This is a genomic window from Longimicrobium sp. (assembly GCF_036399255.1).
In the GTDB taxonomy this organism is placed as follows: domain Bacteria; phylum Gemmatimonadota; class Gemmatimonadetes; order Longimicrobiales; family Longimicrobiaceae; genus Longimicrobium.
Map to the genome: position 1 here is coordinate 1 of NZ_DASWNM010000049.1, position 57,228 is coordinate 57,228.

Here is a 57,228-nt window from a genome sequence, read left to right on the forward strand (position 1 = left end):
CAGCAGAACGACGGGGCTGGTCCCGTGCCCTGATCTGGCCCCTGCGCCACCGAAACGAGGTCCTTCGGTCGCGCGCAATCCGTAGTGTGGCTTCTGGTTGGACGTGGTGCGCTCCCTCAGGAAGTCACCGCTTCGTTATGGGTTTGAGGTTTAGCAACACCCTCTCAGGAAGTCATCGCTTCTTTGTAAGGTTAGGGGTTTAGCAACACCCTCAGGCCATCCTGGGCGAGCACCCCGATGCCCCGCTGCCCTGCGCATGTCGGTGGAAGCCGACATCGCGCCCGAGCGCGTGATCGACATCGACGGCGTGCTGGGGGAGCTGTCGATGTTCCACGAGACGCACGACTTCTACGTCCACGGCGTACCCATCGAAAGCGCCACCCTGCCGCACCGGTGGGAGGACCGGACCTACAAGCTGCAGAACGCCAACACGCTCCGCTTCATCGGGTGGTGCGTGGAAGGGCACGACCTTGCCGCCAGCAAGCTGGCCGCGTTCCGGGACAAGGACCGCGACTTCGTGCGGGTGCTGCTGGTGGAGGGGCTGATCGACGCGGACGTGCTGCTGGAGCGCATCGAGACGATGGAGCTGGAGCCCGAGCTGCGCGACCGCATGGTCCGCTGGACGGGCGCCATCGCGGCGGAGCTGGACTGAGCCGGATCGCTCGAAGCGGGTGCCGGTGCCCGGATTCCGGACACGCCGTCGAATCACTGATCCTACCGGGGTTTATCGCGCCGGACCGCTCTGGCTGTACGAAAAGTACGCAGGGTGCCGGCGCGTCTCGCATTCCCAGTCTTCCCCCTGCGATCCCGGTGTGGACAGGGATCGAGCCCCGTCGCGGGCCGGGGAACGGGGTTCGCCATCGCGCGTGGGTTCCGGCCGCCCGGCGAACCTCTTCCCGCGGCGGCGTTCGACCCCCTGCATCGAGGCGTACGTGACCACCACCCTGCAGCCGCGCATTCTGGCGGCCGACGACGACGCGTCCGCCCTGAAGGTGCTGGAGAAGATCCTGTCGCGCGCCGGGTTCGGCGACATCCGCACCACGACGAACGGACACGAGGTGCCGGCGCTGTTCCAGGAGCACGCGCCGGACCTGGTGCTGCTGGACCTGCACCTGGGCTGCCTGGAGGCGCCCGACATCATGCGGTGGCTGCACCCCCTGATCCCGGCGGGCGCGTACCTGCCCATCCTGGTGGTGAGCGGCGACCTGACGGAGGAGGCGCGCGTGGGCGCCCTGGCGGCGGGCGCGGCCGACTTCATCCGCAAGCCCTACGGCCCGGCAGAGGCGGTGCTGCGCGTAAAGAACCACCTGCACACGCGCAGCCTGCACCTGGCCGTCGCGCGGCAGAACGAGGAGCTGGAGCAGAAGGTCCAGGCGCGCACGCGCGAGCTGGAGGAAACCGCCTGGGAGGTGCTGGAGCGGCTGGCCCGCGCCGCCGAGCTGCGCGACGACGACACGGGGATGCACACCCGCCGCGTGGGCGAGCTTTCGGCCCGCATCGCCGCGGCCATGGGGATGGAAGCGGACGAGGTGGAGATGATTCGCCGCACGGCGCCGCTGCACGACCTGGGCAAGGTGGGCATTCCCGACGGCGTGCTGCTGAAGGCGGGGCGGCTGACGGACGCCGAGCGGGAGCTGATGCAGCGCCACACGGAGATCGGCGCGCAGATCCTGGCCGCCGGCCGCTCGCGGATGGTGCGGATGGCCGAGGAGATCGCCCGCGCCCACCACGAGCGCTGGGACGGGACGGGCTATCCGCGGCGGACGGCGGGCGAGGACATTCCCCTGGCGGCGCGCATCGTGGCGCTGGCCGACTTCTACGACGCGCTCTCCAGCGACCGGCCGTACCGCGCCGCCTGGCCCCGCGAACGGGTGGTAGAGGAGATCCTGGACGGGCGGGGAACCCACTTCGACCCCTGCGTGGTGGACGCATTCGTGCGCAGAGTGCTCCCCGCGATGGGGTGAGAGGCACCGACCGCTGGCATCAACGGCACCGGGGCGCAATCTTACTGGCGCACTTCGTCCGCCAATCCATAAAATAGCCGATGCCGCGATCCATCCTGATCATCGACGACGATCCCGGAGTCCTGGGCGTCCTGAGCAAGTACTTCCAGCGCAAGGGCTGGGAGGTGTCTTCGGCCGCCAGCGGCGAGGACGGCGTGCGCGTGTACGAGGCGCAGCGGCCGGACGTGTGCGTGCTGGACCTGGACCTGCCGGGGCTTTCGGGGCGCGACATCCTGGACATCCTGGTGGCGCGCGGCGCCGCGGTGGTCATGCTGACGGGCCACGCCGAGGTGGAGGTGGCGGTGGACGCCATGCAGTCCGGCGCGGAGACCTTTCTTACCAAGCCCGTCAACTTTGCCCACCTTGAGGCGGCGGTGGAGCGCGCCGCCGAAAAGGTGGAGCTTCGCCGCACCAACGAGCTGCTGGCGCGCTCCATGGCCGAGCGCACGGAGGCCGGCGGGCTGGGCGCCTCGCCCATGATGCGCGATCTGGCCCGGCAGGTGGACCTGCTGTCCGGCTCGGGCGAGACCACGGCGCTGCTGCTGGGCGAAAGCGGCACGGGCAAGAGCTTCATCGCGCAGATGATCCACGCCCGCAGCCCCCGGGCGCGCGGCCCGTTCGTGGAGATCAACTGCGCGGGGCTGCAGGCCACCTTTCTTGACTCGGAGCTCTTTGGCCACGAGCGCGGCGCCTTTACCGACGCCAAGGAGATGAAGCGGGGCCTGTTCGAGGTGGCGGACCGGGGGACGCTGTTCCTGGACGAGATCGGCGACCTGGCGCCGGAGCTGCAGCCCAAGCTGTTGAAGGTGCTGGAGACGCGCAGCTTTCGCCGGCTGGGCGGCACCCGCGAGCTGCAGGTGGACGTGCGGCTGGTGGCGGCCACCAACCGCGACCTGGAGGCGGAGGTGCGCGCCGGCCGCTTTCGCGAAGACCTGTTCTACCGCCTGGCGGTGTTTCCGCTGACGGTGCCGCCGCTGCGCGAGCGCTCGCGCGAGGACGTGCTGGAGCTGGCGCACCGCTTTCTGCGCGAGATCGGGCAGCGGCACCGCAACTCGCCCACGGATCTTTCGCCCAAGGCGCTGGAGGTGCTGGCGGGGTACGCGTGGCCGGGCAACGTGCGCGAGCTCAAGAACGTGCTGGAGCGGGCGCTGGTGCTGGCGACGGGGGCGGAGCGCATCGAGCCGGAGCACCTGCCGCCGGGGCTCAAGGCCTCCGGCGCCCCCCGTGCCTCGCGCGACGAGCCTTCCATCGTGACGCTGGAGGAGGTGGAGCGGCGGCACATCGAGCGCACGCTGTTCCTGCTGGGCGGCAACCGCACCGCCGCCGCGGACAAGCTGGGGATCTCGCGCAGCACGCTGCACACGAAGATCCAGCAGTACGGGCTGGAGGCGGTGGGGCGGGGGTGAAGGGGTGGCGGGGTGGCGGGGTGGCGGGGTGGCGGGGTGAAGGGGTGAAGGGGTGAAGGGGTGAAGGGGTGAAGGGGTGAAGGGGTGAAGGGGTGAAGGGGTGAAGGGGTGAAGGGGCCTCCGCTCGGTAGATTGCAAAAACCTCGGACTCAGCGGAGTCCGAGGCCTTTTGCTATTCCACAGCCTGCAAGGGCGAATGAATTCGCTGCAACGACCACACGAAGCCCGCCTTCGCGGACTGGCGGGCTCCTGGAAACGGAGGGTGCGGTGCGCGCCTGGACCTCTTGGCGGGTCGGCCGCTCCGATCGCGAGCAGGCGAAGCCCCGTTCGGCAAGCGTAGCGAGCCGAGACGGGGCTTATGGCCTTTCTAGCCGCGGGCTTTAGCCCGTGGCGGGCGGCGGGCCACGGAACCTGGCGCGTCGCACCCGCCCACCCGCCCACCCGTTCACCCCTTCACCCGCTCACCTCGGCAGTACGCGCATCAGCGTGGACACGGCCTGCGGATGGAACCGCGTGCCGGCGCCGGCGCGCAGGAAGGGCTCCCAGTAGTTGCGGGGCAGCGCCTGGCGGTACGAGCGCTCCGACGTCATGGCATCCCACGCGTCCACCACGCGCAGCACGCCGATCAGCAGGAACTCGGGGGCCACGGGCGACACCTCGCCGGCCAGGTCGCAGTGGTCCGTCATCTGGTGCTCGATCAGCGGCGCCAGGGCACGAAGCGTGGGGACTCCGCGCACGATTCCCGCGCCCACCTTCGTGTGCGAGCGGATGCGCTCCAGCTCTTCGGCGGTCAGCGGCGTGGTCTTCTGCAGCAGCTCCAGCGGCACCGACATCTTGCCGATCTCGTGCAGGATGGCGGCCTGCGCCAGCATCTCGGTCTGCTCGTCGGGCAGGTGCAGCGCCACGGCCACCTTGCGGCACGTCTCCGACACCCGCTCGCAGTGCCCGTGCATGAAGTGGTCGCGCGCGGCGATGGTCAGCGCCAGCGCCTGCACCATCTCGGCACGCGCATCCACCACCTCGCGCTTCAGCCGGTCCATCGACCGCCACACCTCGGCGCGCAGGGTGCGGAACTCGGCCTCCATGCGGGTGAGCGCCTCGTCCACGGTGCGGCGCACGGCGTCGGGCGCAAAGGGGCGGGGGAGCACGGCAAAGCGCTCCTGGGCGGCCGCGGGACGGGCGCGGGGGTCCACCGGCGCGCCCGGCTCGGTCACCACCACGTGCGCGCCGGCGCGGTTCAGCTCGCGAAAGCGGCGAACGTAGCCAATCCCCTCCAGCGACCGCTCGCTTCCCATGTCGCTGATCACCACGTCGGGCACCATTCCGTCCGCCAGCACCTTCATGGCCTCTCGTCCGTCCGGGACCACGCTCGACAGGTGGCGGCCGGCCCGGATGACGGGCTCGAGCTCGGCGACGACTTCGGCCCGGTCGCTCACGATGAGGATGCGTCCACTCAGCAGCATGATTTTGTCTTCGGGTTGATTGAATGAGGGATTGTGACTGCGGATCTTCAGACCAGCGAGCCGGCGAACGCGGCCGCCGCGAAGGTCGCCACGGTGGCGAACGCCTGGAGCACGGGGCGCACACGTGCGGCGAGGGTCTGGGTCTTTGCGTAGCTGCGGCGGCTCATCGTTCTGTCTCCTGTCGCTCGTTGAATCGGTAGATCTGCTTCGGTTGATCGACTTCGATGGATCTGCTTCGGTGGATCGGCTTCGTTGGATCGGTCGGTTCAATGGACCCGGATCGGTCGATTCCGATCGATCCGGTTCGCTCTGGTCACCCCTTCACCCCTTCACCCCTTCACCCGCTCACCGCACCCGGGCGATCATCCAGCGCGCATCCGGGGTGCTGCTGACGGCGCTGAGCGTGCTCTCGGCGCGGGCGCCGCGGACGCGGACGTAGAAGCTGCCGCCGGCCACCTGCGTCACCGCCGCGCGCTCGCCGGCCCCGGCGCGCACCTCGGCGGCGGGCTTCCAGCCGTAGCGGGCGTCGTCGCTGCCCACGCCGTAGTAGTTGGGGTTGGCCAGCACCGTGTTGGGCGTGCGGTCGTCCGCGGCCTGCGAGGCGGTCCACAGGAGCACGGCCGAGGCGGCGTCCCACGTGGCGCCGAGCCGGGCGCGCATCCGCTCCACCAGCCCGGCCTGCGCGCCGCCGTCGCCGTCCGCGCCGTACCACCCCGCCACGGCGCCGCGCGACACCTCGGCCATCGCCGCCTCGGGCGACATCCCCGCGCCGATCAGGCGGCCCTGCAGGTCGCGCAGCAGGCTGCTGGCGTCGTAGTAGCCCCAGCTCAGCCGCCCCTTGGCGTCCGCCGGCTCCAGGGCAAAGATGACGCTGGCGTGCGACGGCTGCAGGTGCTCGGTCCACTTCCAGTTGCTGCCGAAGCCCACGTTCAGAAAGCGGCGCACCAGGTCCATGGCCACGAAGTCGGCCCCGCCCTCCACGCTCCACCCCGGGGCGGCGGCGATGGATCCGGCGTTCGCCTCGTGCATCCAGGCCGCCTGCCAGGCGTGCGTCAGCTCGTGGCCCAGCACCTTCACGCGGAAGCTGGCGTGGTCGTACATCTCGTAGCCCTCGCCCTTGCCGGGGCGCAGGTTCAGGTTCAGCCACACGAAGCTCGAGACGCCCGACGCGTCCTGGCGGTGCCACGTGGCGCCGGCGCCGCGCGCCGGGTCCCACGCGGTCGCCAGCACCAGCAGCTGGCCGGAGCCCGCGGTGGTGGGGACGGTGCCCGAGAAGGTGGACTGCAGAAGCGGAACGCCGCGCTGCGCCAGGAACTGCAGCGCCTCTTCGGCCTGGTCCAGCACCTTGCCGGCGCCGGCCTCGTCGCTCTCCACCACCGCCAGGGCGAACTTGCCGCCCACGATGCGGACCACGCGCGCCTGCACCGGGGCGCTTCCCTCCAGCGGCTTCACCATGAAGCGCTCGCCCTCGCGCCACGCCGTCTGCCGCGAGTGCGGGTCCGCCGGGTCCACCGCCGCCGCCTGGCTGAAGACGACGTCCGCCGCCCGCGCGCTTCCCGCCGGCGCCGCCGGGCGGGCGGAGACGCTCTGCGAGCCGCCGCGCGTGGCGTCGGCCACCGTGTACTGCGGATCGGCCAGCGCCGAGGCCGCCTGCCCGGCCCGCGAAGCTTCCAGCGCCCGTGCGTCGTAGCCGGCCAGCGCGTACTCGGCCCCGTCGCCGGCCGACAGGCGGAAGCAGGCGGCCTCGGCGGCCGTCAGCGCCCGCGTCTCGCCCGGGGCCAGCGACACCGTGGCGGCGGCCGTGCACGCCGGCCGCGCGGTGTCGTCCACGGCGGTCGGCGGCGTGGAGCCGGACCCGCCGCCGCTGCAGGCAGCAAGGCTGGCGGCGGTCGAGAGCATCAGGGCGAAGGGGCGCATGGAAGGCATTGCGGGGGCTCCGGTCGGGCGGGTTCGTCATCATCTGCCCGCGAGCCTCACTCGTCGCGGGACGGCCTGCCCATAGGCGAGCATCGTTCCGGCCTCGAGCGCCACATCCAAGTGCTTGCTGGTCAATGAGTTGTGCGTGATTCGGGTGCCCGCGGAGGAGGCGGAAACGTGTTCGGATTCCGAACAGCGGCAGATGCATGCCGCGCATCGGCATGCGCAGATCAGCAGGTAGTTGCTGGGGTTTTCCGGCGCGGTGTTCGGAATCCGAACAGATCAGGAGGCGGATCTTACGCGCGAGCGAAATCCGGTCGGTTCGACTCCCGGGCACTCCAAAAGAATGATCTCACACGGAGGACGCAGAGAAACAACTCCGCGTCCTCTGCGTCTTCCATGTGAGACCGTTCTTTTTCGTTTACCGGGGATGGAGACGTGCCGTAAAAGGAGCGGGCTCCTGCGCCAGACGGCGAGGAGCCCGAGATCCCGATCCGAACCATCCACGTCTTTTCATCTCACGCACTCTCGTGCTCCGGCACCGCGCGCAGCAGCGCGTCGACAGCCTGGGGGTGAAAGCGCGTGCCGGCGCCGGCGCGCAGGAACTGCTCCCAGTACGCGCGCGGCATGGCGGGGCGGTAGGAGCGGGCGCTGTTCATGGCGTCCCACACGTCGACCACGCGCAGGATGCCGATGAGCAGGAACTCCGGGGACGCCGGCGAGAGGTGGTTCGACAGCTCGGCGTAGTCCGTCATGTGGCGCTCGATGAGCGGCGCCAGGCGGCGCAGGCTGCTGACGCCGCGGACGATGTCGGCGCCCACGCGCGGGTGGCTGCGGATGCGCTCCAACTCGTCGGCCGTGAGCGGCTCCGTCTTCTGCAGCAGCTCCACCGGCACCGAGATCTTGCCGATCTCGTGCAGCCGCGCCGCCTGCATCAGCAGCCGCGTGTCGTCGTCGCTGATGTGCAGCGCCAGGGCGACGGTGCGGCATCCCTCCGCCACGCGGTCGCAGTGCCCCTGCATGTAGCGGTCGCGCGCGGCGATGGTCATCGCCAGCGCCTGCACCATCTCGCCCCGGGCGTCGGCCACTTCGCGCCGCAGCCGGTCCATCGACCGCCACACCTCGGACCGCAGCGCGCGAAAGTCCTCCTCCACGCGGCTGATGGCGCCTTCCAGCGTGGCGCGTACGTCGTCCGGGCGAAAGGGGCGGGGGAGCACGGCGAAGCGGTCGGGCTGCGCGGATCCGCTCGCGCCGGTGAACGGCGCCCCGGGCTCGGTGACCACCAGGTGCGCGCCCGTGCGGTTGAGCTGGCGAAAGCGCTGCACGTAGCTGATGCCGTTGAACGACCGCTCGCATCCCAGGTCGCTGATCACCACGTCGGGCACCATGCCGTCGTCCAGCATCAGCATGGCCTCCTCGCCGTCGGGCACCACGCTGGGCAGGTGGTCGCCGGCCCTGATGATGGGCTCCAGCTCCGCCACCACCTCCCGGCGGTTACTGACGATGAGGACGCGCCCGCTGATCATTGGCTCGGCTTTCGTGGTTCGCGAGTCGGGAGGGCGAGACGATCAGACCAGGGCGCCGGCCCAGGCGGCCGCGGCGCAGGTGGCCACGACGGCGATGGCGTTCAGCACGGGGCGGATGCGGGCGGTCAGGGACTGGGTGCGGGCGTAGTCGCGACGGCTCATGGCTGGATCTCCTTGTGTCGGGGAAACCGGTTTCTTCTTCGTCTTCCGCGGACGCGGCGTCCGGGCTGTTCCTGGCGCGGTGGAAGGCGAAGACCGTTCCCGTTCAGAGGAGCGCACGTAATCGGTTGATGGATATGGACCTATGCTGATTTTTGCCTTTGTCCCGGCGGGCTGGAAAGTGTTTGGATTTCGGACGCTTGCATGCCGCGTGATCGCCGATGTCACCGCATCCTCATCGTAGACAAGGAGATAGGAAGAGGTGTTCGAGAATCGTACGAATTTGACCGCGCCTGGAGGGGTGACGAAAAAGGCCCGGCGTGCGGCCGGGCCTTCTCTCAACAGCGGATCATCTACTTCGCACGCGTCTACAGTTCGTGGCCCGTGCGGTCGGCGGCGGCCTGTCTGGCGATGCGGGAGACGTTCTGGGCCTGGCGCTTGACGGCGTAGCGGGCCATGGCCTCGATGATGGTGGTGCGGGCGCTCTTCTCGTCCTCCCAGCCCATGGGCTGCACGCGGACGTGCTCCAGGTCCTTGTAGATGCTGAAGAAGTGCTCCACCTCGCGCAGGTAGTGCGGCGCCACGTCGTCAAGGCCGCGGTACTCATCGTACAGCGGATCGCGGGCGGGGACGCAGAGCACCTTTTCGTCCATCTCGTCGCGGTCCGTCATGCGAAAGATGCCGATGGGGCGCACCTCGATGACGCACCCGGGAAAGGTGGGCACCGTGGTCATCACCAGCGCGTCCAGCGGGTCGTCGTCCTGGGCGTAGGTCTGGGGGAAGAAGCCGTAGTCGCCGGGATAGTGCACCGAGCTGTAGAGCAGCCGGTCCAGCTTGAACATGCCGGTCTGCTTGTCGAGCTCGTACTTGTTGCGGCTGCCGCGGGGGATCTCCACCACCACGTTCATCCGCGCGGGGGCGTCGGGACCGGCTTCCAGCTCGTGCCAGGGATGGAACATCAGAACTCCGTCACGGGTCGCGAAATCGTCGATAGTCGGATTGGTTGCGGCGGCGCGTACGCCGTCGCGTGCGGGAAGAATCTACCACCGCAATTCCCCCGCTGACACCCCCGAGAGGCGCCCGCCGACTCGCTCGAACGTCCGTTCTGGAAAGGGGTTAGGCCCCGCCGGGTCCGCAGTGATGAGCGGGTAAACCCGCCGCTGGGAAAGCGAGAAGCCCCGTCCCGGCTCGCCAAGGCTCGCCAGACGAGGCTTCAACCGCAAACGGTTCGACTTGTGTCTGCCTACCAGGAAGCTTTCCGCGAATGGAGAGGCCTGCCCACGCGAGAAGGCGAAGCCCCGTTCGGCGACGCGTGAGCGGCGCCGAGACGGGGCTTGTCGCAGTTCCAGCAGCGGGTTCACCCGCTCATCTTGCGGGGCTCTCCGTTCTGGGCTCGTATTCCACTCCCGCACTCCCGCACTCCCGCACTCCCGCACTTTCGCACTTGGCCCCGGTCGTCTACCTTGGGCGCTTCCGCATCCAAACGCCCGCTCCGGAAGGAAGACCGCAGTGCTGCTGGGAGCCCACGTCTCCACCGCCGGGGGGTGCCGCAACGCCCCCGCGCGCGCCGCCGACATCGGCGCCGTCGCCATCCAGGTGTTCACCAAGCAGCCCAACCGCTGGGCCGAGGTGCAGCTGTCCACCGACGAGTGCCTGGCCTTTCGGCTGGGGCTGGCGGAGCACGGCGTGGCGTACGCCAACGCGCACGACAGCTACCTCATCAACCTGGCCACGCCCGACCCGCTGCTGCTGGACCGCTCGTACGCCGCCTTTGCCGCGGAGCTGCGGCGGGCGAACGAGCTGGGGCTGGACGCGCTGGTCACGCACCCCGGCAACGCCACCGACGGCGACGTCCCCCGCGGGCTCGCGCAGAACGCCGACATGATCGGCCGGGCGCTGGAGGAAGTGGGCGGAGCGGCGATGGTGCTGCTGGAGACGACCGCGGGCGCCGGAAAGGTGCTGGGCTCGCGCTTCGAGGAGCTGGCGGAGATGATCGAACGCATCCCCCCGCACGTGCGGGAGCGCGTGGGCGTGTGCGTGGACACCTGCCACGTGTACGCCGCCGGCTACGACCTGCGGGAGGATTACGACGGGGTCATCAACCAGCTGGCGGACGTCATCGGCCTGCACCGCGTGCGCCTGTTCCACCTGAACGATTCGGCGACCGCGTTCGCCAGCCGTCGCGACCGCCACGCCGCCATCGGCGAAGGCTCGCTGGGTGACGAGCCGTTCCGCCGGCTGATGAACGACCCGCGCTTTACCGCCGTCCCCATGGTGCTCGAGACGCCCAAGGAGCATCCCGACAACGTCAAGGACCTTGTGACGCTCGATCGGCAGAACCTGGCGCGGCTGCGGGGATACGTGGGGGTGACGGGGTGAACGGGTGAACGGGTGAACGGGTGAACGGGGGGGGCACGCGGGGATCCGTGCCGCGCGGTCGCCATGGGCTAAAGCCCGCGGCTGGAAAGGCCATAAGCCCCGTCTCGGCTCGCTAGCGCTCGCCGAACGGGGCTTCACCTGCTCGCGTCCGGAGCGCCGGCCCGCCAGGAAGGCCCGGGGCGCGCACCGCACCCTCCGTTTCTCCGGAGCCGCCAGCCCGCGAAGGCGGGCTTCGTGTGGTTGTTGCAGCGAATTCATTCGCCATTACGCAGACTGCAGGGATAACAAAGGCCTCGGACTCTCATGAGCCCGAGGCCTTTTGCATCCACCCTGCGGCGGCCTCTTCACCCCATCACCCCATCACCCCATCACCAACGGCATCGTCACCGCCGCCTCCAGCCCGCCGCCCTCCACCGGATTCAGCTCCAGCGCGCCCGCGTCTCCGTAGAGATGCCCCAGGCGGCTGCGGATGTTGCGCAGGCCCACGCCGGTCCTGGCCAGCAGTAGCAGCACCCGGCCCGCCGTTGCCGCCTGTCCCCTATTCCCTATTCCCTATTCCCTATTCCCTATTCCCTATTCCCTATTCCCTATTCCCTATTCCCTTCCGGAACCCGCCCCCACGGCACGGTGTAAGCCGCCCCACATGAACGGCATCCACCGACCCTCGCGTGCGCGGCGCTTTACGCTGCTGTTCGGGATGCTGCTGCACCTGCTGGGTGCGGTGGCCATCCCGTTCCACGCGTGGTCGCCGGTGGACGGGGGCGGCGACGTCGCCTTCGTCGCGGAGCGGCACGATGAAGGATCGTCGCTGCCGCCGCACGACGAGCTGCACTGCGTGCTGTGCCATGCGGCCGGCTCGCTGGCGCTTCCCGCCGCCGGCGCCGAGCTGCCGCTGGCGCAGGCCGAAGCCCGGGCGGAAACGCCCGCGGCCTCGCACGCGCTCCCCTTCCGCCCGTCCTCCCCCGCGCGGGCCCGCGCACCGCCACACGCCTGAATCCGCCGCGTCCGCGGCAAACCAAACGTACATCGCATCCGGCGGGTCCGCGTCATCTGGCGTCGTGCTTCGCCGTACGTTCCGGATTCAGGAGATCTCCATGTTCCGTACGCTCACGCGGCGCGCCCTGGTGGCGCTGGCCGCCGTCGTCTCTGCCGCCGGTGCCGCCCACGCCGCCCCCGCGTCCGATTCCGTCGAGTTCGCGCCGCCGATCGTGGGCGTGGTGCGCGACGCCGCCGGCAACCCGCTCCCCAACGCCCGCATCGTCATCAACGAGCTCAACCGCTCCATCCTCTCGGGTGGGGACGGCGGCTTCGTCATCCGCGCCATCCGGCCGGGCACCTATCACCTGGACGTGACGCTGCTGGGCTACGCGCCTTCGCACGCGGTAGTCACCGTGCCGGTGGAGGGGCCCGACGTGCGGGTGGAGATCACCATGCGCCCCACGGTGCTTTCGCTGGAGGGGATCAACGTCACCGCCAGCCCGCGCAGCGCCGACCCGCTCAACATCACCCAGAGCACCGTGGAGCTTTCGGGCAAGGCGCTGGAGCGCAACATGGGGACGAGCGTGGCGCAGACGCTGGCGTCGCAGCCCGGGCTGTCCACGCGCTACGGCGGCCCGGCGGCCTCCACCCCCGTCATCCGCGGGCTGTCGGGCGAGCGGGTGCTGGTGGTGCAGAACGGCCAGCGCACGGGCGACCTGTCGTCCACCAGCGCCGACCACGCGCTCTCGGTGGACCCGCTGGCGGCCAGCCGCATCGAGGTGGTGCGCGGGCCGGCCAGCCTGCTGTACGGCAACAACGCGCTGGGCGGCGTGGTGAACGTCATCTCCACCGACATCCCCACCACCATTCCTGGCGAGGCCTCGGGCTTCGTGGCCGCGCAGGGCGAGTCGGTGAACCCCGGCGGCGCACTGACCGGCGAGATCACCCTGCCGCTGGGGCAGACGCTCGCCGTCTCGGCCCGCGCCGGCGGGCGGCGCGTGGACGACGTGCACACGGGCGGCGGCGGACGGCTGGACAACACCTTCTACAACAACCTGTACGGCACGGCGGGCGTGGGATACGTGACCGAGCAGGTGCAGGGCGGCGTGTCGGTGGGCGGCTACACCTTCGACTACGGCCTTCCCGCGGCTCCGGGGGCGGAGGAGGCGGGCGTCAGCATCGAGGGCGACCGCGTGGACGCCAACGGCCGGGTGACGGTGACGCTGGGCGACCGCGGATTCACCACGCTGCGGCTGGACGCCAACGCGCAGCGCTACCGCCACGACGAGATCGAGTCCAGCGGCGAGGTGGGGACGCGCTTTCTGCTGGACACGCAGACGGGAAGCCTGAACGCCAAGACCCGCTTCGGCCGCCTGGACGGCGCGGTCGGGATCTCCGGGCTGCGCAAGGACTACTCGCCGGAGGGCGAGGAGGCGCTCACGCCCGGCGCCGAGAGCCGCACCGCGGGCGTGTTCGTGTACCAGGAGCTGCCGCTGGGGGCGGATGACGACGGTGCGTCGCTGCAGGCCGGCGCGCGCTACGACGTGTACCAGGTGCGCCCCGAGGCGAGCTCCGATCCCCGCTTTGCCGGGGTGCGCGAGCGCGAGTTCAGCAACGTCAGCGGCTCGCTGGGGCTCAACGTGCCGGTGACGGACCAGCTTTCGGCCAGCGTGAGCGTGGCGCAGTCGTTCCGTGCGCCGACGGTGGAGGAGCTGTTCTCCAACGCGTTCCATCACGCCGCCGGCACGTACGACATCGGCGACCCGGACCTGGAGCTGGAGGTGAACCGCGGCGCCGAGGCGGTGCTGCGGGCGCAGTCGGAGCGCATCAACGCGCAGGTGGCCGCGTTCTACAGCCGCATCGACAACTTCATCACCGCCGAGGTGGTGGGCGACACGACGATCGAGCACGAGCACGACGAAGAGGGTGAGGAGCACGACCTGATCGTCCCCGTGAACCGCTTTCGGCAGGACGATGCGCAGCTGCGCGGGCTGGAGGGGCAGGTCGAGGCGGTGGTGGGGCGCAACGTGGTGCTGGGGGTGATGGGCGACCTGGTGCGCGGCGACTTCGTGGACGGGGGGGCGCTGCCCTTCATGCCCGCGGCGAGGGTGGGCGGCAGCGCGCGCTGGGACGACGGCACGTACTCGCTGGGGGTCGAGGCGCGCCACGCATTCGCGCAGGAGCGCGCCGAGGTGGCCGCGTACCGCACCGACGCGTACACGCTGCTGAACGCCAACGCGGGGCTCAGCCTGCGCCGCGGCAGCCGCATCCACAGCATCGTGCTGCGCGCCGACAACCTGCTGAACCAGGCGTACCGCGAGCCCACCAGCCGCCTGCTGGTGCTTTCGCCCGGGCGCAACCTGTCGCTGGTGTACCGGATTCTGTTCTAGGGAAAGGGAAGTGCGTGAGTGCGGAAGTGCGTTAGTGCGGGAGTGGTCGATCGAACCCACGCACTCACGCACTCACGCACTCACGCACTCCCGCACTCCGTTGCCCGGAACTTGTCGGCACGTTTACTGTAGATGCTGCGCCGCGAACAGGTTGCGGCTTCAAACCGACTTTCTGGACCAGCCATGAAGACTTTCATCCGCCGCCGCCGCACGCTTGGCCTTGCCGCGCTCGCCGCGATCACCGTGTCCGCCGGCTGCACCGACCTCACCGGCGACCTGGGCGGGGCCGTGGTGTCCGGGCTGACCATCGAAGACACCGGCGGCGGCACGGTGGTGACGGTGGGCTCGTCCGGCTCCGTCTCCGGCACGCTCACGGTGGCCCGGAACGCCCAGCGGCCCATGGCCATCCTGCTGCGCAGCGCCAACGGCTCCGTGGTGCTGCCGGGGATCAACGAAACCGTCCGCGTGACCATCACCAACCCCAACGTGGCCTCGTGGGCGGCGGTGGGAGGCGGGACGGGGACGCTGCGGGGCCACACCGCAGGCAGCACGTCCATGACGGTGGACGTCATCCAGTCGGGCACGGTGGAGTACACCTCGCCCCCCATCCCCATCCAGGTGAACTGACGGCGGGATTAGGGGGATGGAAGCGGCCCCGGCCTGAAGTCGAGGCCGGGGCCGCTGGTCGTTCCAGATACCGGCCCCGGCAGAAGAACGTGTCATCCCAGGTTCTCGGCCCGATCGTGCATTCCTCCACCGGCCGTCTCATCCTCGTCCTGAAAAAGAATGATCGTACAGAGGAACAGGGTCAGACAGAGAAAGCGATCCGAACCATCCTCTGTCTGGCTCTGTTCCCCTGTACCCATGAAGGTGCTGTTTTCCTGGATTGCGCCGGGCGCGGAGAAGCCCGTCTCCGCGGCCTTCGCGTCTCTGCGTGGGGCCCTGTCCTGTCCAGGAGCGGCGATCAGGAGCCTCGTGCCGCAGGGAAGGCTTGACGTAGCGGGGGCGCGGCCTATCTTTGGCGCTGTCGGAGGTAACGGGAAGCTCCATTTTTGAGCCAACAGTTTTGAAGCCGGGGCCATCTTTTGCGGCCGACGCCACGCCCCTTGCGGGAAGGCGGAGTGCAGCGAGGAAGCCACCCAACATGTTCCGACATGGCTTCAAAAATCCTTCCCGTTGCCCCCGGTTCAGGCCGGCCCCGCCTTGCGGGGCTGGCCTTTTCTCGCTTTTTGAGGAGGATGACTTCGTGCCCACGGTTCGCGTAACCCGCCGCGTGCACTTCAGCGCGGCGCACAGGCTGCACAGCCCCGCGCTCTCCGACCAGGAGAACCAGCGCATCTTTGGCCTGTGCAACAGTCCCAACTGGCACGGGCACAACTACGAGCTCGACGTGACCGTCGAGGGCCAGCCGGACCCGGTGACCGGCTACGTGGTGGACCTGGCCGCCGTGCGCGACGCGGCGGAAACCGTGATCGTGGACCTGGACCACCGCAACCTGAACCTGGACGTGCCCTGGCTGGAGGGGACCATCCCCTCTACCGAGAACCTGGTGGTGGCCATCTGGGAGCGCCTGGCGCCCCGGCTGCCCGCGGGTGGCCGGCTGGTGCGGCTGGTGCTGTGGGAAACGCCACGCAACTCGGCGGAATACTGGGGAGAATAGGATGACGGACATTGGTGTGCCCCGCGGGCAGGCGGCCCCCGAGGCGGAGACGGAGTTCCAGGGGCTCGTGCGCCGCATGCTGGGCGAGCTGGGCGAGAACCCCGCGCGCAACGGGCTGCTGAAGACGCCCGAGCGGGTGGAGAAGAGCCTGCGCTGGCTTACCCGCGGCTACCGGCTGTCGGTGCAGGACGCCGTGGGCGACGCGGTGTTCGACGAGGACCACCACAACATGGTGCTGGTCAAGGACATCGAGATGTACTCCATGTGCGAGCACCACCTGCTGCCGTTCTTCGGCAAGGTGCACGTGGCCTACATTCCCAACGGCAAGATCGTGGGACTCAGCAAGCTGCCGCGCATCGTCGAGATCTTTGCCCGGCGGCTGCAGGTGCAGGAGCGGCTGACGGAGCAGGTGGCGCAGGCCATCATGGACGTGCTCGAGCCGCAGGGCGTGGGCGTGGTGATCGAGGCCGCGCACCTGTGCATGATGATGCGCGGCGTGGAGAAGCAGAACTCCAAGACGGTGACCAGCGCCATGAAGGGCGTGTTCCTGGACGACCTGGGCACCCGCGAAGAGTTCCTGCGCCTGGTGCACCCCGGCGGGGGCTGAGGGGGGAGACGCCCCCTCCGGGCTCGCACTACTCGCCCCCCTCCCCCAAAACTGCTGGGGGAGGTTGGGTGGGGCAGGGGACTGGGTGCCGCGAAAGCGAGAGGGCAATGGCGGATGAGTGTTCCCGCTGGCCCGGGGCAATGGCGAATGAATTCGCTGCAACAACCACACGACGTCCGCCTTCGCGGACAGGCGGCTGTGGGGGCGGGGGCAAGTACCTGCCACGTTGCGGGGCTGGACGTAAGCGGCCACCGTGGCACCCTGCCGAAGCGCGATCGAATTCTCCTCTCCCCCATGCAGTTCATGGGGGAGAGGCCGGGAGAGGGGGGCCCCGTCGGGCGCCAGTTCGTGGTTTGTCGTCGAGCCCAGATCCCTCGGCAACTCCCAACCTCCCCCAGCAGTTTTGGGGGAGGTGGCGAGCCTAGGCGAGCCGGAGGGGGCGCCCGCGGACGCAGCTCGGCGTTGTCCGAAGCGCCTCAGGGAACGGTCCCCGTAGAACCTTTCATCGCAGGACCCACTTGATTCCGATTCGCAATCATTCGGGAGCGCACACGAACAGGGAGGGGAGGCGGAGATGGCTGAGCTGCAGGGAAAGACGGCGCTGGTGACCGGCGCGTCGCGCGGCATCGGGCTGGCGGTGGCGCGGGAGCTGATCGCGGCGGGGGCGTGGGTGGCCATGGTGGCGCGCTCGGCCGAGCCGCTGACCCGCGCCGCGGAGTCCGCGGGCGGGCACGCCATCCCGGCGGACGTGTCGACCACGGAGGGCGTGCACACCCTGGCCGCCTACCTGGGCGAGCTGCTGGGCGACGCGCCCGACCTCATCGTCAGCGCGGCGGGCGCGTTCAGCCTGGCGCGGCTGGACCAGGCCTCGCCCGAAGACTTCGACCGGCAGATCTCCGCCAACCTGCGCGGGCCGTTCCTGATGGTGCGCGCCTTTCTGCCCGCCATGCTGCGGCGCGGCACGGGGCACTTCGTCACCATCGGCTCGGTGGCGGGGCGGGCGGCGTTTCCGGAAAACGGCGGATACGCGGCCAGCAAGTTCGGCGTGCGCGGGCTGCACGAGGTGCTGCGGGCGGAGGTGCGCGGCACGGGGGTGCGCGCCACGCTGGTGGAGCCCGCCGCCACCGACACGCCGCTGTGGGACCCCATCGACCCCGACGCGCGGGCGGACCTTCCGTCGCGCGCGTCCATGCTGCGGCCGGAAGACGTGGCGCGTGCGGTGCTCTTTGCCGCGCTGCAGCCGCCGGGCGTACAGATCTCCAGCATCGCCGTAGAGGCGGCAGGCTGAGGCCATGTTTCTGCTGAACGTAAAGGCCAGCTACGACTCCGCGCACTTTCTCCGCAACTACCACGGAAAGTGCGAGAACCTGCACGGCCACCACTACGTGGTCGAGGCCGGGCTCGCCTTCGAGGACGTGGGCGAGGGGGGGATGGCCTTCGACTTTACCGACGCCAAGCGCCACCTGCGCGCCATCGCCAACGAGCTGGACCACCAGAACATCAACGACCTGGAGCCGTTCACCACGCTGGAGCCCAGCGCCGAGAACCAGGCGCGCTGGATCTTCCAGGAACTGCGGCGGCGGCTGGAGGACGTGGGCGAGAACCTGGTGTACGTGCGCGTGTGGGAGACGCCCAACCAGTGGGCGCAGTACTCGCCGAAGCCCACCTGGTGAGCGGCGGATGTACATCCTGCTCACCGACGCCCTGACCTGCCCCCGCTGCGGCCCCGAGTTCGGCCTGCTGGTGCTGGCGGACCGCATGGAGGAGCGCCGGGTGGTGGAAGGCCGGCTGGGGTGCCCCAACTGCCGCTCCGCCTATCCCATCCACGACGCCGCGGCCGACCTGCGCGTCCATGGGCCCGCATCTTCCGAATCCGCCGTCCCCGCCGTCCCCGCCGTTCCGGTGGACGGGGACGCGGAGCCGCCGGTGCGGCTGGCGGCGCTGATGGGGCTGGCGGGGGCGCACGGGCTGGCGATGCTGGCGGGCCCCGGCGCGCGCCACGCGGCGGCGGTCTCGGCCCTGGTGCCGGAGCTGGAGGTGGTCGCCGTCACGGAGGGCCCGGATGCGCTGCCGGGGCGCGCGGCGGGGGTGAGCCGGCTGGCGGCGGGGCGGGCGTCGCTGCCGTTTCGCGACGGGGCCCTGCGCGCGGCGGCGCTCACGGGCGGCGCGGACGATGCGCTGCTGCGCGAGGCGCTGCGCGTGCTGGCGGCGGGGGCGCGGCTGGTGGTGGACCCGGCGCCGGCGGGGACGGCGGAGCGGCTTGGCGCGCTGGGGGCCCAGGTGCTGCTGGAGCAGGAGGAGACGGTGGTGGCGCGTGCACCCGGCCGGCCGGTGGAGCCGCGGTACAATGCGGTTCGCTAGGGCGCGCGGGGCTCGGTTGCGCGCCACCGGCTTTGGAGCGTACCTTGGATCGCTTCCGAAGGCGCGGACGCGGCTCCCGTGCGTGTCCATCGCCGCCGCCCGGGCGGCTGTCCCAGGTTCTTTCTTCGCATCTCCCCAGTTGTGACCATGTCCTGGCTCACGAACCTGATTGGAGGCCGTTCCGACTCGCGCGAGAGGGAGCCGGACTACTACGAGGAGGGCGCCGCCCTTCTGCACCAGGAAAAGTATCACGAGGCGCTCACCTCGTTCCGGCTGGCGCTGCGCGAAAGCCCCAACGACACCGACGTGCTGCAGCAGATCGCGGTGACGTATACGCGCATCGGCATGACCGACGAGGCCATGAAGACCTACCGCCGCGTGCTGGAGCTGAAGCCGCACGCGGCCGGGGCCCACTACGGGCTGGCCTTTCTGCTGCTGCAGGGCGGCAGCCACGACCAGGCGGTGGCGCACCTGCGCGCCTTTCTGGCCCGGCCGCCCGCCAGCAACGCCGACCGGCACGTGGCCCACGCCCGCGCCACACTGGCGGAGCTTACCGGCGAGGGCGAGGGGTCGCCGGAGCTGCAGCTGGACCTGTGACGGCGGGGTTGGACGACGCGTCGGACCTCGTGCTGGCGCTGTCGACGGCGCCGGACGCGGAGCAGGCGCGGCGCATTGGCCAGGCGCTGGTGGAGGAGCGGCTCATCGCCTGCGCAAACCTGGTCCCGGGGCTTACCTCCATCTACCGCTGGGAGGGCCGGGTGCAGGTGGAGGGCGAGGTGCTGATCATCATGAAGACCCGGCGGGCGCTGGTGCCGCGCCTGAAGGAGCGGCTGCCGCAGCTGCATCCGTACCAGGTGCCGGAGCTGGTGGTGACGCCGGTGGTGGAGGGGCTGGACCCGTACCGCCGCTGGGTGCGGGACGAGACGGACGGGTGAAGGGGCAGGGCAGGACCGGAGGTGCCGGCCTTTCCCGTGGAACTTTGCAGCGGACATGGCTCGGATGATCAAGTCGGAGGACGAAGCCGAGAAGCAGCCCCAGGAGGCCGCGGCCGTGCAGGAGGAGGAGGCTCCCCGCAAGCGCGCGGCGCGCAAGCCCGCGCGCGCCGGCGAGGCGGCCGCCGACGGCCCGGACCCGCACCTGCCCAGGCTGGAGCGCGCCGAAAAGCTGGCGGCCGCGGGGAGCCACGCGGACGCGGCCGAGGCGTTCCAGGCCGTGGCCACGGCGCAGCCCGACAACCTGCGGGCGGCGCTGGGGCTGGGCTCGGCACTGGCCGCGCAGGGCCGGTACGACGCCGCCGAGAAGGAGCTGCGGCGGGCGCACAAGCTGGCCCCGGACAGCGCGCAGGTGAACTACCAGCTGGGCTACGCCCTGTACAAGAAGGGCGTGTACGCCGCCGCGGCCACGCAGCTGCGCCGCGCCGTCGAGCTGGAGCCGGAAGACGGCGCGGCCTACCTGGTGCTGGGCGAGGCGCTGAACCAGATGGCCGAGTCCGACGCGGCCCTGGAGGCGCTGGAAGAGGCCGTGCGCCTGGCGCCCGAGAACCACAAGGCCTACTACGCCATGGGGATCGCCTACGACCGCAAGGGCAACCACGACCGCGCGGCCGAGATGTACCGCCTTTCCCGTGAGGGCGCCAAGACCTGACGCGGCGGACCTTCCGCCCGATCGCGAACCGCCCGCGCCGGATCTCCGGCGCGGGCGGTTCGCGTTTGGGGGGCGGATTGGGAGAGCAGGACGTAGAGGCTCGGCGAGAAGCATCGAACTGGCGCCCGACGGGGCCCCCTCTCCCCCGGCCCCTCTCCCCCGCGGAGCGGGAGAAAGGGGAGAATTCGATCCCGCTTCGGCAGGTTACCGGCCGATGTTACTCAACTCTGCAACGTGGCAGGTACTTCCTGCAGCCCTCCAGCCGCCTGTCCGCGAAGGCGGACTTCGTGTGGTTGTTGCAGCGAATTCATTCGCCCTTGCGGGGGCGGCTTCCCGATTGTCGGGGTCACCGCCGGGATCGAGGCTCGGCGAACGACATCGAACTGGCGCCCGACGGGGCCCCCTCTCCCCCGGCCCCTCTCCCCCGCGGAGCGGGAGAAAGGGGAGAATTCGATCCCGCTTCGGCAGGTTACCGGTCGATGTCGCCCAACCTGCAACGTGGCAGGCCCTTCCCCCCCGCGCCACAGCCGCCTGTCCGCGAAGGCGGACTTCGTGTGGTTGTTGCAGCGAATTCATTCGCCCTTGCGGGGGCGGCTTCCCGATTGTCCGGGGTCACCGCCGGGGGCCAGCCTCGGACGCAGTTCGATGGCTGTCGTCGGCCGGCCTCCGCCTGCATCGCTCTGGTGTGGCAGATCTGCGACGAACGTTTACTTGTGCTACGCGCGATGGGTGTTTAGCATCGGAGGGAGGCCTTTGACACTTCACGCCCATTCCTGCGCGAGTGCCGGGGCCGCAACCCCCTCCCGGAGAGGTTCCCCATGAAACACGCCACGCTCCTTCTCGCCGCGGTCCTGGCTCCCGCCATCGCCTCGTGCGACCGCGCGCCGTCGCCCACCGCCGCGCGCACCGCGGACGAGGTCACCATCCTGGAGACCGGCACCGCCAACGCCTCGGCCGTGGGCGTGGCGCGCTACGTGTTCGGCGCCACCACCGCGCACCTCAGCTTCATCGTCAACAACAGCTCCACCAGCGTCACCACGGGCAAGGCGCTGTACTACTCGTCCGCGGCCGACATCGTGATGGACATCAACGTCACCTGCCTGCACAAGTCCGGCGGTACGGCCACGTTCCTGGGCACCATCAACGAGAGCAACGACACCAGCATCGAGGGCAAGGACGCGTACTGGCAGGTGGTGGACGGCAGCCCTGACCAGGCCAGCATCGTCAGCCTGGCCGACCCGGGCCAGGGGCCCAGCTGCACCACGCCGGGCGAGTTCGACCTGGTGAACATCGCCGCGGGCACCATCATCATCAGCTGACGGGGTCCACGGTGGGGGACGCGGCTCTCGCCTCTCCGCGCGCCCTGCCCGTGCAGGATGGACGTCCACCGCCCGCCGCTCTCCGGAGCCGCGGGCGGTTTTCGCGGGCGCCCGACGCGGCCGCGAAGGTCCGGCGTGGCGGCGCCCTGTGCGGACATGGGCGGGGTGCCGTGCACCGGCATCCTGAAACAAAATGCTCCCACACAGCGTCGACGGAATCAGCAGAGTTCCTCCCACCCTTCCGCCGCGCTTTCCATCATGATGCCCAGAATCCTTTTTGCCCTCGCGCTCGCCGTGTCGCTGGCCGCCCCCGCCGCCGCGCAGAGCAAGCTCGTCCCGGCCGACTCGGCCGAGGTCGCCAACCACCAGGTGACGGAAGCGGAGCTCGCCCGCGTCGCCGCCATCGTGCAGCGCATGGACCGCGTGTACCAGAGCGATCCCCGTGCGTTCGCGGGGCTGGAATGGAGGATGGACGGCCCCATGACGCTGGATTCCATCGGCGCGCGGTTCGAGTCGAAGCCGGCCATGCGGGCGGAGCTGGAGCGGGGCGGCATGACGGGACGCGAGTTCGTGGTGCCGCTGTTCGCGCTGGTGAATGCCAGGGCCGACGCGGAGGAGGATCCGTCGCGGCTGGGCGCCGCCCGGGCCGCGAACGTGCGCTTCGCGGAATCGCGCCGCGGCGAAATCGGCCGCCTCTTCATCATCCTCCGCACCGTCGGCCAGGAGAATTGAAGAGCGAGGATGTCGGACTTCCGGCGTCGGGCGCGCGATTCCGCGCGGGGAGGATGCCGGCCGGGTAAACCGACCCGGTGGACAGACGGGCGCCTCCTGACCATCTTTCCCCTGCCCGCCGCATCCGGCACACCCGGACCCGGCGGGCTCCCCGCCCACCAGACGAGAGAGACACGCATGCGGCTGATCCTGACCGGTGTTCACCCTACATCCACCGTCAGGACCGGAGCGTGCTCTTTTGTCTACTCAAACATCCGACGTTCGCGTCGTCGCGGATCGGCTGGCGTTTTCGCTGGCTGACGGCCGCACCCTCTTTTCCGACCTCACACTCGGCTTCGGGCACGAGCGCACGGGGCTCACGGGCGCCAACGGCACCGGCAAGAGCACCCTGGTGCGCCTGCTGGCGGGCGAGCTGCGCCCGTCCGCCGGCACCATCGTGCGCGCCGGGACGCTGAGCTACCTGCCGCAGGACTTCCAGGTCCGCGCGGAGCAGCCGCTCGCCGGCGTGCTGGGCATCAGCGACCGCCTGGCGCGCGTGGAGCGCGTGCTGGCTGGCGACGCATCCACCGAAGATCTCGATCTCGTCGCGGGAGACTGGGACCTGCGCGAGCGCGCGGAGGCCGTGCTGGCGCGCCTGGGCCTGCCGCACCTTCACCTGGACCGCCCCGTGCTGGACGTGAGCGGCGGCGAGGCCACGCGCGTGGCGCTGGCCGGCGTGCTGCTGGCCGAGCCGGACTTTCTGCTGCTGGACGAGCCCACCAACAACCTGGACGCCGCCGGGCGCGAGGCGCTGTACGGGTTCGTGGAGGGCTGGACGGGCGGGCTGCTGGCGGTGAGCCACGACCGCGGCCTGCTGCGGCGGATGGACCGCATCGTGGAGCTTACCCCGGCCGGGGCGCGGGTCTACGGGGGCGGATACGACCTGTACCGCGAGCAGCGCGGGGCCGAGGCGGACGCCGCCGCCCGCGAGCTGACCAGCGCCGAGGCCGCCCTTCGCGCCGCCCGCCGCGAGGCGCAGCAGATGCGCGAGCGGCAGGCCCGGCGCGACAGCCGGGGCAAGCGCGTTGCCGCGGAGGGCGGCATCCCGAAGATCATGCTGGGGATGATGAAGGAGCGCGCCGAGGGCACCGGCGCCCGCGTGCGCGAGACGGGCGCGCGCCTGGTGGAAGACGGCCGCGCGCGGCTGGACGCGGCCCGCGGACGGGTGGACGAGCAGGCGCGGCTGGCGCTGGACCTTCCCTCCGCCGCGGTCCCGGCCGGCAAGACGGTGGTGGAGCTGGATGCGGTGCGCTACGCGCACCCCGGCGCCGCGTCACCGGTGGTGGACGGCGTTTCGCTGCGGATCACCGGGCCGGAGCGCGTGGCGATCGTGGGACGCAACGGCAGCGGAAAAACCACGCTACTGCGGCTGGTCACGGGTGAGCTGCGGCCCGATTGCGGGACGGTGCGGCTGGGGCTGCCGGCGGAGGAGGTGGCGTTCTTCGACCAGCACACGCGGCGCCTGCGGGACGACGCGTCCGTGCTGCGGAACTACCGCGTGGCCAACCCGGACGTGGACGAGACGGCGGCCCGCCACGCGCTCGCCCGCTTTCTGTTCGAGGGCGACTCGGTGCACCAGTCCGCCGGCTCGCTGAGCGGCGGCCAGCGGTTGCGCGCGGCGCTTGCCTGCGCGCTGAACGGCTGGCATCCGCCGCGCCTGCTGCTGCTGGACGAGCCCACCAACCACCTGGACCTGGACAGCCTGGAGGCGCTGGAGCAGGTGCTGCGCGGCTACGACGGCGCGCTGCTCGTGGTGAGCCACGACGCGGCGTTCCTGGACGCCATCGGGATCGAGCGGCGCATCGAGCTCGCGGTCCGGTAGCCGCGCCGGGGAGGCGGGCTCCACGCGCGCGCGAAGGCGGTCCGCGGCCGGATCACCTCACTGCTCGCCGCCCCCCCCCCCCCCGGATTCGAGCGGCGTTCGCTGCTCGTGGGCGTCGTCTTTTGCGCGAGTGCAGGTGGCGCTTTTGGGGCGCTCCAGCCGTTGGGCGGCACGGGCTCGCAACGCCCGCGATTCCGCGATGCGCTTCATCATCCGGGCCCGGGCCTCCTGGCTCTGCTTGATGAGCAGGCGAATCCGGATCAGGCGGTCGTCCGTGGGATACATGCGCGTTTCATGTTGATCTGCGGCGAATCCTGGGCCGGCACAGCGCAGCACGAGTCCTGCCGGGCGTGCGACAGGTGCCGCCCGCCCGGCCCCGGTTGTTCCCGCGCCGGTGCCGTCGGGGTGCGGCGCAGCGGGGGGCGGGGCGGACCTTTTGTCCTGTCTCCTGGCAATTTCCACTGGGGAAAACGTGCGGCGCGCGCATTTGCGATGGCGGGCGCCGCCGGTTATCATCCCCCGCTCTTCATCCCCGGACCGGCAGGGCGCACGGGCGTCGGCGGGCACCATTTCAGCGCAATCGGCAAAGCAAGGCATGGCGGACAACGACCTGATGGAAAAACTCGTCTCCCTGAGCAAGCGCAGGGGGTACGTCTTTCAATCGTCCGAGATCTACGGCGGCACCGGCAGCGTGTGGGACTACGGCCCGCTGGGCGTGGAGCTCAAGCGCAACGTCAAGGACGCCTGGTGGCGCGCCATGGTGCACGAGCGCGACGACATCGAGGGGCTGGACGCCGCCATCCTGATGCATCCCAAGGTGTGGGAGGCGTCGGGGCACGTGGCCGAGTTCACCGACCCGCTGGTGGAGTGCCGAAACTGCCACCGCCGCTACCGCGTCGACATCCTGCTGTCCGAGACGGGCGCGGCGGACCTGGAGCACGCGCAGTGCCCCAGCTGCGGCAAGCGCGGCGAGTGGACGGAGCCGCGCAACTTCAACCTGATGTTCAAGACGTTCATGGGCCCCGCCGAGGACTCGGCGAACGTCGTGTACCTGCGGCCGGAGACGGCGCAGGGCATCTACGTGAACTTCCTGAACGTGCAGCAGAGCGCCCGGCAGCGCGTTCCGTTCGGCATCGCGCAGATCGGCAAGGCGTTCCGCAACGAGATCACGCCCGGCAACTTTACGTTCCGCACGCGCGAGTTCGAGCAGATGGAGATGCAGTTCTTCGTCAAGCCGGGCACGGACGGGGCGGCGTTCGAGGAGTGGCGCGAGCGGCGGTTCAGGTGGCACACGGACGTGATGGGCCTGTCGCCCGACCGCCTGCGCTACCACCCGCACGAAAAGCTGGCGCACTACGCCAGCGCGGCGGGCGACGTGGAGTTCTTCTTCGGCGGCACCATCGGCGACGGCGGGTGGGGCGAGATCGAGGGGATCCACAACCGCACCGACTTCGACCTCAAGCGGCACCAGGAGTACAGCGGCAAGAAGCTGCTGTACGTGGACGCGCAGAACAACGAGCGCTACATCCCGTACATCATCGAGACGTCGGTGGGCGCCGACCGGGTGACGCTGGCGGTGCTGGCCAACGCCTACCGCGAAGAGGCGGTGGAGGGCGAGACGCGCGTGGTGCTGAGCATCAAGCCGTCGCTGGCCCCACTCAAGTGCGGGGTGTTTCCGCTGGTCAAGAAGGACGGCATGCCCGAGCGCGCCACGGCGATCCACGAGGACCTGCGCCGCCGCGGCATTCCCAGCTTCTACGACGAGGCGGGCGCCATCGGCCGGCGGTACCGGCGGCAGGACGAGGCCGGCACGCCGTTCTGCATCACCATCGACGGCGAGACGATGGAGCAGGGCACCGTCACCATCCGCGACCGCGACACCATGGAGCAGACGCGCCTGTCGCAGGACGAGATCGTCAACTGGCTGCAGGAGCGGATCAACGGAAGTGCGTGAGTGCGGAAGTGCGTGAGTGCGTGAGTGCGTGAGTGCGTGAGTGCGTGAGTGCGTGAGTGCGGCGGCCGAGGGATCTCGGCCGTCGCTTCTCGTTTCGCGGGCAAAAAGCTTCCTCGTGCTGATCCAGAACAACACCTGTCATTCTGAGGAAGCGCCCACCCAAGGCTCCCGGAAAAGCCACGAAGCCCGTTGGCGCGACCGAAGAATCTCCCTCCCCTCGCGCGGAACCTTCTTCCAGGCATAGCCCGGAAACTCTGCGTGACCGACGAGTCCGGCCGCCCAGCATGCAGATTCTTCGGTCGGGTTTCGCGGGCAAAGCTGCGTCCGACCAATCCAGAAAACACCTGTCATTCTGAGGTAGCGCCCACCCAGGGCTCCCGGAAAGCCACGAAGCCCGTTGGCGCGACCGAAGAATCTCCCTCCCCTCGCGCGGAACCTTCTCCCGGGCATAGCCCGGAAACACATCGTGACGGAAAGATCCTGCCGTTCCCGACAAAGATTCTTCGGTCGGCGCCATGCTGCCGGGCGAAAGGAAAGTATCGCGCGGCGCCTCCCTCAGAACAGGTTTTGTCAGGTCTGGTTTGAACAAACCTCCGGAAAACACCTGTCATTCTGAGGTAGCGCCCACCCAGGGCTCCCGGAAAGCCACGAAGCCCGTTGGCGCGACCGAAGAATCTCCCTCCCCCCGCGCGGAACCTTCTTCCGGGCATAGCCCGGAAACTCTGCGTGACCGGCAGATCCAGCCGTCGAGCATCCAGATTCTCCGGTCGGCGACACGAACCATCCTTCCGCCGGAACCGGTTGGCCGTACTCGTTCGTGCCGCTCACCACGGCCGTGGACGTGGCGGACGGTTCTCAAGATCGCGCATCAGGTGGTGCGTACCGCCTGTTCCTGTGCGCTGCGGAAACCATCGCGCGATCCGCATCCTTCCCCGAAAAATTTCTCATGGCCCCCTGCCGCATTCCATCTTCCTCCCGTTCCCGATGCTCCACGCCGGCTCGTGCCTCGTCGACGTGAGCGCCATGCCTCCGCTCACTACGAATCACCTTCCCGATGGTCAGTGCAGAGGAAACGGCACGAGAAAACTCCGTTGACTCCGTTGACTCCGTGTGAGGCCTGATCTTTCTGCGGATCGCGATCACCCGGTTCCACGGCCGGCGCGCCCACGCAAAAGCGCCCCGCCGCGGCGGCGTCGGGGTGCCTTCGGCCTGCGTCCAGGCATGGGGTCAGCTGTTGGCGCACATCTGCTGCAGGGCATCGGGTATCACGATCTGGCCGACCGCGACGCTCGCGTTGGGAGCCATGTCCTGCATTAGGACCGGCTGGCTCTTGTCGATCTGGTAGATGGTGGACACGTGCCCCGACTGGGTCGCGAGTGACTGCGGGGTGGACGTCAGCACGCGCTTGATGAAGCACCTGTTCACGGTCTTCGTCTGCCCGGCGGGCACGGAGACGGTGGCCAGGTTCAGGCCCGCGAGTAGACTGTTGCTCACGTCGACCGTCTCGTTGCTGGTCTTGTCGGACGTGATCGTGGCGACCTTGTGCGGGTCAAAGGTGAACGCCTTGGCCTGGGCGCCGGTGTTGCTGATCGACTTGACCTTGTACAGCACGAATATCCCGTCGCCTGCGCCCTGGGGGGCGCTTCCGTCTGGTGTCAGGCTGTATTCGGGAAAGTTGCCGAGTTGCCTGTAGTTCACGGTCACGCGGGCCGCATTGTTGGGCTGGCACGCGGTTGCGGCCAGCACGGCCGCGAGAACGCTGCAGTACGTACGCGCCTTCATCGAATCTCCTCTCACCGGGGTGGAATGGACGTGAGGTGCTGCGGGAGGGCTGCGGACGCGAGAAAAGGCCGTCGTGCAGGGCAGGTGGGGTGTCTTGCCCGCGGACCGGCATGCGTCCGCGGCCGATCAACCGCATTGCGCGGACCCGCCGCGGTGCGAGAGAGCGGAAAGCCCCGCAGGTGGTTTGAAGGCAGGGCATTAAGGAGGGGACAAGCGGTTCCGCGCGGCACCGCCGGTATCCCCGTAGTGACCATTTCATGTCCCAGTCGATTGCGGCGGGGGTGTCTCGATTCCACCTCGATCTCGTGTAAATCTCCGGCAGGAAAGCCGTTCTGAAACACGCGAACGGCCAGTTGATCCAGGGATTCACCGCGGAGCCTTGCCGGAGCAGAGCGGGCGCGGTGGTGGAGACCACCCTTGCGATGCGCCGCTTTATATTGTAAAGTACTTTCAGACGAGAGATTTTTCTCGCTGCCCTCGTCTCGCCGCCTCTCGGACGATCAGGAAAACGGTTATGGAGCTTCACATCCGCGACGTATCCAAGCGCTATCCCAACGGCGTGCAGGCGCTGAAGGACGTGACCCTTACGATCCCCGCGGGGATGTACGGCCTGCTGGGTCCCAACGGGGCGGGGAAGTCCACGCTGATGCGCATCCTGGCCACGCTGCAGGAGCCGGACGCCGGCACCATCCACCTGGGCGGTATCGACGTCGTAAAGCAGAAGGACGAGGTGCGAAAGACGCTGGGCTACCTGCCGCAGGAGTTCGGCGTCTATCCCAAAGTGAGCGCGGAGGAGCTGCTGGGGCACTTCGCGCTGCTCAAGGGCATCGCCGAGCGGCGGGCGCGAAGGGAGGTGGTGGAGGCGCTGCTGCGGCAGACCAACCTGTGGGAGGTGCGCAGGCAGAAGCTGGGCGGCTACTCGGGCGGAATGCGGCAGCGGTTCGGGGTGGCGGTGGCGCTGCTGGGCAACCCAAAGCTGCTGATCGTCGACGAGCCGACGGCGGGGCTGGACCCGGCCGAGCGCGTGCGGTTCCTGAACCTGCTGAGCGAGCTGGGCGAGAACAGCGCGGTGATCCTTTCCACGCACATCGTGGAGGACGTCAGCGAACTGTGCACGCGGATGGCGATCATCGACCGGGGCGAGATCCTGCTGGAGGCCGAGCCGCTGGGCGCCATCGACGAGATGCGCGGACGGATCTGGCGCCGGGTGATCGAGAAGGGCGCGCTGGCCGAGGTGGAGCGGACGCACGCGGTGATCTCGACCAAGATGCTCGGCGGAAAGACGGTGGTGCACGTCTACGGCGGCACGGCGCCCGCCCCCGGCTGGGAGCCCGCCGAGCCGGACCTCGAGGACGTCTACTTCAGCACCATGGCCGGGCACATCGGCCGGCGCCGCGCGCCCACGGAGGCGGCGGCATGAAGCTCCTGGGCATCTTTCGCTTCGAGTTCGCCTACCAGGTACGCCGCCTTTCCACCTGGCTGCCCTTCGCCGCCCTGGCCGTCGTCGCCTTCCTGTTCGTCCGCCAGAACGTCGTTTCCGACGCGCTGTACGCCGACTTCTTTCTGAACTCGCCCTTCATCATCGCGGTCGTCACGGTGTTCTGCAGCCTGTTCTGGCTGCTGGTGGCCGCGGGCGTCGCCGGCGAGGTGGCCGCGCGCGACGTGGAGACGGGGATGCACCCCCTCAGCTACACGGCGCCCGTCACCCGGACCGAGTACCTGGGCGGGCGCTTTCTGGCCGCCCTGGCGCTGAACGCGCTGATCCTGCTGGCGGTGCCCCTGGGCGTGGTGCTGGCCGTCTATGGGTCCGGCGTGGACGCCGCGACGGTCGGTCCGTTCCGGCCGGCCGGCTACCTGGCGGCCTACGGCTTTCTGGCGCTCCCCAACGCCTTTCTGGGCACGGCGGTGCAGTTCGCGTGGGCCACGCTGGGCCGCCGCGCCATCGCCAGCTACGTGGGCAGCGTGATGCTGTTCGCCGTGGTGTACGGCGGGATCTTCGCGGTGATGTACTTCCTGGAAAGCCAGCAGCTGGCGGTGCTGCTGGATGCCTTTGCCCACCTGTTCGTCACCTCGGACCTGGTGCTGGGGTGGACGCCGGCGGAAAAGAACACGCGCCTGATCGCCCTGGAGGGCACGCTGCTCCACAGCCGGCTGCTGTGGTTCGGCGTGGCGCTGGGGGCGCTGGCGCTCACCTGGGCCCGCTTTCGCTTCGAGCACCTGACGGTCCGCCCGCTGTGGAGCCGCATCGCGCGGCGGCGGGACGCGCACGCGCCCACGCCCGGGAGCATCGCCACCAGCCCCATCTCCGTCCCGCACGTCCGGCAGACCTTTGGCTGGGCGACGCGCGCGCGCCAGACGCTGGACATCGCGTGGACGTCGTTCCGCGTGATCGCCAGGAGCCGCGGCGGGCTGGTGGTGACGATCCCCATCGCCCTGATTGCGGTGATGGTGCTGCCCGAGCACATGCAGGACCAGGGCACGCCGCTCCTTCCCCGCACGGAGTACGTCCTCTCGTTCCTCACGGCGCCGCTGACGGATCCCATCACCGTCTGGGTGATCATCCCCATGCTCACGCTGCTGTGGGCGGGTGAGCTGGTGTGGCGCGAGCGGGAGGCCGGCCTGGGCGAGATTACCGACGCGGCGCCGGTGCCGGAGTGGGTCCCCTTCGCGGGCAAGTTCCTGGGGCTGGGCGGGGTGCTGGCCGTGTGGATGGCCGTGCAGATGGCGGTCGGGATGGTGATCCAGATGAAGATGGGGTACGGCCGCTTCGAGGTTGGCCTGTACCTGCAGGTGCTCTTCGGGCTTCAGCTTCCCCAGTACCTGCTCTTTGCCCTGCTCGCCCTGGTGGTGCAGGGGCTGGTCAGCCAGAAGTACGTGGGCCACTTCCTGGCGCTCATCGTCTACGCGTTCATCCTCTTTGCCGCGCGGCTGGGGATCGGCCACAACCTGCTGGTCTACGGGTCCGGACCGGACTGGTACTACACGGACATGCGCGGCTTTGGCCCGTCGCTGGGGCCGTGGCGGTGGTTCATGGCCTACTGGGCCGCGTGGGCGCTGCTGCTGGCGGTGGCGGCCCGGCTGCTGTGGGTGCGGGGGCTGGAGCGCGGTGCGCGGGTGCGGCTGCGGCTGGCGCGCGGCCGGTTCACCCGTCCCACGGCCGTGGCCGCCGCGGGGGCGGCGGGGCTCGTCCTGGGGTTGGGCGGGTTCATCTTCTACAACACCAACGTCCTCAACACGTACCGCAGCGCCTCCGGCGTGCTGGAGGTGCGCGCCGAGTACGAGCGCCGCTACGGGCGGTACGCCAACGTCCCGCAGCCCCGCCTGGCGGGGGCCAGCCTGCGAATCGAGATCCATCCGCGGCGGCGGGCGGCGGAGATCCGCGGCACCTATCGCCTGGTGAACAACACCGCGGCGCCCATCGACACCATCCACCTGGCCCCCGCCCCCAGCGTCCGCACCGGGTCCATCACCTTCAGCCGGCCGGCCCGGCGCGTGAACGCGGAGGACGGCCTGTGGCACCACGTGTACGTGCTGGCGGCGCCGCTGCAGCCCGGCGACTCGGTCCGGCTCGGCTTCGCGGTAGACTACGCGCCGCGCGGGTTCCGGAACGGTGCCTACGACCCGGTGCTGTCGGTGACGGAGGCCAGCACCTACTTCCGCAGCCAGGACGTGCTCCCCGAGATCGGCTACCAGGCCGCGCGCGAGCTGCTGAAGCCGGCCGAGCGGCGGGCGCACGGTCTGGCCGCGCGCCCCGTCATCCCCACGCTGGCGGACGCGGAAGGGGGTCAGGACGTGATCCGCGAATCGACGTCCACCCGCGAGCGCGTGGCGTTCGAGGCGGTGCTGGGCACGGACGCGGACCAGGTGGCCGTGGCGCCGGGAACGCTGCGCCGCACGTGGACGGAAGGCGGGCGCCGCTACTTTCACTACGCGACCGACGCCCGGATCGGGTCGTACTCCTTCTTCTCCGCCCGCTACGCGGTGCACCAGGAGCGCTGGACCCCGCCGGCGGGCGGCGGCGAGCCCGTGACGATCGAGGTCTACCACCACCCGGCGCACGCCGCCAACCTGGACCGCATGCTCCGCGGCGTGCGCGCGTCGCTGGACTACAACACCCGCGCGTTCGGCCCCTATCCGCACGGCCCCGTCATCCGGCTGGTCGAGAACCCCGGGCGCGGGATGGGCGCGCACGCCGAGGCGACCACCATCGACTACACGGAAGGCTTTTCCCGCTTCAATCCCGCGGACGACCCGCGGGGGCTGGACTTTCCGTTCGCGGTCATCGCGCACGAGATGGCGCACCAGTGGCAGGTGCCCCACGCCTTTGCCGAGGGCGCCCCGCTGCTCTCCGAGAGCTTTGCGTGGTACGCCGCCATGGGGGTGGTGGAACGGACCTACGGGCGGGAGCACCTGGAGCGGCTGCGGCGGTTCTTCCGCCAGCCCGGGCCCATCCCGCCCATCCGCCAGTCCGTGCCGTTGCTCCGCGCGCTGGACCCGTACGCCGCCTACCGCAAGGGCCCCTTCGCGCTGTTCGCCATGCGCGAGTACGTGGGCGAGGCGCGGGTGAACCTGGCGTGGCGGCGCGTGATCGAGCCGCACCGTACCGCGGACCTCCCCGGGGCCACGTCGATGGACCTGTATCGCGAGCTGGGGGCAGTGACGCCGGACTCGCTGCGGTACCTGCTGCGCGACCTGTTCGCGGCAAACACCTTCTGGGAGCTGGAGACGGAGCGGGCGTCGGCGCAACAGGTCGCGGGCGGCGCCTGGCGGGTGACGCTGCGCATCAGGGCGCGCAAGGTGACGGTGGACCCGGCTGGAAAGGAGGCGGAGGTGCCGATGGACGAGTGGATCCCGGTGGGCGTCTTTGCCCCCACCACGCAGGGCGCGGACTTCGGCGAGACGCTGTACCTGCGCAGCCACCGCATCCGCTCCGGCCCGCAGACGATCACGGTGACGGTGCCAAAGAAGCCCTCCGACGCCGGCATCGACCCGTATCTGCTGCTGATCGACCTGGAGCGGTTCGACAACGTGGAAGAGGTGGAGATCGAGGAGTGAGGGCGGGGCGCGGGCGCATGGACGCGGAGGAGTGTCTTCTTCGCGCCCGCGGCCCCGACGACAGGGCCCCGGGAAATCCCATCGCGGGGCCCTGTGCGCCGGGAGATCGTGCCGTTCAGCAGATGTTCATCCAGCAGGTTTCCGGCTGGGCACACGTGGCGTAATCGCACGTGCCCTGGCAGGTGTTTCCCCCGCAGGTGAACGCGCAGCTTGGGCCGCAACTGCCGCAGGTTGCGTCGCAGGTAAACTGGCACGACATGCAGCTGGCTGGATAACAGGTGTGGTTGCAGGTTCCGTTGCAGCTTTCGTCGGCGTAGGTGGTGCCGGAGCGCCCCTCGACGGTGCCACGCGGCCCGTTTTCGGCGTCGGTGGCAAACGACTCGACGGTGAGCGATTCGAGCGACAGCGACAGCTTTCTCATGGCGGGCCTCTCTCTGATGAATGGTGAAATAGAACGGCGATTGACAAAATGTCCGATTACGTCGCCAAGTCAACCCTCATTGGCCATTCTCTGCCCTCCATGTGATGCCCTCAGTGGTACGCAGGCCCGGACTCTGGCGAGACGCTGTACCTGCGCAGCCACCGCATCCGCTCCGGCGCGCAGACCATCACGGTGACGGTGCCCAGGAAGCGTCCGATGCCGGCATCGACCGGATCTGCTGCTGATCGACCTGGAGCGGTTCGACAACGTGGAGGAGGTGGAGATTGAGAACTGATCCCGGATCCGCGGACGCTCGCTGTCATTCTGAGGAAGGCGCCGCCCCAGCCCGTCCGGAACGCGCCGCGGCTCGGATTGATCGCCGATCCGTGGCCCCTCGCTGTCATTCTGAGAGAGGCGCCGCCCCGGGCCGTCCGCAATGCGCCGCGGCTCTTTGCGCCGACCGAAGAATCTCCTTCGGAAACGGGTGGGCCGCTCGCGCCAGACCCGGCGTGGCCGATGCGACGATGCGCGGATTATTCGGCCGGCGCGCGATCACCGGCTGGCCCTGGAGGCGATCGATGCAATGCGGACAGGAGACAAGATGACGAGAACGGAACAGCTCCACCGGCGAGTGCGCCTGCTGCTCCTGCTGTTCATCGCGGGGCTGGTCGTCAGCGGCGTGACGGCCTTTCCGCTGGAGACGGAGATCCGGTGGCTGACCGGCGCGCTCGGCGCCGGTCCCGATACGCGGCCGGAGGAGGTCACCGGCGTGCTGCGGTGGCTGGTCATCGTGCGGGACGCGCTGATCGCGACGAACGCCCAGTATCCGTTCCTGGCCTACGGGTACGACTGGCTTGCCTTTGCCCACCTGGTGATCGCCGTGGCCTTCGTGGGCCCGCTGCGCGATCCCGTGCGGAACCGCTGGGTGGTCACGTTTGGCCTGATCGCGTGCGCCGGGGTCATTCCGCTGGCCCTCATCGCCGGCGCGGTGCGGGAGATTCCGCTGTACTGGCGGCTGATCGACTGCGCATTCGGGGTTGGGGGTGCCGCGGTGCTGTGGCCCTGCGCGCGGGCCATCCAGGAGCTGGAAGCCGGCAGTGGCACCGCGGAGGGTCCGCGGGCCGAATCCGAGCGGACGATTTCACGTTGAGCGAGGCGCGCGCCCTTTCCGATTGCGCCATCGCCGGTGCGCTGACGAAAGAATCTGCCGGATAGGCGGACGATCCCGCCGGCTGCGTCTGGCTTCGGCGCGAAGGGCCGCCCGTTCCCGACGGAGATTCTTCGGTCGCGCCAACAGGCTCCGCGGCTTTCCCGAGAGCCAGGGGTGGGCGCTTCCCTCAGAATGACAGCGATCTTCCGGGCGATGCGTCACACAGGCGAACAGGAACAGGAGGGGTTGTGAGAGCGGTTGTACGGCGGATCGCGGTTTCGGGTGCGCGGAAGGCCGACGCCGGGCGTGCTCTGTGGAGCGCACCCGGGTCAGCGGGGATGGAGCTACCGGCGATCGCCGCCGCGAATCAGCAGTAGTAGTACGGGCCCGACTCGCAGGTGTCGCCTCCTCCGAACTCCCTGGTTACGCAGATCCGGCCGTCATACGACGCGCACTCGACGCCGCACATCGAGTAGTAATTGTACGTCCTGGACAATGCGTGCACGTCTCCCCCGTTGGCCTCGGGGGCGAACGAGCTCACCTGCAGGTCTTCGATGTGGAGCTTCATGGTACTCTCCTGGAGCGGGTTGCCTGTGATTATCTTTTTAAGACGTATTTGGATAGTAACGAGCATCGAGATCATCGACAAGCTCGGTGCGCGGCTGTGCCCGCGCGGATTGCGAAGCGCCCGCCGGAGGTTGGGAATCGGCCAGTCGCGGCGACAAGGTAGCGGTGCACAGGCCGAACCCTCCGGCTCGATCAACGGGACGCAGGGGCCAATACGGTGAGCGTATGCATGCGGACGATCTCTCGGTTCATCAGGGTGGTGCCGCGGTGTTTTCCTTCTGGACGTGCTGGCAAGCGGGGGTGCAGTGGCTGATTTCGTGGATCGAGGTTCCATCGTGCGGAGGATCTGGGGAGACGGAGACATGGTGCTCCTGGTCTTTGCCGGCTCCGCCGCCGAGTTCGCGCTCAATCGCGCGGTCGACTGGCTGTTCTTTACCGGAAAGTTGCCCGCCGATCCCATCGGCCGGCTGTTCTCCACGGCGGGCTATGCGCAGGGGATCGTCTTTGCCGATGCGGCGACGGCCGCGCGCACGCTGGCGCGCATCCGCGCGGTGCACCAGGCGGTCGAGCGCGAGCGCGGCGAGCAGATCCCGGACTGGGCCCACCGCGACGTGCTCTACATGCTCATCGACTACTCCGAGCGAGCCCACGAGACGTTCGCGCGGCCGCTGACGCCAGACGAGCGGCACGAGCTGTACGACGTCTTCCGCCGGGTGGGCACCGGCCTGGGGATTCCCGACCTCCCGCCGACGTACGCCGAGTGGAGCATCGATCGCGAGCGCCACCTGCGCCGCGACCTGGTGCACGGCGGGGGCACCGGCGCGCTGTACGACCAGTACCGCAAGCACCTTGGGCCCTGGCGCTATCACCTCCTTTTGTGGCTGCAGTCCATCCTGACGCCGGAGCACGTGCGCGTCCTGCTGCGGCTGGAGCGTGCGGCGTGGCTGCGCCCTCTGGTTCGCCTCTACCCTGTCCTGGTCCGCGCCGGGTTGCGCTCGATCATCCAGCGGCTGCTGATGCCGTCCGCGCACCTTCCCGCCATACGGGCCCTGGATCACCTGCAGGCAGGGCCCTCCCGGGCCGCGCGGCTCGCGGGCGCGTGACGCGGGCCCGGCTGCCCGGCGCGCGTTCCGCCGCCGCCCTGGCCGGATGCGGATCATCCTGAAGGTCGTCCACGGGGGAACGCGGCTGCGGAATTGCGAAGGATGACGTGCGCGCCGCGCCGGCGGCACCCCCTGGTTCCGGGACCCGATAGCCTCTCGCATGGACAAGCCCCCCGTGGATGAAGGCACGGCCCGGCCCGGTGACATCCTCCCGTCCCATAGCCTGATCTCGGCCCTTCCGGGGCTCTTCCTGATCCTGCGCGCCGATGCGCCGCGCTACACCATCGTTGCCGCGAGCGACGCGTACCTGCGCGCCACGCGGTCCACCCGCGACGGACCGCGGGGAATCGTGGGCCGCGGCATCTTCGAGGCGTTTCCCGATCCGCCCGAGCAGCCGGACGCGACGGGCGAGCAGAACGTCCGTGCCTCGATCGAGCGTGCCATCGCGACCCGCGCGCCGGACCCCATGCCCGTGCAGCACTACCCGGTCCCGCTCCCCGACGGCACGTTCGAAGAGCACCACTGGAGCCCCATTCATACGCCGGTCCTGGACCCCGGCTCCGGCCGCGTGACGCACGTCATCCAGCGCGTGGAGGACGTCACGGAGCAGGTGCGGCTGCAGGCGTCGCTGGAACAGCTTACCGGCGAGCACGCCGACAGCGAGCGGGCACGCGGGATGGCGCTGGACGCCGTCGCCGAGCTGACCCGGGAGCGCGCCGCGCTGACCCGGGCCAACGAGATGCTCCAGGAGCAGGCGGCGGAGCTCGAGATGCAGACCGAGGCCCTGCTCGAGAGCGAGGCGAAGTACCGGTCGCTCTTCGAGAGCATCGACGAGGGGTTCTTCATCGCCGAGGTGCTGTACGACGCGGACGGCCGCGCGGTGGACTACCGGTACCTGGAGGCGAACCCCGCCCTCGCGGAGCACACCGGCCTTCCGGACCCGGTCGGACGTACGGCGCGCGAGGTGGTGCCCCAGCTGGAGGACCACTGGGTGGAGACGGCGGGCAGGGTCGTGGCCACGGGGGAGCCCGCGCGGTTCGAATTCCCCGTCGCGGGGCTGGGCCGGTGGTTCGACGTCTTTGCGTTCCGGGTCGGCGCGCCCGGGGACCGGCGCATCGCCATGCTGTCTACCGACATCAGCGCCCGGCGCGCCATGGAACGGGAGCGCGAGACGCTCCTGGGCGAGCTTCAGGTGGAGCGGGCACGGCTGGAGGACGTGTTTCGCCAGGCGCCCACGTTCATCGCCGTGCTGCGCGGGCCGGAGCACGTCTTCGAGCTGGTGAACGACGCCTACTACCAGCTCGTGGGCCACCGGGAGCTGCTGGGCAAGCCCCTGTTCGAAGCCCTTCCCGAGGTGCGCGACCAGGGGTTCGGCGGGGTGCTCGACCACGTGCTGGCGACGGGCGAGCCTTCCGTGGGCCGGGAGGTCCCGCTGCTCGTGGAACGCCAGGCGGGCGCCGCGCTGGTGGAGCGGTTCATCGACCTTACCTACCTTCCGCTCATGGAGGTGGACGGGACGTGGTCCGGGGTCATCGCGCACGGCGCCGACGTGACCGAGCAGGTGCTGGCGAGGCGTGAGGTGGAGCGGGCCCGGGACGAGGCAGAGGCGGCGAACCGCGCCAAGAGCGAGTTCCTGGCGGTGATGAGCCACGAGCTGCGGACCCCGCTCAACGCCATCGGCGGCTACGCGGAGCTCATGGAGATGGGCATTCGAGGGCCCGTGACCCGCGCGCAGCTGGACGACCTGCGGAGGATCCAGCTGAGCCAGCGCCACCTGCTGGGGCTGATCAACGAGGTGCTGAACTACGCAAAGCTCGAGACCGGCACCGTCGTCTTCGACGTCGCCGACGTCCCCGTGCAGGAGGCGCTTTCCGCGGCGGAGCTGCTGGTGATGCCGCAGGCGCGCAGCAAGGGGCTGACGCTCGTCGTTCACTCCGCGCCGCCCGCGCTCGTGGTGCGCGCGGATGCGGAGAAGCTGCGCCAGGTCCTGGTGAACCTTGCGTCCAACGCCGTGAAGTTCACCGATGCGGGCGGCCGGATCGAGATCTCGTGCGCGCGCGACGGCGACCGCGCCCGCATCCAGATCCGCGACACGGGGATGGGGATTCCGCCGGACAAGCTGGACCTGATCTTCGATCCGTTCGTGCAGGTGCGCAGCGACCTGTCACGCCCCCACGAAGGAACGGGGCTGGGGCTGGCCATCAGCCGCGACCTGGCCGTTCGCATGGCGGGTGACCTGACCGTCGAGAGCTCGCCGGGCACGGGGAGCACGTTCACGCTGACCCTGCCGATGGCCTGATCTCTCCGCGCCGATCCCGCGGTGTGCGGGGCCTGCCGCGGCTGAAGCGTGCGGCGTGGCTGCGCCCCTGGTCCGATTCGATCCCGTCCTGGTCCGCGCCGGATTGCGCTCGATCATCCAGCGGCTGCTCATGCCGCCCGCGCACCTCCCCGCCATGCGGGCACTGGATCATCCCACCGCAATCCCCGCGGAGCCGCGCAGCTCCCCGTGATCGTGTGTTCAAGAATCCGACGCTGCACATCCAGGCAGATCTACCAGCACTGAGTCCGGTCTAAAAAGTCCGGAGCGGCGGCGGATGCCGCGGATTTGGGGGTCCTCCGCAGTATCCCCGCGTCGAGATCGTGCGTCTGAGCGCATCCTCCGAAGTCGACTTCTCCACACCTGTGTGGATCAAGCGGCATGGGCGACTTCTTGGACCGGACTCAGCACTGTCATTCCGAGGCCCGGCCATGCTGTAGCCTGCTTTCACACCAGAGGCTGCAGGGCCGAGGAATCTGCTGTCGGATTGCTGGAGGGCAGACGCGGTAGCCCGTGCTGAACTCGCGGCTACGACACGGGCGGACAGGGCCAGTGCCGGGGCGGTACGATGGGGCACCAGCAGCAGACAGTAGATTTCTCAGTCCGCGCGCAGGACTTCGTGCGAGCCGACAATGCGGTGTGGCGCCTCCTTCGAAATGACATACGGGCGCGAGCGCAGGGGATTCCTGAACCAGGGCACGCGCGAACGGCCCATCCAGCAGAAATACTACCGCAGCTGGGGCCGCCTGGGCTTCCGCGTGTCCCGGGGAGGCGCGCGATGACGATGCGGATCGAGACCGGGCGAGGGAACGGGATGCGGATGCGCCGCGCGGCGTCGGGATTTTGCGCGGCGGCGCTGGGGGGATGGATGACGGGATGCGCGCCGGCGATGCGCCCCGCCACGGTGCCCGTCTCCGCGCCGGTGACGGTGGCGGAGGCGTTCACGATGCCGCGCGACACGCTGGACAACATCGACTCGCCCGCGGTGTGGCACGGTCCGGATGGCCAGCACTGGCTGCTCTCCACGGCCAAGACGGGCGACATGATCGTGATCAGCGACGCGGCCACGGGGCGCACGCTGCGCCGCGCAGCGGGCCGGGGACGGGTCTGGGGCAGATGGAGCGGCCCAACGGCATCGCCGTCGTCGACGACCTGGCGTTCGTGGTGGAGCGCGACAACCACCGCGTGCAGGTGTTTCGCCTTCCCGGCTTCGACCCCGTGGGGACGTACGGCGCGGACGACCTGGCGCTGCCCTACGGCATCGCCGTGGTGCCGGACGGGGCGGGCGCATACACCACCTGGGTGACGGACCACTACGAGCAGGCGGACGAGAGCATTCCACCCGACGCCGAGCTGGGGCGCCGCGTGCGCCAGTACCGCGTGACGCTGGCGGACGGCGGCCTGCGCGCGGAGCCCGTGCGCGCGTTCGGCGCCACGGGCGGCGCGGGGACGCTCCGCGTGGTGGAGTCCATCGCCGCGGACCCGGCGAACGGCCGGCTGATCGTGGCGGAGGAGAACCCGGGCGAGTCGGCGCTCAAGGTGTACACGCTGGCCGGGCGCTTTGCGGGCCCGGTGATCCCGCCCGCGTTCTTTCCCTCGCAGGCGGAGGGGATCGCGCTGTACGCCTGCGGCGCGCGGGACGGCTACTGGATCGCGACGGACCAGAGCCACGAGGCCAACACCTTCCACGTGTTCGACCGCCGCACGCTGGCGCAACGCGGCTCGTTCCGCGGCCCCACGGTGCGCAACACGGACGGCGTGGCGCTCACGCAGGTGGGCTTCGGCCCGTTCCCCGCCGGCGCCTTCTACGCCGTGCACGACGACGGCAACGTCGCCGCCTTCTCCTGGTCCGCCATCGCCGATGCGCTGGGGCTGCGGAAGGACTGCACGCTCCCGGCGCGGTGATCCTGCGCGAGGCCAGCAGATGCGCGAAGGGGCGGGGGAGAATGTCTCCCTCCGCGCCCTTCCATTTCGCCGCCTTGATAAGGTGGCCCGCGCCTCAGCTGGTGTACAGGCGCGGCGCGGTCGAGGTGGTGCGGCGGCTCGCGCTCTGACCGAGATGAACGCGGCAGCCGTGGTGAAAGTCTTCCGTAGCCGCTGCGCGTTGCCAGGCGGAATCCACGATTTCCGCACCAGGAGAGACATTCCTTGCGCCATTGCCGGAGGGGGTTTACAATGGCCTGAAACGCACGCGTTGAATCTCCGCAAGCGGATCTCCCATGCAGCGGTTCCAGGCGTTTGCCTCGCTTGCCGCCCTGATCTCGGCGGCAGCCCTCGTTTCATGTGACGCGTCACGTTCCCGGACGAGCGTTCCGCTCGCCCCGGCCGCGTCGTTCTCCGAGGTGCTGCAGCCCGTTCGGACCCTCGTTCTGCAGACCCCGGCATCGTCGCCCATTGTACGCCTGTCCGGCGTGGACATCGCGGCCGATGGCAAGCTCGTGGTGACCGACGGGGCCGATGCGTCCGCCCACCTCTTCTCGGCCGACGGCCGCCTGCTGAAGGTCCTGGGCCGCAAGGGGTACGGCCCCGGCGAGTTCCAGATTCCGCTGTCACCGCGCTTTGGGCCAGACGGGCGCATTCACGTCCTGGACGTTCGCCAGAACCGCATCTCCGTCTTTCACCCCGATGGAAGCCTGGACCGCGAGGTACGGCTGCGCCACCTGATGCGGGTGACGGACATCGAACCCGAACGCGGCGGAACGTACCTGGTATCCGCCATCCGTACCGAGACGGACTCCAACACGCTTTTCCGGCTGGACCGGGACGGGCGCGTGATCCGCGGATTCCTGCCCATACGCCACCATGCGCCCGCCGGAATACGTGATCCAGGCGTGCTGGACGGCATGCGCCGCGCCGTTTTTTCACTCAGCGCGGATGGCGATTCCGCGTACGTCGCCCTTTCCACGGCCGATTCGCTCTGGACGCTCGACACGCGGACCGGCACCTACCGGGTCGCGCACGTGGCGGTGCGGGGCTACAAGCCGCCGGTCGCTCCACCGCCCGGAATGCTGAGCCTGCGCCAGGTGACGGAGTGGGTAAAGAGCTGGACCGAGGCGGCGGCGGTGATGTTCACCAGCGGAACGGTGGCAGTCCCGTTCGTGCGCGGCACTCACCTCCAGGGCGACTCGTCTACCGTGGCGGTACGCCGCCCCGACGGCACGTGGGCCAGCGTGGACGACCCCCCGCTTCTCGTCGGGGCCGGCCACGGGCACTTCGTCGGCGTGAAGGATCCTTTCGCGGACACGCTGGAGGTGGTCATCTACCACCCGCAACCGCGGTGAGCCCCCGTGCGGCCGTCGCGGCCACGCTGCTGCTTCTCAGCGCCTGTGGCAACACCGTACCGGAGCCCCGGTCCGGGCGGGCCTCGGAGCAGCAACGGGTCGAAGCACTCTCGGCCCAGGTCGTCCGCATGGGACGGCTGGACCTGCCGGGCACGCACTGCGGCCCACCTCCCGTGGCGGGCCGGAACGCGGTGGTCTTCGCGACCGCCGACCTGTGCCTGAGCTGTCTCGAGGCCGGTGCGCTGTTGCGTGACATCACCCGGCGGGGTGTCCCCGCGCCGGACCGCGCGGTGGTTACGCCCGCGGCACATTTGCGGGAGGTTTGCGATTATCTGCGGCGCGAGAAGGTGCGGTGGCGCGTGGTCGGGATCGCGGACGAAGATCTTCCCGCGGGTCGCGTTCCGCGCGGCATCGTCTACTTCGAGCTGGAGCCGGATGGCCGGATTCGCCGGCGCGAGCATGCGGCCACCCCGCTCGATCTGGCCGCGATCATCCTTCCCGGGCCCGGCGCACCCGCGCCGGCTCAACCCTCGCACCAGGACATGCAATGAGGCTCAACCGGAAAATCATGATTCGCGCCACCGCACTCGCGGCGATCGGGCTCGGTGCAGTGAGCACCGCGGACGCCCAGGTATGCCGGCACATCGGCAGGTGGACCCGCACCGCGGACGGCATCAGGTGCCTGGGCGACTACGTCTCGGGCGACTGCCTCTGGTACGACGACTGCCGGAAGAGCGTCGAATAGGACCGCCGGCAGGTCCGGGCGTTCGGAGGCGATGGTCGGCCCTCTCCCACATGCGGGGCCGAAGAGGGGCGCGGTCCGCACGGCGAACTGGTGTGCGTGACGGTCTACAAGCGCGGATCGGTCGAGGTGGTGTGGCGGCTCGCGGCGTGACCGAGGGATGAACACAGCAGCCGTGGCGAAGTCGCCACGGCTGCTGCGTCATATTTCTCAAGTCCGGGGCGACGCCGGTCCTGCTGCACGACGCGTTGGAGGCAAACCCCTTGCGGGCTTCCTCGGAATCGGCCTACTTGGGCAGCAGCTGCGCGGCGGCGATCACGCGGACACGTCATCGTTGCGAACGGCGGGACGTCCCGTGGCGGTATCGTGGACGATCGCGTTCGCGGCGTGGTTTTCACAACATTTACCCGCAGACCTGGCCTCCTGATGCTTCATCGCTGCTTGCACTCCCGGTGGCTCGGTGCCCTCCTCGTCGCTGGTGGACTCCTGCTGGCTGCCACGCCGGTCCCGGCGCAAGCAGGCGCAATCTGGGCCGACGTGCCGGCGCAGGTACGCCCGGATGCGCGGTACCTGATCTACCTGCACGGGCGAATCGTGGAGGAGAAGGGCCGCCGCCCCACGGACGAGCGCTTCGGTGTCTACGAGTATCCGCGGATCCTCGACACGCTCGCAGCCTCGGGAGCCGAGGTCATCTCGGAGCAGCGTCCGGGTGGAACGGACTTCCGCGCGTTCGGGGCTCATGTCGCGGACCAGGTGCGCCGGCTTGTGGCCGCGGGCGTGCCCGCCGAGCGGATTGCGGTGGTGGGGTTCTCCAAGGGCGGGGCCATCGCGATGATCGCCTCGGCGCTGCTCGACGATCCGCGCGTCACGTTTGTGTTCCTGGGCTCCTGCGGCGACTGGGTGCAGGGCCGCGACGACGTGGACGTACGCGGGCGGATTCTGTCGATCTACGAGGCCTCGGATGAGCTGGGGACCTCGTGCGAGCCCCTGTTTGCGCAGGCGGGCGACCCGGGCGAGCACCGGGAGATCCGCATCGACACGGGAGCCGGGCACGGTGCCTTCTTCCGCCCGCGTTCGGAGTGGCTCGATCCGCTGTTTCAATGGGTCGAGAGGCAGTAGACGGCCCCGGCGCGACCGCTGGACGGCCTGCGGCAGCCGTGGCGAAGCCGGGCGGGTTCCGCGTTGCTCCCGGCCCTGTGCCGGCAACGTGCCGCGGCTGGGGCGGGCGCCGCCCGGGGGGCGTGGTCCACATGGCGGGGGGCCGGGCTGCGGAGCCCTTTTTGTCTTTCCGCACCCCGCGCCCTTGCGAGCGCGGGTGAGACCGTCACCTTTGTGGCCGCGAACGCACCCACGTCTCATGCGGACCCCCGAATCAAATGAGCATCGAACGCCGCTTCGAAGCACTTCTCTGGAACAGCCGCCTCATCGTCCTGGTGGCCGTCGTGGCCAGCCTGGTCGTCGCGGGCGCGATGTTCTTCGTCGCGACCATCGACGTGATCGGGCTGGTGAGCCACCTGGGTGCGTACGCAGACTTCCACCTTGCCCCCGAGGCGCGCGCCGCGCTGCGCTCGTCGACGGTGACGCACGTGGTGGAGGTGGTGGACGGATACCTGCTCGCCGCGATCATGCTGATCTTTGCCCTGGGGCTGTACGAACTGTTCGTGAGCCGCATCGAGGTGGCGGAGGGCTCGGAGTTCGCCGCGCGGCTGCTCCTCATCCGCAGCATGGACGACCTGAAGAGCCGCCTGGCCAAGGTCGTCCTGCTCATCCTGGTGGTAAAGTTCTTCGAGTACGCCCTGCGGATCGAGATCAACACCTCGCTCGACCTGCTGTACCTGGGGCTGGGTACGCTCCTGGTTTCCGGTGCACTGTGGCTCAGCCACGGCAAGGACGACACGTCTCCGCATGCACCCGCGGACGAGACCGGCGCGTAGCCGCAGCACCAGGCACGTCGAACGGAGAGGTGGTGCAGTGGCCGATGTGATCGTGTTTCACCACGCCCAGGGTCTCACCCCGGGTGTCCTCGCCTTCGCCGATGAACTGCGGGCGGCGGGTCACCGGGTGAGCACGCCGGACCTCTACGAGGGCAGGACCTTCGAGACCCTGCAGGCCGGGATCGACCACGCGGAAGCAACCGGCTTCGACGTGATCATCGGGCGAGGCCACGCGGCCGTCGGCGACGTTCCGGCCGGAGCGATGTACGTCGGCTTCTCGCTGGGGGTGATGCCCGCACAGCACCTCGCGCAGACGCGCACGGGGGCAGGGGGAGCGGTGCTCGTCAGCGCCTGCGTGCCTCCTGGGCATTTCGGACCGTGGCGGGAAGGCGTCCGGCTGCAGATCCACGTCCAGGAAGAGGATGAACTCGGCGACGTGGACGTCGCGCGTGAGGTTTCCGGCGCGGTCCCGGCGGCGGAGCTGTTCCTGTACCCGGGTGGCCGGCATCTCTTCGCCGACCGGAGTCTGGACGACTACGACCCGGCCGCCGCGGCGCTGTTCACCCAACGCGTGCTTGCGTTTCTCGGCGATGTCCCGTAGCGGCCTGGGAACACGCTTGCGCAGTCCCCAAATTCCGCTCTGCTGAGCCAGCCGTCAGCGGCAATCAATCGTGAAATTCCCACGCTCGTGACCCTACGCGACACGCGGCTCCAGGCGGCCATCGTCCGGGACGGCCGGCTGCTGCTGGTGCAGTGCACGCCGCCGGGCGAGCCGCCGTTCTGGGTGCTGCCCGGCGGCGGGCGCGAGGCGGGGGAGAGCGACGCCCAGGCCGTCGCGCGCGAGGTGCGCGGGGAACTGGGGGTGATGGTGGACGTGGGCGCCGTGCTGGACGACGTGCCGGCCGACCCGCCGGACGGCACGTATACGCGCTGGCGGACCTTCGCGTGCCGCCTGCTGGGCGGCGAGCCGGTGGCCTGCGGGACAGACGGAGGGGCGGAGCTCACGGCCGTGCGCTGGCTGCCGCTCGCGGAGCGCGACGAATGGGATGCCGCGCTGCGAAGCGACCCGTTCCTGTGTCCGCAGCTCGAGCGGATTCGCGCGGTGCTGGGGCTGTCCTGACTCGCTCGTGTTTCGCGGGTGCGGACGAAGCGTTGGGCTTCTTTCTGGCGGGAGAGCGTTCAGCCCGGCCTTTCGCCCGGCTGCCGACAAGATGGATGGTACGAACAAGGCTGCTTTTTCACTCCACCACGATCCAGGAGGCGACAATGAAGAAGGTGCGTCACATCGTGATCTTCAAGTATGCGGCGGCGGCGACCGCCGAGCAGATCCAACAGGTGACGGATGCGCTCGCGGCCCTGACAAGGAAGATCCCGGGCATCAGATCCTTTGAGCACGGCGTAAACAACAGCCCGGAAGGAAAGAACCTGGGCTTCACGCACGTCTACCAGTTCACCTTCGAAAACGCGGCCGCGCGCGATATCTACGTTTCCCATCCCGAGCACCAGAAGTTCCAGCAGTTTCTTGCGCATTCCGGCATCTTCGAAGATGCGTTCGTGGTGGACTATCAAGTCGCTCTCGCGATTGACGTGCGGCACGTTGGCTGAAGCCCTGCGCCACTGAAGCTTTTCCTTCGGCCGATGGCAGCAGGCGCAGTGGGATGCCTCAGCGTGTGTTTGACTTTCCGAGTTCCTGACGCGAGCGCCTGACTTCCTGAGAGGAGAAGCCGGTCATCTCGTCTTCTCCGTGTCGATCCCGGAGCCGGGGAAACAACACCTTCAGGAGTACAGAGGAACAGAGTCAGACAGAGGAGCCAGGATGATCTTTCAGCTCGTTTTCTCTGTCTGACTCTGTTCCTCTGTACGATGATTCTTTTTCTGGTATGCGGATGAGATGAGCTCGGAGGTGATGGTGTACTCGGTCACCTGTACCGCGGCCTCCGTGGCGTACGCGGACCGGGACTGCTCCCGCACACCCGACCCGCTGCGGCGGACGAACCGCCCCGTCCGCGGGGCGAAGTAGATGCGGCCCCGCTCCGTCTGGTACGTCGATGCCCCGGCCGGCGGATAGTACGGCATTCCCGGGTCGTATCGCATGGTCTGGCGGCCGCGGAGCTGGCTCCGGGTCAGCAGCTCGTACTCCGCCACGATCACCCGCTCCCCGCCGATCGCGTCGCTGCCCACCACGCGGTAGTGCACCGTCCGCGTCTGCGTTCCCGTCCAGTCCTTGTCCGACAGGTCCCGCGTGGAGGACTCGTCCCACTGGCGCCCGCGCGACAGGGGACCGCCCGGCAGCCGGGGAAAGAAGTCCCGGAGCTGGTCCGCCACGCCCGGCCGTGTCCGCGGCAGCTCGGGCGGGGCGGCGATGCTTTCGATCCCCCGTGGACCCATGCGCAGCGTGAACGGCGGCTCCCGCGGATCCGCCTCGGTGGCGGGCCTCCCGGTCCGCGGCGGCTCGATCCACACCTGCGCCTGGTCCCCGTCCGTGAAGCGGATGGCCAGGCGGACGTCGTGCACGGCGCGGGAGGCTTCGCCGTCCGGCGCGGGCATGCCCATCCCGATGCGGGAGGACGACCGGGACACCTCGCGGTAGTGCAGCGTCTGCCCGGGCGTACGGGCATACGCCGCCTCCTGCTCCAGCGGCGAGGGCCCCCGGGCCGGAGCACACGCCGCCACTGCCGCCGCGAGAAGGAGCACGGGCGCCGGAGAAAGGGAGAGGCGCATGATGAGGATGTCCGCGAGCTGGACGACGTGAGATGGCGCGGAGAGGTCCGCCGCCGTCCATGGATGGCGCGCCGCCGCTCCGCACGCAAGAGCACGCGTCCTGGATGAGGGTGGATGGATGGCGCGGCGTCGCGTCCGCGGGCGCCGGCGCGGCCGGCCGAGGGAGGCGGGAGGATGGCGAGAAGGAGGCTGCCCGCCGCGCCATCTTCCGCCGGCTGCCCCAAGGGAGCAGATTGTCGCGTTCGCCGCAGCCTCCCCATCCCACTCCCGGACCCCGCGGTCATGTCAGAGGCCCAATCGCCTGCCTGGATGCAGGCACTGCTGCCGTACGCCGAACGGACGGACTACCGGGTGCCGCTCAAGGTGCCCGTGCACATGCCCAGCGGCCGGATGATCACGGACGTGGCCGGCGTCTACCTGCGCCTGCCGCGCTGGGAGGGCCCTCCGTTCACCGACGACTTCGGCAAGAAGGCGGCGGGGATGGTGGAGCTGGACGGCGAGCACACGTTCGCCGAGCTGGCGGTGCTGCGGCTGCTGGAGCGCGAGGGGTGGAGCGGGCGGTGGGTGAACACCTACAGCGCCAAGGGTGAGGTGTGGAAGTACCTTACCCGCTGGGACGACGTGCCCCGCGCCGAGCAGCGGAACCGCGTCATCGAAGACGAGGATCCACGCGTCGTGCTCGCCGGGGTCGCGCGGCGGGCCAAGAAGCGCTACGCCGGGTGCTGGGACGTGTACGCCTGGCGCGGCGGCGACTTCGCCTTTCTGCAGACCAAACGCGGCGCGCCGACGGCCAAGGCCGAGCTGGGCGCCGCCCAGGCGGAGTGGCTGCACACGGCCCTGCTCTTCGGAGACCAGCGGATCAAGCTGGATTCCTTCGCCGTCGTGCACTGGGACTACCGCTGACCCGCCGGGCGTGTCCCGGATGAGCCGGATGCTCGTCCCCCTTCTCGTCCCCATCGCTCGATTCAACGATGTACTCGGTATCGATCGGAGATGTGCGCCTGCCCGTGCCCGTCGACAGGCTGCGCTACGTGGAGCGGCTGCCCGGCTGGGCCTGCACCTGGCCGTACGGCGAGCGCGAGATCGAGCTGCGGATCAGCGGGAATGAGGGATCGCCGGATAGGCGGGCGGGCGCGCTCGCGGAGCTCATCCTCCCTCACCTCGAGGCGCTGGAGGCAGCCGCGGACGCCTACCTGCGCTCATTCTTCACACATAGGGGCGAGTTCGGCGGGCCCTGGACGCTCCAGAAGCTGCGGCTGGGGATGCCGGCTCCCTGGCATGGGGCTGCGACGGAGTTCGACGTGATGCTCGCAAACCGAGGTGACGACTACGGGGAGTGGGGTGTGGGCTTTCGCCGGCACTCCATCCCCCGGAACCAGGTGGCTGCCGAATCCCTCTTCCGGCGGCAGTGGTAGCGTTCGCAACCGGCGATTCGGTCCGCCGCGTCCGCCACGCCGCTCCGCATTCCGCCGGTGGTTCCTGCTGGGGGGGCGGGGGACCGATGGGATGGGATTCAGCAGGGGCCGGGTGGGGCGAACGCCAGCAATCCGCCCTGGTACACTTCGTGGACCTCGGCGATGGGGCGGTTGTCGCGGCCCAGCAGGACCGCGCGGTGCTCGAAGAGCGCGTCGGGAATGGCGAGCGGGCCCGCGCTCAAGCACGGGGGCGCGGGGTGGGGAGAACGCTCCCACCCCTCCGGCAGCGGCGACCAGAGGAGCCGGGCCGCGAACGTCTGGCGATACGGTTCCAGCGGCGCCACCACGCGCCCGAACGGCGTGTCGCCCGTTTCCAGCGCGTGGTTCATCTCCGGCGTCAGCCGCCCGGGGAGGTACCAGTTTTCGGCCTCCGAGAGAACCTGGCCGCCGCAGCGAAGGCGCACGCGGCGGTACCGCACCACCTCGCCGGAGTCCGCGCGCAGCCGCTGTCGCTGTTCCGCGGACGGCGCGACCGGCTCGCCGCCCAGCACCTCCGCCACCACCCGCGGCTCGGCGGCCAGGGCGTGTTCGCGGCACCACTTCTCCAGCGTGGCGGTGGCGCTGCGGCTGGCCAGGATCTCGGCGTTCAGCCCCTGGACGAGCGCCAGCGCCTGGGTGCGGGGGAGCAGCGCGTCGGGCCACGCGGGCGCGCGCTGGGCCTGCACGGGTGCCGCGAGAAGCACGGCGGCCATGGCCAGCGCCCGCCATAGCGGCGAAACGGGGCTGGGCAGATGGAAACGGATGAGGCGCACGCGTTCAGTCCGTCAGGGAAGGGAAGCAGGGACGGACGAACAGTAGGTCTTTCGAACCGGCGAGGGAAGCCGGCCGGCAGCCACGGGAATCCCCGCATCCGCCCGGATGGCGGGGATTTTTGTATCGTTCGCGCATGCGGGCGATGGTTGACGCCGCCGCGGCGAGCAGGGCGGGGCGTTGGCGAGGCGGGAGCGAAGGTCGGGTCAGCGGGGTTGTATCGAGAAATTGCAACTCGTGAACGCAATGGGGCGCCGCCTTGTTGCACCGGGACGCAGGTGCGTTCGCGCGCCGCTGCGCGTAAGTGCATAAACCTCAAACAGATGCAGAAAGTGAGGCGGCTGCGCGGCATTCTGGCGTGCCCGTTGCCCCTGTCCGGGGCCGTCCGCCGTACAGTTCTTCCTCCATCTTCAGGAGCACACCACAATGAGCGAGCCGAACGTCAACGCATGGATCTTCCTCCTGGAAGACGAACCGTCGGGCACCAGCTACAAGACGCCGGGCAGCTGCTATCAGAATCTGATCGATTACGGCGTGTACAACAGCACCGACATGGTGAGCATCTGCTGGGTGGGCATCGTCCCCACCAGCGCCACCACCATCCCCGCCGGAACGGGCGCTGACTTCACGGTGCAGCTGCAGTCGGGCACGCACCCCGACGGATCCACCAACCAGCAGTACATGGACTGGCTGATCCAGGACGCGCGGGCGGTCAATCCCAACATCAAGCTGCAGGTGATGCTGGGGTACGGCGCCACCGACATCACCCAGATCTTCGCCGGCCCGGAGAGCGGATGGCAGCAGGCGGCCACCGGCTTCGCCAACAACCTGGTGGCGTACCTGCAGCACTACGGCCTGGACGGCTTTGACGTGGACTGGGAGTCGCCGCTCTCCGACAACGGCACGCCGCAGCAGTTCGAGCTGCTGTTCACGGCCATCCGGCAGGCGTTCAACGCCACGGGCAAGCAGTACTACCTCACGCTTTCGCCCGCCGCGGTGGGCACGCTGGACGCCGGCACCGTCAACAGCTCGTTCGACTTCGTGAACCTGCAGCTGTACTCCGGCTTCACCTGTCCGGGCGAGTTCCTGGCCGCCGGCGTGAACCAGGACCTGCTTGCGTACGGCGCCAAGTTCGAGCCCAACAGCGGGGTTCCGTACCAGACGGCGCAGCAGGCGGCGGCCTTCTACGCCCCGTACTGCCCCGACCAGCTGCAGTACAGCGTCTTCACCACCTGGCGCCTGAACTCCGGCAACTTCCAGTACGAGCAGGCCCAGCAGATGATCCTGCACCAGCTGGTGAACGGAACTCCGGGGCAGTCGTTCGATGACACGAGCATCGTGGGCGCCGCCGGCAACCCGCCCATCTCGCAGCTGGTGGTGCAGGCGGGAGAGGTGCTGGATGCCATCCAGGCCACCAGCACGGGGAGCTCAGCGGCGAATGCCGGGTCATACCAGCTGCCGCAGCACGGCGGCAACGGCGGCGGCGCCAGCACCATCAGCATCGCGTCCGACGATCCCATCGTCACGGTGTCGGGCTACACGGGGAACTGGTTCGGATGGCAGTGCGTGCTGCAGATCACGCTGACCACGCAGAGCGGCGTGGTACATGGTCCGTTCGGCACCATGGCCAATTCGTCGTCCCAGACGCCGTTCAGCTACACGGCGCCGCAGGGCGAGTCGGTCGTGGCGTTCCGCGGCTCCACGGTGCACGTGCCCCTGGCCGGCGGCGGCAGCACGGACATCATCGCCACCCTGCAGCCGGTCTTCGGCGCCACCGCGGGGTCGCCGTTCTTCGACGACACCAGCGTCATCGCCGAGGCCGGCAACCCGCCCATCTCGCAGCTGGTGGTGCGCTCGGGAGAGGTGCTGGACGCCATCCAGGCCACCAACACGGGGGCGAACGGCGTTGTGTACGAGCTGCCGCAGCACGGCGGCAACGGCGGCGTCGCCCAGACCATCAACGTGGCGGCCGGCGATTCCATCGTCACGGTGTCGGGCTACACCGGCGTCTGGTACGGGTGGAACTGCGTGCCGCAGATCACGCTGACCACGCAGAGCGGCACGGTCTACGGCCCGTACGGCACCATGGGCGGCGTCGACTACTCGACCCCGTTCAGCTACACGGCGCCGCAGGGCGAGTCGATCGTGGCGTTCCGCGGCTCCACGGTGCACGTGCCCCTGGCCGGCGGCGGCAGCACGGACATCATCGCCACCCTGCAGCCGGTCTTCGGCGCGGCGCCGGCGGCGGCCGCGACGGCGCAGGCCGAATCCTCCGCCGGAGTGCTGGCCGGCGTGTAAACGCCGCGGGGCAGACGAGGCGCGAAGAACCCCTCTCCCACGACAGCGTGGGAGAGGGGTTTCACGTCATCATCATGACCGCGTGCTCCCGCGCGCAGACGCACGCCCCAGTAGAGCGCCGTTCGGCAGCGGACCCCTTGCGTAAGGTTGCTTTGTATCGTAAAGTACTTCGTAGTGTGGAAGCTTACGGCTCGAACTCCTGGATCAACCATGCGTAACCTGTCGAAGACCGATCCCGCTGGCGTCTCGCCCGGCGCACGCCGATGAGCGCGCACGTGGACGTGCTGGTGGTGGGCGCGGGGCTGGCGGGGCTGGAGTGCGCGCGCCGCCTGGGCGAGGCGGGCGCGCGGGTGATGCTGGCCGACCGCAAGCCCGCGGTGGACCACGCGGTGCACACCACCGGCATCTTCGTGCGGCGGACGCTGGAGAGCTTCGACCTGCCGGACGACTGCCTGGGGCCGCCGGTGCGGCGCGTGGCGCTCTACTCGCCGCGCGGGCGGTCGCTGGTGCTGGAGAGCCCGCACGACGAGTACCGCGTGGGCCACATGGGACCGCTCTACCGCCGCGGCCTGGACGCGTGCCTCCGCGCCGGCGTGCAGTGGGCGCCGTCCACCAGCCTCGCCTCGCTGCAGCCGGACGAGACGGGCTCCACGGCGACGCTGGAGCGCGCGGGGCGGCGGGAGCGGCTGCACGCACGCTTCGTCATCGGCGCGGACGGCGCGGTGTCGCGGGTGGCGCCCGCGCTGGGGCTGGACGAGAACCGCGAGTGGATCGTGGGGGTGGAGGAGGTGTTCCGCGGCGTGCAGACGGGGTACGCGCCCGCGTTCCACTGCTGGATCGACCCCGAGGTGGCGCCCGGCTACATTGCCTGGGTGGTGGACGACGGCGAAGAGGTGCACGTGGGCGTGGGCGGGTACGCCTCGCGCTTCAAGCCGGCGGAGGCGCTGCGCCGCTTTCACGCGCGCGTGGCGCCGCGCTTCGGGCTGGCGGGCGCGGCGGCGAGCGAGCGGCGTGGCGGACGCATCCCCGTGGGCGGGGTGCTGCCGCGCATTGCCTGCGCGCGCGGGCTGCTGACGGGCGACGCGGCCGGCGCGGTGTCGCCGCTCACGGCGGGCGGGCTGGACCCGTGCCTTCGCCTCTCGGCGCTGGCCGCGGAGGTGGCGGAGGATTTCCTGGCCACGGGCCGCGAATCCGCGCTGGCGCCGTACGACGGTGCCGCCCTGCGCGCCCGCTTCCGCACCCGCCTTCTCATCCGCCGGGTGCTGGCGGCGGTGCGCTCGCCCGCCGCGGCCGAGCTGGCCGTCGCGGCGCTCCGCCTTCCCCCGTTCCGCGCCGCCGCGCACAAGGTGTTCTTCGGCCGCGGATCGTTCCCCGACGTCGCGCGGGGCAGGGGAGTCCCCCGGCGGGCGGCGGGTGCCGGGCTCGCGGCCGCGCTCACTGGATCCGGATCATGATGCCAGATCCTGAAAAAGATAATCGTACAGAGGAACAGAGTCAGACAGAGAAGGCGAGCTGCAATAGCGTCGGTTCCTCTGTCTGACTCTGTTCCTCTGTACCCATCAAGGTGTTGTTTTCCCGGATTCGGGATGATGATGAGAGCAGCGGAACCGGCACGGGAAAACTCTGTGGACTCTGCTGACTCTGTGTGAGGATCAGTCGTTGGACGAGTGGCACGATCCAACCCTTGTGTGCATCCTCTTTGTGTTGTAAAGTACTTCACGGCGCGGGTGTCGGGTTGCCTGCGCGAAATCGTCCGGACACGAATCGGCGGTCGGAGAGGGCGTGATGAAGAAGTGGCTGAGACGCATCCGTGGTGCGGTGGGGATGGGGCTGACCTGGGCGCTGGTGTGGGCGCCGGTCGCCGTCCTGATCGGGCTGATCGTGGATCCGGACGGGTCCACGGACGAGATGTGGCCGGCGATCGGGGCGTATCCCGGCTTTCTGGGCGGTGTGGTCTTCTCCGTGGTGCTGGCGGTCGCGGCGCGCCGCCGCAGGCTCGAGGAGCTGTCGCTTGGGCGGGTCGCCCTCTGGGGCGCGGCCGCGGGCCTGCTGGTGGGCGTGCTTCCGTTTACCATCGGCGAGCCGACGACCGACGTACCGCTGTGGCTGCTGGCGTCCCTCGTAATCGGCACCATCACGCTGCTGAGCGCGGTGTCGGCCGCCGGTTCGCTGGCGCTGGCCAGGAGGGCGGAGAAGCGGGCATTGCCCGACGGCGGAGCGGACGTGGCCGGGGTGGGCGCCGGCATCGGCTCCCGCACGATGATCGGCCGCCAGCGTCTGGGCGACGTGGCGGGTGCGGACTCCAGGGCGGCGGCCGCGACGGCCGTGCACCCTTCATCGAGGTAACTCTTCAGGAGGTGGCATATGGACGCTGACAACATCATCCGGCGCCTGCGCGCCGCGGTGGGGAACGCCGTGGTGTGGGGGGCGGGCTGGTCTGCCCTGGGATTCGCGGCGTTCACCGTGCTGAAGGTCGCCGGCGCCCTTCCCGCGTCGGCGCACTGGCTCGACGCAATCCTGCTCGCCGGGCGGTTCGGCATCGTGGGCGGCGTCGCGGGGGCGGCCTTCTCCGGCTTCATCGGGGTGCTGTACCGCGGGCGGCGTCTGTCCGACCTGGGCGCGGTGCGCTTCGGGGTGGCGGGGGCGGTCCTGGCGGGGCTGTTCGTGCCGGTGTTCTTCCAGGCGATGAACGTTCTTACGGGCGATGGAATGGTGCCGATGGGGCTCGTGCTGGACGACGTTCCCTGGGCGGCGCTGTTCGGCGGCGTGGCGGCCGGCGTTTCGCTCAAGCTTGCCCAGCGCGCGGCCCCCCTGCTCTCCGGCGGAAGCCAGGATCAGCCCGGCATCCTGGGGAGCGGAAGTCCGTTCGCCTGGGCGGGAGATCGGGATCATCCGCGACACACCGCTCCCGCCCGGCGCGGCGATGTCTGACGGCAGCGGGCATCCGCCCCTCGCGGATGTCCGCCTCGCCGGGCACCTCACTGCGGCACGGGGAAAGCGGAGATGAGCGAGAGCGCCGGAGCGGCGGGACGGACGCCTCGGCGCCTCATCTGGCGGCGCGTGCGGCTGATCGCGCTGGCACTCGCCGCCGCCCTGTTCGTGGTGCTCTTCGGCAGGTGGCGCGAGGCCAGCAACCGCGGGGGGCAGCTGCCGGCGGAGCCGTTCCGCATCGCCGGAAACCTGTACTACGTGGGCGCCAACGACGTCGCGGCCTTTCTGATCACCGGGCCCCAGGGCCACGTCCTCATCGACGGCGGCTATCCCGGCACCCCGCCGCTGATCATGGCCAGCATCGCGAAGCTGGGCTTCGACATCCGGGACGTCGAAGTGCTCCTGAACTCGGAGCCGCACAGCGACCACGCGGGCGGGCTGGCGGAGCTGCAGAAGGCGTCCGGGGCCCGGCTGTGGGCCAGCGAGGCGAGCGCGGACGCCATCGCCGCCGGCGGCGACGATCCCGACATCCTTTTGCCGCTGCGGCTTCTCTTCTGGACCGGGATCAGCGGCTACCCGCCCGCGCGCGTGGACCATCGCATCCGGGACGGCGACACGGTGCGCGTGGGTCCCATCGCGCTCACCGCGCACGTCACGGCCGGCCACACGCGCGGCTGCACCTCGTGGTCGTTCCCCGTCCGCGACGGTGGCCGCGTGCTGAACGTGGTGAGCGCCTGCAGCCTGATCGTGCTGGGAGCGGTGCGGTACCCGGAGCAGGCGGCCGACCTGGAGCGCAGCTTCCGCGTGCTGCGCAGCCTTCCCGCCGACGTGTGGGTGAGCTCGCACGCACGCCTGTGGGGGCGGTACCGCAAGTTCGTCGCGCGCGACACGGCCAGGAACCCGGTGGATCCGTTCATCGACCCCGCCGGCTACCGCGCCTACGTCGACAGCGCCGAGGCGCGCTTCCGCCGCGGCGTCGTGCAGTAGCGCCGCCGCTGAGGTTGTGGGTTAAGAATCCGACCCTGTACATCCAGTCAGATCTGCCAGCGCTGTCATTCCGAGGCCCGGCCACGCCGTAGCCTGCCTTCCCACCAGACGTTGCAGGGCCGAGGAATCTACTCTCGGATCTACTGGAGGGCAGACGCGGTAGCCCGTGCCTGCTTCGCGGCTACGACAGGGGCGGAGGGCCAGCGCCGGAGCGGTGCGACAGGGCGCCAGCGGCAGACAGTAGATTTCTCAGTCGGCGCGCCGGATTTCGGGCGAGCCGATGGTGCGGTGTGGCGTCTCCTTCGAAATGACAGTCTCAGAACCCGATGAAGGAGCCGATGGCAAGCATCCTCGCCTTGCCCCCTCCGTCGCTGATCCTCCAGTAGTAGCCGGCGGTAACTCCGGCGATGAAGCCCACGGCAATCTCCGGCCCGACGTACGACTGGTCCGCCCACACGCCGCCGTGATCGTCCCACGTCCGGATGTAGCTGAGCTGGGCTCGCCCTGTGCCAAACCCCACGGATGACCAGCCCAGCGAAACCCGCCCGCCGTCCTGGCCCACTTCCCCGATGAGCGTTGGACCGGAATAGCCGGCAGGGTGCTGCCGGCCCAGCATGACACCGCCGTAGAGCGAGAATCCAAGCGGAGCCCCGTAGCGCAGGCCGGGAAACGGGAGAAGCTTTCTTTTGCTCTCTGCATCGGCCGGTTCCGGCGCACCTTCCTCCGTGTCCTGTCCGTGAACGGGCGCGGCACTCAAGGCCAGGCCCAGGACGAGTGCCCAGCGAAGGAGACGAGATGTCATGGTCTGGTCCTGTTTGCGTGGAAGGGCGAACGGTGGTCTCATCATGGGGCGTGGCGCTGCGCCCGGACATCCGCCGCAACGTATGTCCGGCCCTCCGCCCCCTGCAAGCAGTGTCGGGAGATGTCATTTCAGCGTCGGCTGATGATCCGGGGCGCTGCCGCGCACCTCGAACGTAGAGGTGGCGGATGGTTCGCAAGATCGCGCATCAGGTGGTGCGTACGGCCTGTTCTGGTGCGCTACGGAGAACATCGGATGATCCGCATCCCTCCCCCAAAAATTTCTCATGGCACCCTGCCGCAACTCCATCCCTCTCCCGTTCCCGATCGTCCACGCCGGCTCGTGCCTCGTCGACCAGAGCGCCATGCCTCCGCTCACCACAGCGTTTCAGACGGTGAGCGCAGCGGAAACGGCACGAGAAAACTCTGTTGACTCTGCTGACTCTGTGTGAGACCTTTTTCTTTTGACGCGCGGCGGTCTGGTTTTCGCGACACATTCCAATCGGGGCCGTGGGTCGCGCGCGTGGTGCCCGCCCCGGCGCGCCAGGGCCCGGCCC

52 protein-coding genes are annotated in these 57,228 nt (G+C 69.8%); 40 read left to right on the forward strand and 12 right to left on the reverse strand.

The features are described from left to right. Positions 1-256 precede the first annotated feature (256 nt). The 3 genes from VGC13_RS08305 to VGC13_RS08315 all read left to right on the forward strand — a co-directional run bounded on the left by VGC13_RS08305 (position 257) and on the right by VGC13_RS08315 (position 3,409). The gene (locus VGC13_RS08305; RefSeq protein ID WP_331124768.1) at positions 257-652 is read left to right on the forward strand and encodes a DUF6036 family nucleotidyltransferase; all 396 of its coding nucleotides are present in this window, start codon (positions 257-259) and stop codon (positions 650-652) included. Between the two features lie 280 nt (positions 653-932). Then, the gene (locus VGC13_RS08310) at positions 933-1,964 is read left to right on the forward strand and encodes an HD domain-containing phosphohydrolase (RefSeq protein WP_331124769.1); all 1,032 of its coding nucleotides are present in this window, start codon (positions 933-935) and stop codon (positions 1,962-1,964) included. Positions 1,965-2,044: 80 nt separating this feature from the next. Continuing rightward, positions 2,045-3,409, forward strand: a complete 1,365-nt coding sequence (locus tag VGC13_RS08315; RefSeq protein ID WP_331124770.1) for a sigma-54 dependent transcriptional regulator — start codon at positions 2,045-2,047, stop codon at positions 3,407-3,409. Between the two features lie 461 nt (positions 3,410-3,870). Here the strand turns inward: VGC13_RS08315 and VGC13_RS08320 are convergent, their stop codons facing one another. The 4 genes from VGC13_RS08320 to VGC13_RS08335 form a co-directional block, all read right to left on the reverse strand. Beyond that, positions 3,871-4,872, reverse strand: coding sequence for an HD-GYP domain-containing protein (locus tag VGC13_RS08320; protein ID WP_331124771.1), 1,002 nt, complete (start codon positions 4,870-4,872; stop codon positions 3,871-3,873). 345 nt (positions 4,873-5,217) lie between these two features. Continuing rightward, positions 5,218-6,798: a hypothetical protein gene (locus VGC13_RS08325; RefSeq protein WP_331124772.1), complete on the reverse strand. Its 1,581-nt coding sequence runs from the start codon at positions 6,796-6,798 to the stop codon at positions 5,218-5,220. A gap of 509 nt (positions 6,799-7,307) precedes the next feature. After that, positions 7,308-8,315, reverse strand: a complete 1,008-nt coding sequence (locus tag VGC13_RS08330) for an HD-GYP domain-containing protein (RefSeq protein ID WP_331124773.1) — start codon at positions 8,313-8,315, stop codon at positions 7,308-7,310. 527 nt (positions 8,316-8,842) lie between these two features. Then, positions 8,843-9,433, reverse strand: coding sequence for an inorganic diphosphatase (locus VGC13_RS08335; RefSeq protein WP_331124774.1), 591 nt, complete (start codon positions 9,431-9,433; stop codon positions 8,843-8,845). A 550-nt stretch (positions 9,434-9,983) separates the two neighbouring features. Here VGC13_RS08335 and VGC13_RS08340 point away from each other — a divergent pair. Continuing rightward, entirely contained in the window at positions 9,984-10,853 is an 870-nt protein-coding gene (locus VGC13_RS08340; RefSeq protein WP_331124775.1) for a deoxyribonuclease IV, read from the forward strand. Between the two features lie 360 nt (positions 10,854-11,213). Here VGC13_RS08340 and VGC13_RS08345 read toward each other — a convergent pair whose 3' ends face one another. Further along, entirely contained in the window at positions 11,214-11,366 is a 153-nt protein-coding gene (locus VGC13_RS08345) for a hypothetical protein (protein WP_331124776.1), read from the reverse strand. Positions 11,367-11,496: 130 nt separating this feature from the next. On the opposite strand from VGC13_RS08345, the gene VGC13_RS08350 reads away from it, so the two are divergent. From VGC13_RS08350 to VGC13_RS08415, 14 genes are all read left to right on the forward strand, one after another. Next, on the forward strand, positions 11,497-11,847 hold the full coding sequence (locus VGC13_RS08350; RefSeq protein ID WP_331124777.1) for a hypothetical protein: 351 nt from the start codon (positions 11,497-11,499) through the stop codon (positions 11,845-11,847). Positions 11,848-11,947: 100 nt separating this feature from the next. Further along, entirely contained in the window at positions 11,948-14,221 is a 2,274-nt protein-coding gene (locus VGC13_RS08355) for a TonB-dependent receptor (protein ID WP_331124778.1), read from the forward strand. A 183-nt stretch (positions 14,222-14,404) separates the two neighbouring features. Beyond that, on the forward strand, positions 14,405-14,848 hold the full coding sequence (locus tag VGC13_RS08360; protein ID WP_331124779.1) for a hypothetical protein: 444 nt from the start codon (positions 14,405-14,407) through the stop codon (positions 14,846-14,848). A 619-nt stretch (positions 14,849-15,467) separates the two neighbouring features. After that, on the forward strand, positions 15,468-15,881 hold the full coding sequence (locus VGC13_RS08365; RefSeq protein WP_331124780.1) for a 6-pyruvoyl trahydropterin synthase family protein: 414 nt from the start codon (positions 15,468-15,470) through the stop codon (positions 15,879-15,881). Between the two features lies 1 nt (position 15,882). Next, positions 15,883-16,488: a GTP cyclohydrolase I FolE gene (folE, locus tag VGC13_RS08370; RefSeq protein WP_331124781.1), complete on the forward strand. Its 606-nt coding sequence runs from the start codon at positions 15,883-15,885 to the stop codon at positions 16,486-16,488. Between the two features lie 574 nt (positions 16,489-17,062). Next, positions 17,063-17,776 carry an SDR family oxidoreductase gene (locus tag VGC13_RS08375; RefSeq protein ID WP_331124782.1) on the forward strand — a complete coding sequence of 238 codons (714 nt, stop codon included), beginning with the start codon at positions 17,063-17,065 and terminating at the stop codon, positions 17,774-17,776. A 4-nt stretch (positions 17,777-17,780) separates the two neighbouring features. Beyond that, a complete protein-coding gene (locus VGC13_RS08380) occupies positions 17,781-18,161 on the forward strand; it encodes a 6-carboxytetrahydropterin synthase (RefSeq protein WP_331124783.1) in 381 nt (126 codons plus the stop codon). A 7-nt stretch (positions 18,162-18,168) separates the two neighbouring features. Further along, positions 18,169-18,849 (forward strand): Trm112 family protein, encoded by a 681-nt coding sequence (locus tag VGC13_RS08385; RefSeq protein WP_331124784.1) that lies wholly within the window; start codon positions 18,169-18,171, stop codon positions 18,847-18,849. Between the two features lie 147 nt (positions 18,850-18,996). Further along, on the forward strand, positions 18,997-19,446 hold the full coding sequence (locus VGC13_RS08390) for a tetratricopeptide repeat protein (protein ID WP_331124785.1): 450 nt from the start codon (positions 18,997-18,999) through the stop codon (positions 19,444-19,446). Continuing rightward, positions 19,443-19,784 (forward strand): divalent-cation tolerance protein CutA, encoded by a 342-nt coding sequence (cutA, locus tag VGC13_RS08395; RefSeq protein WP_331124786.1) that lies wholly within the window; start codon positions 19,443-19,445, stop codon positions 19,782-19,784. Before VGC13_RS08390 ends, cutA begins: the two co-directional genes overlap by 4 nt. Before the next feature lie 64 nt (positions 19,785-19,848). Next, a complete protein-coding gene (locus tag VGC13_RS08400; protein WP_331124787.1) occupies positions 19,849-20,493 on the forward strand; it encodes a tetratricopeptide repeat protein in 645 nt (214 codons plus the stop codon). An 818-nt stretch (positions 20,494-21,311) separates the two neighbouring features. Next, positions 21,312-21,812 (forward strand): hypothetical protein, encoded by a 501-nt coding sequence (locus tag VGC13_RS08405; protein WP_331124788.1) that lies wholly within the window; start codon positions 21,312-21,314, stop codon positions 21,810-21,812. A gap of 261 nt (positions 21,813-22,073) precedes the next feature. After that, positions 22,074-22,544: a hypothetical protein gene (locus tag VGC13_RS08410; RefSeq protein WP_331124789.1), complete on the forward strand. Its 471-nt coding sequence runs from the start codon at positions 22,074-22,076 to the stop codon at positions 22,542-22,544. Between the two features lie 238 nt (positions 22,545-22,782). Further along, positions 22,783-24,405 (forward strand): ABC-F family ATP-binding cassette domain-containing protein, encoded by a 1,623-nt coding sequence (locus VGC13_RS08415; protein WP_331124790.1) that lies wholly within the window; start codon positions 22,783-22,785, stop codon positions 24,403-24,405. 57 nt (positions 24,406-24,462) lie between these two features. Here the strand turns inward: VGC13_RS08415 and VGC13_RS08420 are convergent, their stop codons facing one another. Continuing rightward, complete coding sequence (locus tag VGC13_RS08420) at positions 24,463-24,690, reverse strand: hypothetical protein (RefSeq protein ID WP_331124791.1); 228 nt, start codon at positions 24,688-24,690, stop codon at positions 24,463-24,465. A 310-nt stretch (positions 24,691-25,000) separates the two neighbouring features. Between VGC13_RS08420 and VGC13_RS08425 the strand changes: the two genes are divergently transcribed. Then, positions 25,001-26,359 (forward strand): glycine--tRNA ligase, encoded by a 1,359-nt coding sequence (locus tag VGC13_RS08425; protein WP_331124792.1) that lies wholly within the window; start codon positions 25,001-25,003, stop codon positions 26,357-26,359. Between the two features lie 1,227 nt (positions 26,360-27,586). Here the strand turns inward: VGC13_RS08425 and VGC13_RS08430 are convergent. After that, positions 27,587-28,141 (reverse strand): hypothetical protein, encoded by a 555-nt coding sequence (locus VGC13_RS08430; RefSeq protein WP_331124793.1) that lies wholly within the window; start codon positions 28,139-28,141, stop codon positions 27,587-27,589. Between the two features lie 514 nt (positions 28,142-28,655). On the opposite strand from VGC13_RS08430, the gene VGC13_RS08435 reads away from it, so the two are divergent. Continuing rightward, positions 28,656-29,561 carry an ABC transporter ATP-binding protein gene (locus VGC13_RS08435; RefSeq protein WP_331124794.1) on the forward strand — a complete coding sequence of 302 codons (906 nt, stop codon included), beginning with the start codon at positions 28,656-28,658 and terminating at the stop codon, positions 29,559-29,561. Next, positions 29,558-33,196, forward strand: a complete 3,639-nt coding sequence (locus VGC13_RS08440) for a hypothetical protein (protein ID WP_331124795.1) — start codon at positions 29,558-29,560, stop codon at positions 33,194-33,196. The genes VGC13_RS08435 and VGC13_RS08440 overlap by 4 nt, the downstream gene beginning before the upstream one ends. Before the next feature lie 115 nt (positions 33,197-33,311). On the opposite strand, the gene VGC13_RS08445 is transcribed toward VGC13_RS08440, so the two are convergent. Then, the gene (locus tag VGC13_RS08445; RefSeq protein ID WP_331124796.1) at positions 33,312-33,617 is read right to left on the reverse strand and encodes a hypothetical protein; all 306 of its coding nucleotides are present in this window, start codon (positions 33,615-33,617) and stop codon (positions 33,312-33,314) included. A 601-nt stretch (positions 33,618-34,218) separates the two neighbouring features. Here VGC13_RS08445 and VGC13_RS08450 point away from each other — a divergent pair. Then, positions 34,219-34,767, forward strand: a complete 549-nt coding sequence (locus VGC13_RS08450; protein WP_331124797.1) for a hypothetical protein — start codon at positions 34,219-34,221, stop codon at positions 34,765-34,767. A gap of 367 nt (positions 34,768-35,134) precedes the next feature. On the opposite strand, the gene VGC13_RS08455 is transcribed toward VGC13_RS08450, so the two are convergent. Next, positions 35,135-35,335, reverse strand: coding sequence for a hypothetical protein (locus VGC13_RS08455; protein WP_331124798.1), 201 nt, complete (start codon positions 35,333-35,335; stop codon positions 35,135-35,137). A 334-nt stretch (positions 35,336-35,669) separates the two neighbouring features. Here VGC13_RS08455 and VGC13_RS08460 point away from each other — a divergent pair, with 334 nt between their 5' ends. The 11 genes from VGC13_RS08460 to VGC13_RS08510 all read left to right on the forward strand — a co-directional run bounded on the left by VGC13_RS08460 (position 35,670) and on the right by VGC13_RS08510 (position 46,316). Continuing rightward, on the forward strand, positions 35,670-36,437 hold the full coding sequence (locus tag VGC13_RS08460) for an oxygenase MpaB family protein (RefSeq protein WP_331124799.1): 768 nt from the start codon (positions 35,670-35,672) through the stop codon (positions 36,435-36,437). A gap of 160 nt (positions 36,438-36,597) precedes the next feature. Beyond that, the gene (locus VGC13_RS08465; RefSeq protein ID WP_331124800.1) at positions 36,598-38,736 is read left to right on the forward strand and encodes an ATP-binding protein; all 2,139 of its coding nucleotides are present in this window, start codon (positions 36,598-36,600) and stop codon (positions 38,734-38,736) included. A gap of 1,134 nt (positions 38,737-39,870) precedes the next feature. After that, complete coding sequence (locus VGC13_RS08470) at positions 39,871-40,659, forward strand: hypothetical protein (RefSeq protein ID WP_331124801.1); 789 nt, start codon at positions 39,871-39,873, stop codon at positions 40,657-40,659. Positions 40,660-40,973: 314 nt separating this feature from the next. Then, positions 40,974-42,035, forward strand: coding sequence for a 6-bladed beta-propeller (locus VGC13_RS08475; RefSeq protein WP_331124802.1), 1,062 nt, complete (start codon positions 40,974-40,976; stop codon positions 42,033-42,035). After that, positions 42,032-42,586: a hypothetical protein gene (locus VGC13_RS08480; protein WP_331124803.1), complete on the forward strand. Its 555-nt coding sequence runs from the start codon at positions 42,032-42,034 to the stop codon at positions 42,584-42,586. Before VGC13_RS08475 ends, VGC13_RS08480 begins: the two co-directional genes overlap by 4 nt. A gap of 17 nt (positions 42,587-42,603) precedes the next feature. Beyond that, entirely contained in the window at positions 42,604-42,780 is a 177-nt protein-coding gene (locus tag VGC13_RS08485) for a hypothetical protein (RefSeq protein WP_331124804.1), read from the forward strand. A gap of 363 nt (positions 42,781-43,143) precedes the next feature. Next, complete coding sequence (locus VGC13_RS08490) at positions 43,144-43,896, forward strand: alpha/beta hydrolase (protein ID WP_331124805.1); 753 nt, start codon at positions 43,144-43,146, stop codon at positions 43,894-43,896. Positions 43,897-44,153: 257 nt separating this feature from the next. Next, positions 44,154-44,711, forward strand: coding sequence for a YqhA family protein (locus VGC13_RS08495; RefSeq protein ID WP_331124806.1), 558 nt, complete (start codon positions 44,154-44,156; stop codon positions 44,709-44,711). 37 nt (positions 44,712-44,748) lie between these two features. Then, a complete protein-coding gene (locus VGC13_RS08500) occupies positions 44,749-45,312 on the forward strand; it encodes a dienelactone hydrolase family protein (RefSeq protein WP_331124807.1) in 564 nt (187 codons plus the stop codon). 87 nt (positions 45,313-45,399) lie between these two features. Beyond that, positions 45,400-45,831 carry an NUDIX domain-containing protein gene (locus VGC13_RS08505; RefSeq protein WP_331124808.1) on the forward strand — a complete coding sequence of 144 codons (432 nt, stop codon included), beginning with the start codon at positions 45,400-45,402 and terminating at the stop codon, positions 45,829-45,831. Between the two features lie 146 nt (positions 45,832-45,977). Continuing rightward, entirely contained in the window at positions 45,978-46,316 is a 339-nt protein-coding gene (locus tag VGC13_RS08510; RefSeq protein WP_331124809.1) for a Dabb family protein, read from the forward strand. Between the two features lie 219 nt (positions 46,317-46,535). On the opposite strand, the gene VGC13_RS08515 is transcribed toward VGC13_RS08510, so the two are convergent. Next, the gene (locus VGC13_RS08515) at positions 46,536-47,432 is read right to left on the reverse strand and encodes a hypothetical protein (RefSeq protein ID WP_331124810.1); all 897 of its coding nucleotides are present in this window, start codon (positions 47,430-47,432) and stop codon (positions 46,536-46,538) included. A gap of 309 nt (positions 47,433-47,741) precedes the next feature. Here VGC13_RS08515 and VGC13_RS08520 point away from each other — a divergent pair, with 309 nt between their 5' ends. Both VGC13_RS08520 and VGC13_RS08525 read left to right on the forward strand, forming a co-directional pair. After that, positions 47,742-48,335, forward strand: coding sequence for a hypothetical protein (locus tag VGC13_RS08520; RefSeq protein WP_331124811.1), 594 nt, complete (start codon positions 47,742-47,744; stop codon positions 48,333-48,335). A 104-nt stretch (positions 48,336-48,439) separates the two neighbouring features. Then, the gene (locus VGC13_RS08525; protein ID WP_331124812.1) at positions 48,440-48,847 is read left to right on the forward strand and encodes a hypothetical protein; all 408 of its coding nucleotides are present in this window, start codon (positions 48,440-48,442) and stop codon (positions 48,845-48,847) included. A gap of 98 nt (positions 48,848-48,945) precedes the next feature. Here VGC13_RS08525 and VGC13_RS08530 read toward each other — a convergent pair whose 3' ends face one another. Then, on the reverse strand, positions 48,946-49,659 hold the full coding sequence (locus VGC13_RS08530) for a hypothetical protein (RefSeq protein WP_331124813.1): 714 nt from the start codon (positions 49,657-49,659) through the stop codon (positions 48,946-48,948). Between the two features lie 424 nt (positions 49,660-50,083). Between VGC13_RS08530 and VGC13_RS08535 the strand changes: the two genes are divergently transcribed. The 5 genes from VGC13_RS08535 to bla all read left to right on the forward strand — a co-directional run bounded on the left by VGC13_RS08535 (position 50,084) and on the right by bla (position 55,873). Continuing rightward, on the forward strand, positions 50,084-51,955 hold the full coding sequence (locus VGC13_RS08535) for a jacalin-like lectin (protein WP_331124814.1): 1,872 nt from the start codon (positions 50,084-50,086) through the stop codon (positions 51,953-51,955). Between the two features lie 263 nt (positions 51,956-52,218). Continuing rightward, positions 52,219-53,409 carry an NAD(P)/FAD-dependent oxidoreductase gene (locus tag VGC13_RS08540; RefSeq protein WP_331124815.1) on the forward strand — a complete coding sequence of 397 codons (1,191 nt, stop codon included), beginning with the start codon at positions 52,219-52,221 and terminating at the stop codon, positions 53,407-53,409. 331 nt (positions 53,410-53,740) lie between these two features. Then, positions 53,741-54,301, forward strand: coding sequence for a hypothetical protein (locus VGC13_RS08545; protein ID WP_331124816.1), 561 nt, complete (start codon positions 53,741-53,743; stop codon positions 54,299-54,301). Between the two features lie 18 nt (positions 54,302-54,319). After that, the gene (locus VGC13_RS08550) at positions 54,320-54,886 is read left to right on the forward strand and encodes a hypothetical protein (RefSeq protein WP_331124817.1); all 567 of its coding nucleotides are present in this window, start codon (positions 54,320-54,322) and stop codon (positions 54,884-54,886) included. 72 nt (positions 54,887-54,958) lie between these two features. Then, on the forward strand, positions 54,959-55,873 hold the full coding sequence (gene bla, locus VGC13_RS08555; protein WP_331124818.1) for a subclass B3 metallo-beta-lactamase: 915 nt from the start codon (positions 54,959-54,961) through the stop codon (positions 55,871-55,873). 316 nt (positions 55,874-56,189) lie between these two features. On the opposite strand, the gene VGC13_RS08560 is transcribed toward bla, so the two are convergent. Beyond that, positions 56,190-56,675, reverse strand: coding sequence for a hypothetical protein (locus VGC13_RS08560; protein WP_331124819.1), 486 nt, complete (start codon positions 56,673-56,675; stop codon positions 56,190-56,192). Positions 56,676-57,228 lie beyond the last annotated feature (553 nt).

Coding starts and splice junctions, on each gene's coding strand:
- VGC13_RS08305 (WP_331124768.1), top strand. CDS start 257: ATGTCGGTGGAAGCCGACATCGCGCCCGAGCGCGTGATCGACATCGAC.
- VGC13_RS08315 (WP_331124770.1), top strand. CDS start 2,045: ATGCCGCGATCCATCCTGATCATCGACGACGATCCCGGAGTCCTGGGC.
- VGC13_RS08320 (WP_331124771.1), bottom strand. CDS start 4,872: ATGCTGCTGAGTGGACGCATCCTCATCGTGAGCGACCGGGCCGAAGTC.
- VGC13_RS08325 (WP_331124772.1), bottom strand. CDS start 6,798: ATGCCTTCCATGCGCCCCTTCGCCCTGATGCTCTCGACCGCCGCCAGC.
- VGC13_RS08330 (WP_331124773.1), bottom strand. CDS start 8,315: ATGATCAGCGGGCGCGTCCTCATCGTCAGTAACCGCCGGGAGGTGGTG.
- VGC13_RS08335 (WP_331124774.1), bottom strand. CDS start 9,433: ATGTTCCATCCCTGGCACGAGCTGGAAGCCGGTCCCGACGCCCCCGCG.
- VGC13_RS08350 (WP_331124777.1), top strand. CDS start 11,497: ATGAACGGCATCCACCGACCCTCGCGTGCGCGGCGCTTTACGCTGCTG.
- VGC13_RS08355 (WP_331124778.1), top strand. CDS start 11,948: ATGTTCCGTACGCTCACGCGGCGCGCCCTGGTGGCGCTGGCCGCCGTC.
- VGC13_RS08360 (WP_331124779.1), top strand. CDS start 14,405: ATGAAGACTTTCATCCGCCGCCGCCGCACGCTTGGCCTTGCCGCGCTC.
- folE (WP_331124781.1), top strand. CDS start 15,883: ATGACGGACATTGGTGTGCCCCGCGGGCAGGCGGCCCCCGAGGCGGAG.
- VGC13_RS08375 (WP_331124782.1), top strand. CDS start 17,063: ATGGCTGAGCTGCAGGGAAAGACGGCGCTGGTGACCGGCGCGTCGCGC.
- VGC13_RS08380 (WP_331124783.1), top strand. CDS start 17,781: ATGTTTCTGCTGAACGTAAAGGCCAGCTACGACTCCGCGCACTTTCTC.
- VGC13_RS08385 (WP_331124784.1), top strand. CDS start 18,169: ATGTACATCCTGCTCACCGACGCCCTGACCTGCCCCCGCTGCGGCCCC.
- VGC13_RS08390 (WP_331124785.1), top strand. CDS start 18,997: ATGTCCTGGCTCACGAACCTGATTGGAGGCCGTTCCGACTCGCGCGAG.
- VGC13_RS08400 (WP_331124787.1), top strand. CDS start 19,849: ATGATCAAGTCGGAGGACGAAGCCGAGAAGCAGCCCCAGGAGGCCGCG.
- VGC13_RS08405 (WP_331124788.1), top strand. CDS start 21,312: ATGAAACACGCCACGCTCCTTCTCGCCGCGGTCCTGGCTCCCGCCATC.
- VGC13_RS08410 (WP_331124789.1), top strand. CDS start 22,074: ATGCCCAGAATCCTTTTTGCCCTCGCGCTCGCCGTGTCGCTGGCCGCC.
- VGC13_RS08420 (WP_331124791.1), bottom strand. CDS start 24,690: ATGTATCCCACGGACGACCGCCTGATCCGGATTCGCCTGCTCATCAAG.
- VGC13_RS08425 (WP_331124792.1), top strand. CDS start 25,001: ATGGCGGACAACGACCTGATGGAAAAACTCGTCTCCCTGAGCAAGCGC.
- VGC13_RS08430 (WP_331124793.1), bottom strand. CDS start 28,141: ATGAAGGCGCGTACGTACTGCAGCGTTCTCGCGGCCGTGCTGGCCGCA.
- VGC13_RS08435 (WP_331124794.1), top strand. CDS start 28,656: ATGGAGCTTCACATCCGCGACGTATCCAAGCGCTATCCCAACGGCGTG.
- VGC13_RS08440 (WP_331124795.1), top strand. CDS start 29,558: ATGAAGCTCCTGGGCATCTTTCGCTTCGAGTTCGCCTACCAGGTACGC.
- VGC13_RS08445 (WP_331124796.1), bottom strand. CDS start 33,617: ATGAGAAAGCTGTCGCTGTCGCTCGAATCGCTCACCGTCGAGTCGTTT.
- VGC13_RS08450 (WP_331124797.1), top strand. CDS start 34,219: ATGACGAGAACGGAACAGCTCCACCGGCGAGTGCGCCTGCTGCTCCTG.
- VGC13_RS08455 (WP_331124798.1), bottom strand. CDS start 35,335: ATGAAGCTCCACATCGAAGACCTGCAGGTGAGCTCGTTCGCCCCCGAG.
- VGC13_RS08465 (WP_331124800.1), top strand. CDS start 36,598: ATGGACAAGCCCCCCGTGGATGAAGGCACGGCCCGGCCCGGTGACATC.
- VGC13_RS08470 (WP_331124801.1), top strand. CDS start 39,871: ATGGAGCGGCCCAACGGCATCGCCGTCGTCGACGACCTGGCGTTCGTG.
- VGC13_RS08475 (WP_331124802.1), top strand. CDS start 40,974: ATGCAGCGGTTCCAGGCGTTTGCCTCGCTTGCCGCCCTGATCTCGGCG.
- VGC13_RS08485 (WP_331124804.1), top strand. CDS start 42,604: ATGATTCGCGCCACCGCACTCGCGGCGATCGGGCTCGGTGCAGTGAGC.
- VGC13_RS08495 (WP_331124806.1), top strand. CDS start 44,154: ATGAGCATCGAACGCCGCTTCGAAGCACTTCTCTGGAACAGCCGCCTC.
- VGC13_RS08510 (WP_331124809.1), top strand. CDS start 45,978: ATGAAGAAGGTGCGTCACATCGTGATCTTCAAGTATGCGGCGGCGGCG.
- VGC13_RS08515 (WP_331124810.1), bottom strand. CDS start 47,432: ATGCGCCTCTCCCTTTCTCCGGCGCCCGTGCTCCTTCTCGCGGCGGCA.
- VGC13_RS08520 (WP_331124811.1), top strand. CDS start 47,742: ATGCAGGCACTGCTGCCGTACGCCGAACGGACGGACTACCGGGTGCCG.
- VGC13_RS08535 (WP_331124814.1), top strand. CDS start 50,084: ATGAGCGAGCCGAACGTCAACGCATGGATCTTCCTCCTGGAAGACGAA.
- VGC13_RS08540 (WP_331124815.1), top strand. CDS start 52,219: ATGAGCGCGCACGTGGACGTGCTGGTGGTGGGCGCGGGGCTGGCGGGG.
- VGC13_RS08545 (WP_331124816.1), top strand. CDS start 53,741: ATGAAGAAGTGGCTGAGACGCATCCGTGGTGCGGTGGGGATGGGGCTG.
- VGC13_RS08550 (WP_331124817.1), top strand. CDS start 54,320: ATGGACGCTGACAACATCATCCGGCGCCTGCGCGCCGCGGTGGGGAAC.
- bla (WP_331124818.1), top strand. CDS start 54,959: ATGAGCGAGAGCGCCGGAGCGGCGGGACGGACGCCTCGGCGCCTCATC.
- VGC13_RS08560 (WP_331124819.1), bottom strand. CDS start 56,675: ATGACATCTCGTCTCCTTCGCTGGGCACTCGTCCTGGGCCTGGCCTTG.